This is a genomic window from Pseudomonas sp. FH1, from assembly GCF_000510895.2.
Lineage (GTDB): Bacteria > Pseudomonadota > Gammaproteobacteria > Pseudomonadales > Pseudomonadaceae > Aquipseudomonas > Aquipseudomonas azotoformans_A.
Map to the genome: position 1 here is coordinate 1 of NZ_AOHM01000088.1, position 55,305 is coordinate 55,305.

Annotated in this window: 63 protein-coding genes and 2 tRNA genes (1 of these 65 only partly in view); 20 read left to right on the forward strand and 45 right to left on the reverse strand. The window is 60.2% G+C overall.

Annotated features, from left to right (window positions below; all coding sequences use genetic code 11):
- Positions 1-79: 79 nt before the first annotated feature.
- The 8 genes from H096_RS23215 to H096_RS23250 all read right to left on the reverse strand — a co-directional run bounded on the left by H096_RS23215 (position 80) and on the right by H096_RS23250 (position 6,656).
- Positions 80-781, reverse strand: a complete 702-nt coding sequence (locus H096_RS23215) for a hypothetical protein (protein WP_033901696.1) — start codon at positions 779-781, stop codon at positions 80-82.
- Positions 778-1,347 (reverse strand): prepilin-type N-terminal cleavage/methylation domain-containing protein, encoded by a 570-nt coding sequence (locus H096_RS23220; RefSeq protein WP_033901697.1) that lies wholly within the window; start codon positions 1,345-1,347, stop codon positions 778-780. The genes H096_RS23215 and H096_RS23220 overlap by 4 nt, the downstream gene beginning before the upstream one ends.
- On the reverse strand, positions 1,344-1,676 hold the full coding sequence (locus H096_RS23225; protein WP_033901698.1) for a type II secretion system protein: 333 nt from the start codon (positions 1,674-1,676) through the stop codon (positions 1,344-1,346). The genes H096_RS23220 and H096_RS23225 overlap by 4 nt, the downstream gene beginning before the upstream one ends.
- Positions 1,673-2,098, reverse strand: coding sequence for a GspH/FimT family pseudopilin (locus H096_RS23230; protein WP_033901699.1), 426 nt, complete (start codon positions 2,096-2,098; stop codon positions 1,673-1,675). The genes H096_RS23225 and H096_RS23230 overlap by 4 nt, the downstream gene beginning before the upstream one ends.
- A gap of 7 nt (positions 2,099-2,105) precedes the next feature.
- On the reverse strand, positions 2,106-2,495 hold the full coding sequence (locus tag H096_RS23235; protein ID WP_033901700.1) for a type II secretion system protein GspG: 390 nt from the start codon (positions 2,493-2,495) through the stop codon (positions 2,106-2,108).
- 13 nt (positions 2,496-2,508) lie between these two features.
- The gene (gspF, locus tag H096_RS23240; protein WP_033901701.1) at positions 2,509-3,705 is read right to left on the reverse strand and encodes a type II secretion system inner membrane protein GspF; all 1,197 of its coding nucleotides are present in this window, start codon (positions 3,703-3,705) and stop codon (positions 2,509-2,511) included.
- Positions 3,702-5,393 (reverse strand): type II secretion system ATPase GspE, encoded by a 1,692-nt coding sequence (gspE, locus tag H096_RS23245; RefSeq protein WP_033901702.1) that lies wholly within the window; start codon positions 5,391-5,393, stop codon positions 3,702-3,704. Before gspE ends, gspF begins: the two co-directional genes overlap by 4 nt.
- A 222-nt stretch (positions 5,394-5,615) precedes the next feature.
- Entirely contained in the window at positions 5,616-6,656 is a 1,041-nt protein-coding gene (locus H096_RS23250) for a LacI family DNA-binding transcriptional regulator (RefSeq protein ID WP_033901703.1), read from the reverse strand.
- 208 nt (positions 6,657-6,864) lie between these two features.
- Here H096_RS23250 and H096_RS23255 point away from each other — a divergent pair, with 208 nt between their 5' ends.
- Genes H096_RS23255 through H096_RS23265 form a run of 3 tightly spaced genes read left to right on the forward strand, consistent with a single transcriptional unit; the run spans position 6,865 to position 11,308 of the window.
- On the forward strand, positions 6,865-9,054 hold the full coding sequence (locus H096_RS23255; RefSeq protein WP_033901704.1) for a TonB-dependent receptor: 2,190 nt from the start codon (positions 6,865-6,867) through the stop codon (positions 9,052-9,054).
- Between the two features lie 2 nt (positions 9,055-9,056).
- Positions 9,057-10,388, forward strand: a complete 1,332-nt coding sequence (locus H096_RS23260; protein WP_033901705.1) for an LLM class flavin-dependent oxidoreductase — start codon at positions 9,057-9,059, stop codon at positions 10,386-10,388.
- On the forward strand, positions 10,385-11,308 hold the full coding sequence (locus H096_RS23265) for a sulfonate ABC transporter substrate-binding protein (protein ID WP_033901706.1): 924 nt from the start codon (positions 10,385-10,387) through the stop codon (positions 11,306-11,308). Before H096_RS23260 ends, H096_RS23265 begins: the two co-directional genes overlap by 4 nt.
- Positions 11,309-11,328: 20 nt before the next feature.
- Here H096_RS23265 and fecE read toward each other — a convergent pair whose 3' ends face one another.
- The 11 genes from fecE to H096_RS23320 all read right to left on the reverse strand — a co-directional run bounded on the left by fecE (position 11,329) and on the right by H096_RS23320 (position 23,492).
- Entirely contained in the window at positions 11,329-12,120 is a 792-nt protein-coding gene (gene fecE / locus H096_RS23270) for a Fe(3+) dicitrate ABC transporter ATP-binding protein FecE (RefSeq protein WP_033901707.1), read from the reverse strand.
- A 4-nt stretch (positions 12,121-12,124) separates the two neighbouring features.
- Positions 12,125-13,093 carry an iron chelate uptake ABC transporter family permease subunit gene (locus H096_RS23275; RefSeq protein WP_033901708.1) on the reverse strand — a complete coding sequence of 323 codons (969 nt, stop codon included), beginning with the start codon at positions 13,091-13,093 and terminating at the stop codon, positions 12,125-12,127.
- Positions 13,090-14,079 (reverse strand): iron-dicitrate ABC transporter permease FecC, encoded by a 990-nt coding sequence (gene fecC / locus H096_RS23280; RefSeq protein ID WP_033901709.1) that lies wholly within the window; start codon positions 14,077-14,079, stop codon positions 13,090-13,092. The genes H096_RS23275 and fecC overlap by 4 nt, the downstream gene beginning before the upstream one ends.
- Before the next feature lie 2 nt (positions 14,080-14,081).
- Positions 14,082-15,002 (reverse strand): Fe(3+) dicitrate ABC transporter substrate-binding protein, encoded by a 921-nt coding sequence (locus H096_RS23285; protein WP_033901710.1) that lies wholly within the window; start codon positions 15,000-15,002, stop codon positions 14,082-14,084.
- 164 nt (positions 15,003-15,166) lie between these two features.
- Complete coding sequence (locus H096_RS23290) at positions 15,167-17,557, reverse strand: TonB-dependent receptor (RefSeq protein WP_033901711.1); 2,391 nt, start codon at positions 17,555-17,557, stop codon at positions 15,167-15,169.
- A gap of 84 nt (positions 17,558-17,641) precedes the next feature.
- On the reverse strand, positions 17,642-19,252 hold the full coding sequence (locus tag H096_RS23295; RefSeq protein ID WP_033901712.1) for a gamma-glutamyltransferase family protein: 1,611 nt from the start codon (positions 19,250-19,252) through the stop codon (positions 17,642-17,644).
- Between the two features lie 17 nt (positions 19,253-19,269).
- A complete protein-coding gene (locus H096_RS23300; protein ID WP_033901713.1) occupies positions 19,270-20,361 on the reverse strand; it encodes a polyamine ABC transporter substrate-binding protein in 1,092 nt (363 codons plus the stop codon).
- Between the two features lie 20 nt (positions 20,362-20,381).
- Complete coding sequence (locus tag H096_RS23305; RefSeq protein ID WP_033901714.1) at positions 20,382-21,161, reverse strand: amino acid ABC transporter ATP-binding protein; 780 nt, start codon at positions 21,159-21,161, stop codon at positions 20,382-20,384.
- 2 nt (positions 21,162-21,163) lie between these two features.
- Positions 21,164-21,940, reverse strand: coding sequence for an amino acid ABC transporter permease (locus tag H096_RS23310; RefSeq protein ID WP_010209179.1), 777 nt, complete (start codon positions 21,938-21,940; stop codon positions 21,164-21,166).
- 11 nt (positions 21,941-21,951) lie between these two features.
- The gene (locus H096_RS23315; RefSeq protein ID WP_033901715.1) at positions 21,952-22,758 is read right to left on the reverse strand and encodes an ABC transporter substrate-binding protein; all 807 of its coding nucleotides are present in this window, start codon (positions 22,756-22,758) and stop codon (positions 21,952-21,954) included.
- A 65-nt stretch (positions 22,759-22,823) separates the two neighbouring features.
- A complete protein-coding gene (locus H096_RS23320; protein ID WP_033901716.1) occupies positions 22,824-23,492 on the reverse strand; it encodes a GntR family transcriptional regulator in 669 nt (222 codons plus the stop codon).
- Between the two features lie 317 nt (positions 23,493-23,809).
- Here H096_RS23320 and H096_RS23325 point away from each other — a divergent pair, with 317 nt between their 5' ends.
- Positions 23,810-24,661, forward strand: coding sequence for an LPS biosynthesis protein (locus H096_RS23325; RefSeq protein WP_033901717.1), 852 nt, complete (start codon positions 23,810-23,812; stop codon positions 24,659-24,661).
- 143 nt (positions 24,662-24,804) lie between these two features.
- On the opposite strand, the gene H096_RS23330 is transcribed toward H096_RS23325, so the two are convergent.
- From H096_RS23330 to thrS, 10 genes are all read right to left on the reverse strand, one after another.
- Positions 24,805-25,236: a hypothetical protein gene (locus H096_RS23330; RefSeq protein ID WP_033901718.1), complete on the reverse strand. Its 432-nt coding sequence runs from the start codon at positions 25,234-25,236 to the stop codon at positions 24,805-24,807.
- Positions 25,237-25,469: 233 nt separating this feature from the next.
- Positions 25,470-25,546: transfer RNA gene (locus H096_RS23335), tRNA-Pro, on the reverse strand.
- 90 nt (positions 25,547-25,636) lie between these two features.
- On the reverse strand, positions 25,637-25,993 hold the full coding sequence (locus tag H096_RS23340) for a MerR family transcriptional regulator (RefSeq protein WP_010209127.1): 357 nt from the start codon (positions 25,991-25,993) through the stop codon (positions 25,637-25,639).
- On the reverse strand, positions 25,974-26,276 hold the full coding sequence (gene ihfA / locus H096_RS23345) for an integration host factor subunit alpha (protein WP_002553164.1): 303 nt from the start codon (positions 26,274-26,276) through the stop codon (positions 25,974-25,976). Before ihfA ends, H096_RS23340 begins: the two co-directional genes overlap by 20 nt.
- Positions 26,277-26,279: 3 nt before the next feature.
- Complete coding sequence (gene pheT, locus H096_RS23350) at positions 26,280-28,658, reverse strand: phenylalanine--tRNA ligase subunit beta (protein ID WP_033901720.1); 2,379 nt, start codon at positions 28,656-28,658, stop codon at positions 26,280-26,282.
- A gap of 26 nt (positions 28,659-28,684) precedes the next feature.
- Positions 28,685-29,701 (reverse strand): phenylalanine--tRNA ligase subunit alpha, encoded by a 1,017-nt coding sequence (gene pheS / locus H096_RS23355; RefSeq protein WP_010209123.1) that lies wholly within the window; start codon positions 29,699-29,701, stop codon positions 28,685-28,687.
- Between the two features lie 109 nt (positions 29,702-29,810).
- On the reverse strand, positions 29,811-30,167 hold the full coding sequence (rplT, locus tag H096_RS23360; RefSeq protein WP_003174975.1) for a 50S ribosomal protein L20: 357 nt from the start codon (positions 30,165-30,167) through the stop codon (positions 29,811-29,813).
- A 30-nt stretch (positions 30,168-30,197) separates the two neighbouring features.
- Positions 30,198-30,392, reverse strand: a complete 195-nt coding sequence (gene rpmI, locus H096_RS23365) for a 50S ribosomal protein L35 (RefSeq protein WP_002553160.1) — start codon at positions 30,390-30,392, stop codon at positions 30,198-30,200.
- A 60-nt stretch (positions 30,393-30,452) separates the two neighbouring features.
- A complete protein-coding gene (gene infC / locus H096_RS23370; RefSeq protein ID WP_169850653.1) occupies positions 30,453-31,004 on the reverse strand; it encodes a translation initiation factor IF-3 in 552 nt (183 codons plus the stop codon).
- On the reverse strand, positions 31,004-32,926 hold the full coding sequence (gene thrS / locus H096_RS23375; protein ID WP_033901721.1) for a threonine--tRNA ligase: 1,923 nt from the start codon (positions 32,924-32,926) through the stop codon (positions 31,004-31,006). Before thrS ends, infC begins: the two co-directional genes overlap by 1 nt.
- A gap of 367 nt (positions 32,927-33,293) precedes the next feature.
- Between thrS and H096_RS23380 the strand changes: the two genes are divergently transcribed.
- Positions 33,294-33,608, forward strand: coding sequence for a hypothetical protein (locus H096_RS23380; RefSeq protein ID WP_016978147.1), 315 nt, complete (start codon positions 33,294-33,296; stop codon positions 33,606-33,608).
- 289 nt (positions 33,609-33,897) lie between these two features.
- Entirely contained in the window at positions 33,898-34,110 is a 213-nt protein-coding gene (locus H096_RS23385; RefSeq protein ID WP_003234260.1) for a cold-shock protein, read from the forward strand.
- Positions 34,111-34,183: 73 nt separating this feature from the next.
- On the opposite strand, the gene H096_RS23390 is transcribed toward H096_RS23385, so the two are convergent.
- Both H096_RS23390 and H096_RS23395 read right to left on the reverse strand, forming a co-directional pair.
- Entirely contained in the window at positions 34,184-34,504 is a 321-nt protein-coding gene (locus H096_RS23390) for an I78 family peptidase inhibitor (RefSeq protein ID WP_025857833.1), read from the reverse strand.
- Positions 34,505-34,648: 144 nt separating this feature from the next.
- Entirely contained in the window at positions 34,649-34,957 is a 309-nt protein-coding gene (locus tag H096_RS23395; protein ID WP_033901826.1) for a hypothetical protein, read from the reverse strand.
- A gap of 170 nt (positions 34,958-35,127) precedes the next feature.
- Between H096_RS23395 and H096_RS23400 the strand changes: the two genes are divergently transcribed.
- Positions 35,128-35,340, forward strand: coding sequence for a hypothetical protein (locus H096_RS23400; protein ID WP_010209115.1), 213 nt, complete (start codon positions 35,128-35,130; stop codon positions 35,338-35,340).
- A 33-nt stretch (positions 35,341-35,373) separates the two neighbouring features.
- Here H096_RS23400 and H096_RS23405 read toward each other — a convergent pair whose 3' ends face one another.
- From H096_RS23405 to H096_RS23435, 7 genes are read right to left on the reverse strand one after another with little or no spacing between them, the layout of a single operon-like run.
- Positions 35,374-36,402 (reverse strand): nucleoside hydrolase, encoded by a 1,029-nt coding sequence (locus H096_RS23405; RefSeq protein WP_033901722.1) that lies wholly within the window; start codon positions 36,400-36,402, stop codon positions 35,374-35,376.
- Positions 36,403-36,435: 33 nt separating this feature from the next.
- Positions 36,436-36,840 (reverse strand): D-ribose pyranase, encoded by a 405-nt coding sequence (gene rbsD / locus H096_RS23410; RefSeq protein ID WP_016978152.1) that lies wholly within the window; start codon positions 36,838-36,840, stop codon positions 36,436-36,438.
- Positions 36,837-37,754 (reverse strand): ribokinase, encoded by a 918-nt coding sequence (gene rbsK / locus H096_RS23415; protein ID WP_033901723.1) that lies wholly within the window; start codon positions 37,752-37,754, stop codon positions 36,837-36,839. The genes rbsD and rbsK overlap by 4 nt, the downstream gene beginning before the upstream one ends.
- A 23-nt stretch (positions 37,755-37,777) precedes the next feature.
- Positions 37,778-38,800 carry a LacI family DNA-binding transcriptional regulator gene (locus H096_RS23420; RefSeq protein ID WP_016978154.1) on the reverse strand — a complete coding sequence of 341 codons (1,023 nt, stop codon included), beginning with the start codon at positions 38,798-38,800 and terminating at the stop codon, positions 37,778-37,780.
- Positions 38,801-38,803: 3 nt separating this feature from the next.
- Positions 38,804-39,781, reverse strand: a complete 978-nt coding sequence (locus H096_RS23425) for an ABC transporter permease (RefSeq protein ID WP_010209107.1) — start codon at positions 39,779-39,781, stop codon at positions 38,804-38,806.
- Complete coding sequence (locus H096_RS23430) at positions 39,778-41,331, reverse strand: sugar ABC transporter ATP-binding protein (RefSeq protein WP_033901724.1); 1,554 nt, start codon at positions 41,329-41,331, stop codon at positions 39,778-39,780. Before H096_RS23430 ends, H096_RS23425 begins: the two co-directional genes overlap by 4 nt.
- Positions 41,332-41,388: 57 nt before the next feature.
- Complete coding sequence (locus H096_RS23435; RefSeq protein WP_033901725.1) at positions 41,389-42,375, reverse strand: sugar ABC transporter substrate-binding protein; 987 nt, start codon at positions 42,373-42,375, stop codon at positions 41,389-41,391.
- Between the two features lie 554 nt (positions 42,376-42,929).
- On the opposite strand from H096_RS23435, the gene H096_RS23440 reads away from it, so the two are divergent.
- The 3 genes from H096_RS23440 to H096_RS23450 all read left to right on the forward strand — a co-directional run bounded on the left by H096_RS23440 (position 42,930) and on the right by H096_RS23450 (position 45,149).
- Positions 42,930-44,018: an asparaginase gene (locus H096_RS23440; protein WP_033901727.1), complete on the forward strand. Its 1,089-nt coding sequence runs from the start codon at positions 42,930-42,932 to the stop codon at positions 44,016-44,018.
- Between the two features lie 185 nt (positions 44,019-44,203).
- Positions 44,204-44,455 (forward strand): DUF1654 domain-containing protein, encoded by a 252-nt coding sequence (locus H096_RS23445; RefSeq protein WP_033901728.1) that lies wholly within the window; start codon positions 44,204-44,206, stop codon positions 44,453-44,455.
- Positions 44,456-44,459: 4 nt separating this feature from the next.
- Entirely contained in the window at positions 44,460-45,149 is a 690-nt protein-coding gene (locus H096_RS23450) for an endonuclease I family protein (RefSeq protein WP_033901729.1), read from the forward strand.
- A 30-nt stretch (positions 45,150-45,179) separates the two neighbouring features.
- On the opposite strand, the gene H096_RS23455 is transcribed toward H096_RS23450, so the two are convergent.
- Complete coding sequence (locus tag H096_RS23455) at positions 45,180-45,545, reverse strand: hypothetical protein (RefSeq protein WP_033901730.1); 366 nt, start codon at positions 45,543-45,545, stop codon at positions 45,180-45,182.
- 262 nt (positions 45,546-45,807) lie between these two features.
- Between H096_RS23455 and csrA the strand changes: the two genes are divergently transcribed.
- Positions 45,808-46,002, forward strand: coding sequence for a carbon storage regulator CsrA (gene csrA / locus H096_RS23460; RefSeq protein WP_003192511.1), 195 nt, complete (start codon positions 45,808-45,810; stop codon positions 46,000-46,002).
- Between the two features lie 211 nt (positions 46,003-46,213).
- Entirely contained in the window at positions 46,214-46,453 is a 240-nt protein-coding gene (locus H096_RS23465; RefSeq protein ID WP_033901731.1) for a hypothetical protein, read from the forward strand.
- Between the two features lie 87 nt (positions 46,454-46,540).
- Here H096_RS23465 and H096_RS23470 read toward each other — a convergent pair whose 3' ends face one another.
- Positions 46,541-47,218: an HAD family hydrolase gene (locus tag H096_RS23470; protein WP_033901732.1), complete on the reverse strand. Its 678-nt coding sequence runs from the start codon at positions 47,216-47,218 to the stop codon at positions 46,541-46,543.
- A gap of 207 nt (positions 47,219-47,425) precedes the next feature.
- Here H096_RS23470 and H096_RS23475 point away from each other — a divergent pair, with 207 nt between their 5' ends.
- The 5 genes from H096_RS23475 to H096_RS23495 all read left to right on the forward strand — a co-directional run bounded on the left by H096_RS23475 (position 47,426) and on the right by H096_RS23495 (position 51,014).
- Entirely contained in the window at positions 47,426-48,196 is a 771-nt protein-coding gene (locus tag H096_RS23475; protein ID WP_033901734.1) for an alpha/beta hydrolase, read from the forward strand.
- A 111-nt stretch (positions 48,197-48,307) separates the two neighbouring features.
- Positions 48,308-48,553, forward strand: coding sequence for a DUF2790 domain-containing protein (locus H096_RS23480; RefSeq protein ID WP_033901735.1), 246 nt, complete (start codon positions 48,308-48,310; stop codon positions 48,551-48,553).
- A 42-nt stretch (positions 48,554-48,595) separates the two neighbouring features.
- A complete protein-coding gene (locus H096_RS23485) occupies positions 48,596-49,267 on the forward strand; it encodes a heavy metal response regulator transcription factor (protein ID WP_033901736.1) in 672 nt (223 codons plus the stop codon).
- Complete coding sequence (locus H096_RS23490) at positions 49,264-50,664, forward strand: heavy metal sensor histidine kinase (protein ID WP_033901737.1); 1,401 nt, start codon at positions 49,264-49,266, stop codon at positions 50,662-50,664. The genes H096_RS23485 and H096_RS23490 overlap by 4 nt, the downstream gene beginning before the upstream one ends.
- Before the next feature lie 125 nt (positions 50,665-50,789).
- On the forward strand, positions 50,790-51,014 hold the full coding sequence (locus H096_RS23495; protein WP_033901738.1) for a hypothetical protein: 225 nt from the start codon (positions 50,790-50,792) through the stop codon (positions 51,012-51,014).
- A gap of 15 nt (positions 51,015-51,029) precedes the next feature.
- On the opposite strand, the gene pcp is transcribed toward H096_RS23495, so the two are convergent.
- From pcp to H096_RS23510, 3 genes are read right to left on the reverse strand one after another with little or no spacing between them, the layout of a single operon-like run.
- A complete protein-coding gene (gene pcp, locus H096_RS23500) occupies positions 51,030-51,671 on the reverse strand; it encodes a pyroglutamyl-peptidase I (protein WP_033901739.1) in 642 nt (213 codons plus the stop codon).
- A 7-nt stretch (positions 51,672-51,678) separates the two neighbouring features.
- A complete protein-coding gene (locus H096_RS23505) occupies positions 51,679-52,629 on the reverse strand; it encodes a DUF979 domain-containing protein (RefSeq protein WP_033901740.1) in 951 nt (316 codons plus the stop codon).
- Positions 52,626-53,342: a DUF969 domain-containing protein gene (locus H096_RS23510; protein WP_033901741.1), complete on the reverse strand. Its 717-nt coding sequence runs from the start codon at positions 53,340-53,342 to the stop codon at positions 52,626-52,628. The genes H096_RS23505 and H096_RS23510 overlap by 4 nt, the downstream gene beginning before the upstream one ends.
- A gap of 324 nt (positions 53,343-53,666) precedes the next feature.
- Here H096_RS23510 and H096_RS23515 point away from each other — a divergent pair, with 324 nt between their 5' ends.
- Positions 53,667-54,212, forward strand: coding sequence for a DUF4410 domain-containing protein (locus H096_RS23515; protein ID WP_033901742.1), 546 nt, complete (start codon positions 53,667-53,669; stop codon positions 54,210-54,212).
- 9 nt (positions 54,213-54,221) lie between these two features.
- Positions 54,222-54,407, forward strand: coding sequence for a hypothetical protein (locus tag H096_RS23520; RefSeq protein WP_033901743.1), 186 nt, complete (start codon positions 54,222-54,224; stop codon positions 54,405-54,407).
- Between the two features lie 86 nt (positions 54,408-54,493).
- Here H096_RS23520 and H096_RS23525 read toward each other — a convergent pair.
- Positions 54,494-54,588, reverse strand: a tRNA-OTHER gene (locus H096_RS23525).
- Positions 54,589-54,755: 167 nt separating this feature from the next.
- On the opposite strand from H096_RS23525, the gene H096_RS23530 reads away from it, so the two are divergent.
- Positions 54,756-55,139 (forward strand): hypothetical protein, encoded by a 384-nt coding sequence (locus H096_RS23530; RefSeq protein ID WP_033901744.1) that lies wholly within the window; start codon positions 54,756-54,758, stop codon positions 55,137-55,139.
- Here the strand turns inward: H096_RS23530 and H096_RS23535 are convergent.
- Positions 55,120-55,305, reverse strand: partial view of a hypothetical protein gene (locus tag H096_RS23535; protein ID WP_033901745.1) — the 3' portion only. The gene runs 42 nt beyond the window's last position; only the last 186 of its 228 coding nucleotides appear in the window; its start codon lies beyond the right edge, outside the window; its stop codon occupies positions 55,120-55,122. The two genes, H096_RS23530 and H096_RS23535, sit on opposite strands and share 20 nt — an antisense overlap.

A 55,305-nucleotide genomic window follows, 5' to 3' on the forward strand; every position in this document is an offset into this window, starting at 1 on the left:
CGCAGCTCCGCGAGCCACAAGCGCCAACCCTGTTGCAGCAGGCTGCCACGCCAGTGCCGGGCGATGGGTTCCAGTCGATTCATTCTTGCCAACGCAACACCCGATAGGGTTGTGCGCTGTCCTCCGTTGGGCTCAATAAAACGGTGACTTGCAGCCGCGCCTGATAACCGCCGGGGCGCTCGGCGCGGCTGTCGACGACGAGTACTTCGCCCGGATCGGCACCTTCGGCGTTCTGGTGCGCCAGGTTCAGTGCCTTGCGCATCAGCGGACTGGCGAAGGCGGGATCGGGGCGATCCAGGTCGCTCCACAAGGTGATCTCGGGCAGCAACTGGCTGTAGAGGGTTTGGGTCATGCCGGGCAGTTGGCGCACTTCTTCCAGCACCCGGAACGGCGCCAGGCCTTGTTGGCGGCGCGCGTCGAGGGCCTTGGACAGTTGCGTCGCCTGGGCCGGGGTGGCGCCGCAGGCCAGGGCCAGGCGGGTGAAATCCTGCGCCTGCGCGTTGATCAGGTAGAGTTTGCCGCGTTCGCTGCGCAGGCTGACGTGCAGCTGGGCATCATCAAACGTCAGGGGGATCTCGCGACCATCGGCCACCCAGCGCCGGTCGGCCATGACCAGGGCGATACCGGCTTCGGCGGCCAGCACGGTCTGTGTGTGCTGGCGCAGCCACAAGGCCTGGCGGCTTTCCAGCTGCACCCAGCCGGCCAGGCCGCCGAGCAACACGCTGAGCAACGCCAGCACCCACAGCACCAGCAGCAGGGCCGCACCGCGTTGGCGCCTCATTCTTCCACGCTCCCGCTGGACAGGTTCAAGCGCAGGGCAATCACCTGGGTCAACCAGGGCACCGGGCCATCGACGTTGGCGGCGATGCGCACGGCCACAGGCAGGCGCCTGGGCCATGGCCAGTCACTGACCCAACCGGTGGGCTGACCTAGCGCAGACACGCCGCGATAACTGAACTGCACGCCCCCGAGGTTGCTCAGCAATACCTGGGGTTCACGCTGAGAAAAACCGACCTGCAACGTCTGTTCGACCCGTTGCAGGCTGAACCGGTGGATCCCACCACCGAGCACACCGGGCAAGGTCGAGACGAATTCCAGCCGCTGCGCCGTGCCGACAAAAAACCCATCGCCCTCACCCACCGCCAGCGGCAACGCCTCGCTGATCGCCGTACGCAAAAACTGTTGGGCGGCGCGCACTTCATCCAGGCTCACGGTATACGCCTGGGCCTTGGACACGGCACGATTGGCACCCAGCAATGCGCCCCCAACCAGCACCAGCAAAACGCCCAACAAACTGAGCACCACGAGGATTTCCAGCAAGGTAAAGCCCTGCTCGCGGCGCTTCACAGGCGCGCCTTCAAGGTGCTGAAACGGACCTGGTGAGGGCCCTCACTGAGAACCAGGTCGAGGCGGAAAATATGGGTTTGTTGTCGGGTACTGGTCAGTTGCCAGCGGATGCCATCGAGTTCGCCCTGGCTGACGCCGTTGCTCAATCGCCCTGCTGCCTCTTGATCGAAAATCGTCAGCGCCGCATGGGTAAGCCGATCACTGTGGGCCACCTGGGACAACGAGCGCGCGCTTTGGCCGAAGGCAACCAGCAGCACCGTGCTGCACACCGCCATCAGCGTCAGCGCGGCAAGCATTTCCAGCAGCGTGAAACCGCCTTGCCGCTTCATGGCAGCGCCTTGGATTGCACGCTGCCGGTGAGCCAGCCGATATCGATGCGCCAACGCCGGATTCCATTGGCCACCAACAGATTGCCACCGGTGGAGCTGCCGTCGGGATAGAACTCGACGCCAGGGCCCACCTGTTCCGCAGTGTGCAGCGTCACTTGCAGCTCGGACGGCCAACGTTGCAACGCACGCCCCGGCGCCTGGAACGTGCGCTCCGCCAGATCAAACGACGTGCGCGCCGCCTGCCCGCTGACTATCGCCCCGGCCCGCGTGGTGCGCAGCGCCTCCACCATCTGCCCTACCGCACGGCGTTCTTTCGCCGCCTGCAGGCCCTGGCGCACGCCCAGCCCCAGCAAGCTGGCGGCGAGGCTGATCAACAGGATCACCACCAGCATCTCCAGCAGGGTAAAACCGCGCTGGAACATGGCGGCGTTACTCCCAATTGCCCAGGTCGGCGCTATAACCTTCGCCACCCGGTTGGCCATCCTGGCCGTAGAAGATCAGGTCGAAGGCGCCGTGCTCGCCGGGAAAACGATAGCCGAAGGCATGCCCGAACGGGTCCTTGAGGTCTGACGGCTTGGCATAGCCGCCAGGTCTTTCCACCAGCTGTTGCAGGCTGGTGGGTGGCGCGCCGACGTCAAGGGCGTAGCTGTCGATCTTCATGCTCAGGCTGGCCAGTTGCGCCTTGCCCGCGCCGTACTTGCCCTTGTCCACATTGCCGCCGACCTGGCGCACGACGATGGTGGCAACGATGCCCAGCAGCACGATTACCGCAAGCATTTCCAACAGGGTGAAACCGCTTTGGCGGCGGGGTTTTCTCATGGGTCAAGCTCCTTCATATATTGCTGGTCAGGCTCATCAGCGGCAGCATGATCGCCAACATGATCACCGCCACCAGCACCGCCATGACCACGGTCAAAGACGGCACCAGTGCGGCAAGCAGGCGGTCGATACCGCGCTTGGCTTCGACGTCGAAAATGTCGGCCACCTTGAGCAGCATGCGGTCGAGTTCGCCGGCCTGTTCGCCGACTTCAATCATTTGCAGGGCCAGTTCGGGCAACAACGGCTGGCTGCCAAACGCGCTGGCGAGGGTGCCGCCGCCTTTCACCGATTCCGCCGCATGCGCCACCTGAGCCTGCAACGCGCGGTTGGTGCAGACTTGCCGCGCGATCACCAAGGCGTGCAGCAACGCCACGCCGTTGCTGAGCAGCGTGCCGAGGGTACGCGTCAGGCGTGCCGCCTCGACCCGTTGCAACAACGGGCCGATCACACGGATGCCGAGCAGGCGTCGATCGTATTGTTCCCGAAATGCTGGATTGCGCAGGCGTACGGCCCAGCACCCACCGCCGACGATCAGCCCGGCCAACACCACCAAGCCATAGGCGCCGAGGAACTCACCCAAGGCCAGAATCACCTCGGTGATCAATGGAATCGGCACGCCCAGGTCCTGGAAGATCGGCACGAATTGCGGCACCACATACGCCAGCAACAACGCCAGGGAACCCAGCACGCCCACCACCAGAAAGGCCGGATAGATCAGCGCATTGATCACCTCGCCGCGCAGCCGCTCGCTGCGCTCCAGGTAGTCGCTGAGCTGACGCAGGGTACTTTCCAGCGCGCCACCGGCTTCACCGGCACGCACCATGCTCAGGTACAACGGTGAGAAGCTGCCGCCCTCTTGTTCCAATGCGGCGGACAGGGGTTTACCCGCCTTGACGTGATCGCGGATGCGCTCGATCAGTGCGCGCACCTGGGGTTGGCCGGGTTGCTTGAGCAGCAGCCCAAGGGAACGTTCAAGGGGCTGACCGGCGCCCAGCAACGTGGCCAGTTGCTGGGTAAAACTCACCAACGCCGCGCCCTTCAACTGCCCGCGTGGGTTGCGCAGCAAGGAAGTACCGGCCGCTTCAATCTGCAACAGCAACAGGCCGCGCTTGTGCAGGGCCGCGACGGCGGCGACTTGATCCTTGGCTTGCAGCGTACCGTTGTGCGGCACACCGTGGCTGTCCAGGGCGCGGAACTTGAACAGGCTCACGCGCCGTCCCCACGGGTAACGCGCAGCACTTCTTCCAACGAGGTAATACCCGCCAGCGCTTGGCGCAGTCCCTCTTCATACAGGGTGCGCAAACCGGCGCGGCGAGCAGCCTGTTCCAACGTGGCGGCATCGGCGTGACGCATCAACAGGCCGCGCAGTTCGTCGTTCATCACCAGCAGCTCGGTCAGGGCACTGCGGCCGTGATAGTCACCGCGATAGAGCAGGATCGGCCGTTGTTCGGTCAGACGATCCAGCCCATGTTCTGCGATCAGTTCCGGCGGCGCTTCAAAGGCCACGCGGCTGGCCGGGTCCAGGCGCCGCACCAGGCGCTGGGCGAGAATGCCGCTGACGGTCGAGGCGATCAGGTAACTTTCCACGCCCATATCCAGCAGCCGCGTGATACTCGCCGCGGCGCTGTTGGTGTGCAGGGTGGAAAGCACCAGGTGCCCGGTCAGCGACGATTGAATAGCGATGCGGCAGGTTTCCAGGTCGCGGATCTCGCCGATCATGATCACGTCCGGGTCCTGGCGCACGATGGAGCGCAGCGCCCCGGCGAAGTCCAGGCCGATGGCGGGCTTGACCTGGATCTGGTTGATGCCTTCGAGTTGGTATTCCACCGGGTCTTCCACGGTGATGATCTTGCGCTCGGCGGTGTTGAGCCGCGACAGCGCGGTGTAGAGCGTGGTGGTCTTGCCGGAACCGGTGGGCCCGGTGACCAGCAGAATGCCGTGGGGCCGTTCCAGCAGGTCGAGGAAAGTCGCCAGACGCTGGCCGTCAAAGCCCAGGCTCGCGAAGTCGAACTGCACGGTTTGCCGGTCCAGCAGGCGCAGCACCACCGACTCGCCGAAACTGGTGGGCACCGTGGACACGCGAAGGTCGAGTTCCTTGCCCTGGATGCGCAGCATGATGCGCCCGTCCTGGGGCAGCCGACGTTCGGCGATGTCCAGCCGCGCCATGATCTTCACCCGCGAAATCACCGCCGCCGACGAACTGGCCGGCGGCGCTTCAGCGTCGTGCAACACGCCGTCGATGCGGTAGCGCACCTTGAGCTGGTTTTCGAAGGGTTCGATATGGATATCCGAGGCGCGCTGTTCCACGGCGCGCTGCAGGATCAGGTTGACCAGGCGGATCACCGGCGCTTCGGAGGCCATGTCCTTGAGGTGTTCGATATCTTCCTGGGCGCCGCCCTGCTCATCAAGGTTCTCGATCAGCGTGCCCATCGCCGAGCGGCCCTGACCGTAGTAGCGCTCGATCAGGGTGTCGACTTCATTGCGCGGGCCGATCGCCAGCCACACCGGCACCTGGCACGCATAGGCCAGGGCCTCGAACGGATAATGTTGCGCAGGGTTGGCCGCCAGTACCCGCAGACCGTTGTGGTCCCAGCCTATGGGCGCCACTTGGTAGTGCCGCATGAAGCGTTCGGTCAGTGCAGGCAAAGGATCGAGCAGCGGCGGCGCGGCGTCGGCCAGCAACAACGGCGCGTCGAGCAACGCCGCCCAGGCACGCGCCAGTTCAACTTCGGAGACCAGGCCCAGGCGTGTCAGCAGACTCAACAGATCGTCCGTGGACAGGCGTCGGGCGCGCTCCAGGTCCACCGTTTTCAGCCCGGCATGCTGCATCAGCCACGCACACACCTGCTCGGTGTGCGGGATCTGCATCTGGCAGGCATCGATAGGCGCTGACGACATAATGTTCAGGTATCTAGTGTTGCGAGAAAGTATGGCTATTTGAAACTACGGAAACATGCCATTAGTTAGCCACAACCCCGTATAGAGTAAGCCGGGGTTATCGACTGAAAGTTATAGACCTAGTTCCTGAAGGAGGGGAATAAAATAAACATAATTGCCAAGACCCTTGCGCCAGAGCCTTAGCAGCTAATAGCCATCATCCCACTAGTTGCAATTAGCCACTTAGGCGCTTTCACGCGCAATCAAACGGCATTCCAATAAATTCAAACGCGTTACTTCATCTTCTACAGGCAGCACACCCAAACTTTCAAGGACGCGCGTAGCGGCCAACACACCTATTTCCAATGCGGGCGGTTTGATCGTACTCAGGCTCGGCAGCAGCATTTCGGCGAACGGGTAATCGCCGAAACCGAGCACTGCGCACTTCTCGGGGATCTTCAGTCCGGCCCGCTGCCCAGCCAGCAAACCACCGGCCGCCAGGTTATCATTGGCGAAGAAGATCGCATCCGGCGGCGTGGCATGGCTCATCAATACTTCCATGGCCTGTTTACCCGCTTCGAAGGGTGCGCGATCTGGGTCAGGAGAGAAGACCCAGGGCTGCACACCCAACGCGGTCAAGGTCGCGGCGAAACCCTCACCCCGCTCCATGGCGCTGAAGTCCCCGGCTGCACTGTTCTGCACGAAAGCAATCCGCCGATAACCCTGTCCATGCAGATAGCGCGCAGCGGTGACGCCCACTTCGAAGTGGGAAAACCCGATCTGCAGCGGTGCGCGTTCGGGCACGTAGTCCCAGGTTTCCACCACCGGAATATCCGCGTCGGCGATCATCTTTTCAGTCGCCGCGCTGTGGAAGCGGCTGGTCAGTACCAGCGCCGCCGGCGACCAGCCAAGGAACGCACGCACCGCGCTCTCTTCCTGCTCGGCGCTGAAGTAACTGGACGCCAGCAACAGTTGATAGCCATGCCGGCTGAGGGTGTCGCTGAAGCCCTGGATGGTATTGGCAAAGATCGGCCCCGAGATGTTCGGGATCACCATCGCCACAATGCGCCCACGTGCCGAGGCCAGCCCGCCGGCCACCAGGTTGGGCACATAGCCCAGCTCGGCCACCACCTCGGCGATGCGCTCGCGGCGCTCGGGCGACACCTGTTCCGGCTGGTTGAAGTAACGCGACACAGTAATCGCCGACACGCCTGCCTGACGGGCCACGGTATTCAAGGTGACACGCCCGGCGCCACGGCGTTTGCGCGGTTTGTCTTCGCTCACGGGATGATCCTGTTAAAAACCAAAAAGAATATAGGACTAATTTTTCAGTATTTGACGTTCTAAACCAGACCTACCAATAATGCCGATGTTAGCGCTAACAAGGCGCATTGTCTGCTACTCGCTCGAGCGAATGCCAAAGACATTTCACAGGCGCTGACGGTCGCAAGAACCGCAGCGGTTCAGGGCATTCTTTTCGAGCGGGCACAGCATGCACAACTTCCAACGCAGCACTTTCCTGATCCTGGCCGGGTTGACCGCCCATCCCGCCCCCGGTGCCTTTGCGGCCGATGCGCAGGAGCCGACACTCAAATCCGTGACCGTCACCGCCACCCGCCGCGAAGAATCGCTGCAAAAAGTCCCGGTGGCCGTCTCGGTCCTCGATGGCGAACAGCTGGAGCGCGACAACCGCAACAGCGTGGCGAGCATCGCGCAGCAGGTGCCGTCGCTGAACTTCCGCACCGGCGCTTCGAACAAGGACACCTCGTTGTTCGTGCGCGGTGTGGGCACCATTTCCACCTCCCCCGGCGTCGAGCCGACGGTGGCCACGGTGATCGACGGTGTGGTCTACGCCCGCCCCGGCCAGGCCACCCTCGACCTGCTCGACCTGGAACGCATCGAGGTTCTGCGCGGCCCCCAAGGCACGCTGTTCGGCAAGAACGCCTCAGCCGGCGTGCTGAACATCACCAGCAAGGCGCCCACTGCTGAAACCCACGGCTATATCGACCAATCCTTCTACAGCGGCAACGAAAGCCGCACCCGGTTCGGCATCGGCGGCAGCCTGGTGCCGGATGTGCTCAAAGGTTCGATCAGTACGCTGTTCGGCAGCTACGACGGTAATGTCGACAACCAGCACAATGGCCAGGAGGTCAACGGCTACAACCACAAGGGCATTCGCGGCAAGTTGGAATTCACCCCCAACGACGACTTGAAACGGACCCTGATCGCTGACTACATGCAGTCCCACGACGACGCGCCGAATGGCGTGGTCAGCAAGTCCCTGACCCCGGCGTTCGCCAACGCGCTGAGCCCGGTGCGGGCCTCCAGCGACAACCGCGACATCAACACCGACACACGCAGCCATGTGCAAGACATCAACAAAGGCTTGTCCGCCCAGCTGGACTGGAACCTCGGCGACTACACCCTGACGTCGATCACCGCCTGGCGTGGCTGGGACAACACCCAATACCAGGACGGCGACCGCCTTGGCACGGTGACCGCCGCATTCCCCGGTACCGCCGACAAAGGCCAGTTGGAGTTCAACCAGTACTCCCAGGAACTGCGCCTGGCCTCGCCCAAGGGTGAGTTCCTGGAATATGTCGGCGGCCTGTTCTACATGCACGGCAAGGACGAAGAAACCTACCAGCGCACCCTCACGACCACCACACGCACCGACCGTGGCATCGCCGACTACAGCACCACCAACGACAGCTACGCGGTGTTCGGCGAGACCACGCTGAACTTCACCTCGCGCTTTCGTGGCATCGCCGGTCTGCGCTACACCCACGATGACCTGAAATACGATCACCGCCGCGTCTCCACTTCGGCCACCACGGTCAGCGGGATTCAGCCGGCCACGTCCAGTTCCGGCTCGGTGGACGAAGACGGTTGGTCCGGGCGCCTGGGTGTGCAGTACGACATCAGCGACAGCGTCACCAGCTACCTGACCTATTCGCGCGGCTACAAAGGCCCGGCGTACAACGTGTTCTTCAATATGCAGCCGCGTGACACCGACGCGCTCAAGCCGGAAACCTCCAACACCTGGGAAGCCGGGATCAAGGCCACCGCCTGGAACAACCGCCTGACCACCAACCTGGCGGTGTTCCACAGCGATTACGACAACTACCAAGCCAACTTTTTCGACACGGTCGCCGGGCAAGTGGTGACGCGCCTGATCAACGCCGGCAGCGTCAGCACCGAAGGCGTCGAGCTGGATTACGCCTTGCAGGCCACCCAGCAACTCAAGCTGTCCGGTGCCCTGGCCTACACCCGCGCGCGCATCGATGAATTCGCCTGCCCGGCCGGTGCCGCCGCAACCTGCAACGTGAATGGCAAGCCGCTGCCTTTCAGCCCGGACTGGAAAAGCTACGTGCGCGCCGACTACACCATCCCTCTGGATAACGGCTTGGACATCGAGCTGGGCACCGACTACAGCTGGCAGAGCGAAGTGCAGTACGACATCAGCCAGAACCTTGACACCAAACAAGGTGCCTACGGCATCTGGAACGCCAGCGTGGCCCTGGCCGACTACAGCAATGGCTGGCGCGTCGCCTTCCTGGCGAAGAACCTCGCCGACAAATCCTACTCACCGCTGCTGGCCAGCGGCGGCAACTACATTTACCGCGCCGTGCCCCGTGACGATGAACGTTACTTCGGCGTGCAACTGCGCAAGGATTTCTAAGCATGAGCCGTCAACTCAAACTCGGCGCCTTCCTCATGGCCACCGGGCACCACGTCGCCGCCTGGCGCCACCCGGACGTGCCGGCCAATGCCGGGCTGGATGTTGCCCAGTACAAGCACCTGGCGCGGGTGGCTGAAGCGGCCAGGTTCGATGCGCTGTTCGTGGCCGATAGCATTGCGGCGGCCACAAGTGACATCGCCAGCCATATGGCGCGTTCGGATCACTTCGAACCGCTGACCTTGCTTTCGGCGTTGAGTGCGGTGACGGACCACATCGGCCTGATCGCCACTGCGACCACCACCTACAACGAGCCCTACCACGTGGCGCGCAAATTCGCCTCGCTGGATCATCTGTCTGGAGGCCGTGCCGGCTGGAACCTGGTCACCTCGGACGCCGCCGCTGAAGCACAGAATTTCGGCCGCGATGAACACCTCGGCCACGCCGCGCGCTACAGCCGCGCCAGGGAGTTTCATCACGTCGTGACCGGGTTGTGGGACAGCTGGGAAGACGATGCCTTCATGCGGGACAAGGCCAGCGGCAACTACTACGACCCCACGAAGCTGCATGTGCTGGATCACGTCGGTGAACATTTCCGCGTCAAGGGCCCGCTGAACGTGGCGCGCTCACCCCAGGGCCAACCGGTGATCGTGCAGGCGGGCTCGTCGGAAACCGGCCGCGAACTGGCCGCGCAAACCGCCGAGGTGGTGTTTACCGCGCAAACGTCGCTGGAGAACGCCCAGGCGTTTTATGCGGATCTCAAGGGGCGCCTTGAAAGATACGGGCGTGAGCCGGGTTCGCTGAAAATCATGCCGGGGGTGTTCGTAGTGGTCGGCCAGACCGAGGCCGAAGCCCAGGCGAAATTCGAGGCGTTCCAGGACCTGGTCGAGCCCGAAGTGGGGGTCGCCCTGTTGGGACGCATGCTGGGTAATTTCGACTTGTCCGGCTACCCGTTGGACGGGCCGTTGCCGGAGTTGCCGCTGACCGACAGCGGGCAACGCAGCCGTCAACAATTGCTCAGTGACCTGGCCCACCGCGAACAACTGACCCTCGCTCAGTTGGGCCGACGGATTGCCGGGGGGCGCGGGCATTACAGCCTGATCGGCACGCCCGCGCAGATCGCCGATGAGCTACAACGCTGGTTCGAAAACGGCGCTGCCGATGGTTTCAACATCCTGGTGCCGCACCTTCCGGGTGGGCTGGAGGATTTCGCCCAATGGGTCGTGCCGGAGCTGCAACGGCGCGGCCTGTTTCGCACCGAATACACCGGCTCCACCTTGCGTGAAAACCTCGGCTTGGCGCGCCCCGAAAACCGCTTCAAAAAGGACGATGCATGAAGATTCCGGCGCTGTTACTCGCCCTGCTGGCCGTCACTCAAACCGCACTGGCGGCCGACCCCACCACCCTGCGCATCGGTTACCAGAAAGGCTCCATCGCCCTGGTACTCGCCAAGGAGCATGGCCTGCTGGAAAAACGCTTCCCGCAGACCAAAGTGAAGTGGATCGAATTCCCCGCCGGCCCGCAGATGCTGGAAGCACTGAACGTGGGCGCACTGGACGTTGGCTCGACCGGCGACATCCCGCCACTGTTCGCCCAGGCGGCGGGTGCGGACCTGGTCTACATCGGCGCCGAACCGCCCAAGCCCAGCGCCGAAACCATCCTGGTGCGCAACGATAGCCCGTTGCATTCAGTCGCGGACCTGAAGGGCAAGAAAGTCGCCTTCCAGAAGGGTTCCAGTTCCCACAACCTGATCCTGCGCGCCCTGAACAAAGCCGGCCTGAGCTACAAGGATATCCAGCCGGTGTACCTGCCACCTGCCGATGCGCGCGCGGCGTTTGAGCGCGGCAGCGTGGATGCCTGGGCGATCTGGGAGCCCTATTCATCCTTGGCGTTGAGCCAGAGCCCCAGCCATGTGCTGGCCAATGGTGAAGGCCTGGGTTTATCCGGGCCGGTGTATACCGCGCGACGCGACTATGCGAAGACCAATGGCGTGTTTGTACATGACCTGCTAGATGAGCTCAGCGCTGCCGAAGCGCTCACCCGCAGCCAGCGTGAAGACAGTTTGAAGGTGCTGACCGGCTTTATGGGACTGCCTGCTGAGGTGATTGCGCGTTACATGGATAACCGCCCGCCTTCGCCGATCTTGCCGATTGACGACACGATCATCGCGGCGCAGCAGGCGACGGCGGATCTGTTTTATCAGAACCGCCTGTTGCCCAAGGCAATCGACGTGAAGAAAGCAGTGGAAATCAACTGAACTCCCACATTTGACCCGCGTCAGGCTTGAAAACGGGTGCTTTTTTCCACCACGCACATCGGTGTGCCGGACACCGGTTCATTGATGATCTGCACCTGCACATCAAACACCTGCCTCATCAACTCAGCAGTAATCACTGCCTGCGGCGCACCATCAGCCACCAACTTGCCGCCGTGCATCACCGCCAGGTGGTCGGCATACCGACAAGCCTGGTTGATGTCGTGCAGCACCGTGATCACGGTCTTGCCTTCAGCGGCCAGTTCGCCCATCAAGTCCATGAGTTCGACTTGATGGCTGATGTCGAGGTAGGTGGTGGGTTCATCCAGTAACACCACCGGCGCATTCTGCGCCAACACCATCGCCAGCCAGGCGCGTTGACGCTGGCCGCCGGACAGATCGGCCAATGCGCGATCAGCCAACACGTCCAGTTCCAGGCGCTGCATGGCTTGGGTCACGTGAGTTTGATCACTGCCGCTCAAACGCCCCCACAGCGAGTTATGCGGGCTGCGGCCATAGGCGACCAACTGGCGCACGCTGACGCCCTCGGGCACCGGCAGCACCTGCGGCAAGAACGCGATCTGCCGCGCCAACTCGCGGGCAGACAGGCTGGCGTAGGCCTGGCCATCCAGGATCAGTTCGCCCTGGGTCGGTTTGAGGATGCGCGCGAAGGCCTTGAGCAGGGTCGACTTACCGCAGCCATTGGGACCGATCAAGGCGGTGACCTTTCCGGTCGGCGGCGCAAAGGACAGGCCTTGCACGATGCGCGTGGTGCCGTAGCCAATGTCGAGCTGCCGTGCGTGAAGAATACTCATGTGATCAGCCCTTGAACCGTGCCAGCAACCAAAGAAAATACGGTGCGCCAATCACCGCCGTGAGCACCCCGGCGGGGATTTCGCTGGGCGCGATCAACGTGCGCCCCAACGTGTCGGCCAGCACCAGCAGCAACGCACCGATCAGCATCGCCGCAGGTAACAGGTGTTGGTGATGCCCACCCACCAACCGCCGCGCCATGTGCGGCGCGACCAGGCCGATAAAACCGATCGGCCCGATCACCCCCACGCCCAGGCTGGTCAGCAGCACCGCGCAGGCCATCGCCAGCCAGCGTGTGCGACTGAGTGGCGTGCCGAGGCTATGGGCGGCTTCATCGCCGAGGGCGATCAGGTTCAGCGGCTTGGCCAGGCACAGCCCCAACGGGATCAGCACCAGGAACGGCAACATCAGCGCCACATGGTGCCAGTTGCGGCTCCACAGGCTGCCGGTGAGAGCGAGCAACGCGGTGTTGATATCCAGCGGATGGGACAGGATCAGAAACTCGGTAACACTGGACAAAGTCACCGCAATCGCCACCCCGGACAGGGCAAACCGCACACCGGAAAAACTCACCCCGGTGTTGTACAGCGCCAGCAGCAACGCGCCGCCCGCCCCGCCCAGGCAAGCCACCAGCGGCAACCATACAATCGGCAGATGCGGCCAACTGATGATCGCCACGGTCAGCGCCAGCCCGGCGCCTTGGGTCACGCCGAGGATTTCCGGCGAGGCCAACGGGTTGCGGATCACACCCTGCACGATCGCCCCGGCCAGGCCGAAGGCTGCACCGGCAAGGATCGCGATCAGGCTGCGCGGCAGGCGGTGGTTCCAGACTTCGAAGTCGAGGGCGTCGTGGGCCAGCAAGCGGTCCAGCACGGTGTCTGGCGTGAGCCAAACAGTGCCGGCACTGAGGCTGATCAACGTCGCCAGCAGCAACAGGCCGAGCAGCAGCCACAAACGCAAGGGTGGCCGAGTCATAGGGCGCGCCTGGCAAGAAAGAGGAAGAACGGCGCGCCGATCAGCGCAGTGACCACACCCGCCGGGGTCTCCACCGGAAACGCCACGGCGCGGCTGAGCAGGTCGGCGCCCAGCACGATCACCGCCCCCAATGCCGCGCTCAGCGGGATCAGCCAGCGGTAGTCATTACCGAGAAACTGGCGAAGGATATTCGGCGCGATCAGCCCGACAAACCCGATCGGCCCCACCGCGCAGACGCTCGCGCCGACCAGCAACAGGCTGGCGATGAACACCTGCAAACGCAGGCTGGCAATGCCCACGCCCAGGGAGCGCGCGGCGTCTTCGCCAAGGTTGATCAGGTTCAGGCGCGGCGCGCACCACAGCGCCCACAGGCCGCCGATCAAGGTGCACGGCCACAGCAGTTGCACCTGCGCGGCGCCGACATTGGCCAGGGAACCGGCCAGCCAATTGAGCACGCTTTGCGCCTGGGCCTCGACCAGGATCACCGTGAGCCGGGTCAATGCCGCACACAACGCGGCCACGGCCACACCGGCCAGTACTAGGCGCCCTTGGGCGGTGGTCGGCGACCAGGCGCCGCCGAGGCTGAACACCGTGACCCAGGCCAACGCGCCGCCCAGGCACGTCATCAACAACGCACCACCGGCAAACGGCGGCGCGACCAACCCGGTGGAAAACAGCGCCAAACCCAACGCCGCCCCGGCCGTTACACCAAACAAGGATGGCGAGGCCAGGCGGTTGCGGGTAATGCCTTGCATCAACGCACCGGCCAAGCCCAGGCAGGCGCCGACCAACGCAGCACACAGCGCCCGTGGCACGCGCAATTGGGCGACGATGTAGGCCATATTGCCGCCCACGCTACCCTGGTGAACCAGGCCATTCCACGCATCCGTCGCCGTGATCGTGAACGGCGACCAGCTGTACAGCGACAGCCAAAACAACCCGGCACCCAGCAGCACAATGCCGGCCGCCGCGAGACTTCGCCCCATGCTTATTGGCTCAGTACGGCTTTACCGCCCTTGAGAATCGCCAGCGCGTCTTCGGCGATCTGCTCCGAAGCCAGCACACCGCGATTGCGCGCCCAGCTGTCGCCGTCCACTTCAGCGACCTGTTTATTACGCACCGCGCCCAGCACTTGCCACAGCGGCTGCTTGCTCCAGTTGTCGACGATGCTCGGGCGACGGTAATAACCGACCAGCAACCAACCGGGGTCGAGGGCGAGCAGTTGCTCCAGGCTGACAAACTCGGTGGGCGCGGCGTTGGCGCGCACCGAGGGGACTTTGAGGCCGATGGCTTCGAGCACGCTGCCGGCGTAGGAGTCCGGGCCGTGCACGGAGAAACTGTCTTCACGGGCGACACCAAACAACACGCTGGCGCCGGCCGGGATCTGCTGGGCAATGGCTTTGAGGTTTTCGCGGTTCTTCTGGATGCGCGCTTCCATCTGTTCGCTCTTGCCCAGCGCCTTGCCGATCAGTTCGGCGGATTTCAGGCTGCCCTGGTAATCCTCGCCACGTGACGGCAGCAACAGGGTCGGCGCGATGCTCGCCAGGTCGTTGTACAACGACTGGTGACGGTTGAGGTCAGCAACGATCAGGTCCGGCTTGAGTCGGGCGATTTCCTCGATGCTCGGCTGCGAACGCAGGCCCACGGACTTCCATTGGCCGATGGCCTGGCGCACACGGGGCAACACGCGGTTGGCATCGCCATCATCGGCAGCGCCGACGGGCGTTACCGCGACGGCGGCCAGGCTGTCGAGAAAAGAGAATTCCAGCACCACGACGCGCTTGGGTGCATCGGGCAGATGCACGGCGTGCTGGCCGTCGTTGAGGTCGATGGGCGCGGCGCTCAGCAGGCTTGAAGACAACGCCAACACACAGGCGGCAAGGGAGGGGATGGAGCGCAGCATTCGCATGACAAGGACCTCGGCGTTAAAACACCCCGGCTAGACAGGCTGGGGAAAACGGCGGGTACTATTCCATATCGGGGCGGCGTGATCAAAAAACATTCTCATTAACGCCGAAAATCCAGTGTGAGAGCTGGCTTGCCTGCTCCCACATTTTGATCGACGTACAGCCGTTAGAAGTCGACGGTGGCCGACAGCAGATAGGTGCGCGGCGTGGACAAGGTCAGCCCCGGCTCGCTGTCATCCGAAGCGCCGGCCGAGCTCCAGTAGCGCTTATCAGCGACGTTCTCCACATTCGCCCGCAAGGTGATGTGTTTGTCGTCCACCTTGAACGCGTAGCGCGCACCCAGGTCAACGCGGTTCCAGGCGTCGATTTCCTTGACGTTGGACTGGTCCAGGTACTGCGAGCTAGAGTAGATGCCACGGCTGGTCAGCGTCAGGCCTTCGAGACCCGGCACATCCCATTCGGCGCCAAGGTTAACGTTGTACTTGGGCGTGGCCGGGGCGCGGTTGCCGTCCCAGGTGCCGTTGGTGGTGTCTTTCAGTTCACTGTCGATGTACATCACCCCGCCGAGCAGGCGTAAGCCCTTGAGCGGTTCGCCGAACACACTCAGCTCTACGCCCGAGTTCTCACGTTTGCCATTGGGGCCGAAGAGCCGCGTAGTGGCATTGGTTTCATAGGCTGGCTGCTTGATGCGGAACACGGCGGCAGTCACCGCGAACGCGCCGGCGTCGTACTTGGCGCCCACTTCCACCTGGCGACTGATGAACGGCGGGAAGATCTCGTCTTCGTTTCGCGAGGTGGACGGCGCGATCTTGCCTTGGCTCAGGCCTTCCATGTAGTTGGCGTACAGCGACAATTTGTCGGTGGCCTTGAACAGCAGGCCGCCGGACGGCGAAACCTTTTCTTCGTCGTAGGCCGTGTCGCCTTTGACGCCGTTGCTCCAGTCATCCACCTTCACGCGCTGCCAGCGGGCACCGAGGGTGAGCAACAGGCGGTCGTCGAAGAAGCCCAGGGTGTCGGACAAGGCCACGCCGCTGAATTTGTTTTCGGTGTAGACCTTGGCGTCCTGGCGGGTAGCTGTGGACGGCGTCGGTGTTTGTACCGGGTTGTAGAGATTGCTCGGCGCCGCCCCATAGCGTGCGCCACCGTTGGTGAAGTCCATATCGAAGTAGCTGGCGGCGAGGTTGACCTCATGGGTGACTGGCCCGGTATGGAACCAGTTACGCACGCCAGCGGTGTAGGTGCGCACGTTTTCATCGCGGGTGAAATCCCGTGGCTGCACGCTGAAATCACCGGCCGCATTGGACACGGACACCGCGTGGCGCAGGAAGTCGTGGTTGCTTTTGCGCGCGCCCACGCCGCCGTAGAGCATCACGTTGTCGCTGAGGTCGTACTCGGCATTGACCGTGCCGAACGTGTCGTTGGTGCGGGCCTTGCTCCAGGATTGCGCATAATTGCGGCGCACGTCGTTAGCGCTGGGCACCGGCGCTGCGGCCGCCACCTGCACGCGCTCTTGCGGTGCATCGGTGTCGCGCTCGGTGTGGCCGATGTCGGTGGAAAGGCGCAGGCGTTCGCCACGGAAATCCAGGCCCAGCACGGCCATTTCGCGGTCGACGCTCTGGTGGTCCCAGGCGGTGTCGCCGGACTGCTTCACACCGTTGAAACGGATGCCGTACTGGTTGTCTTCGCCAAAGCGTCGACCAATGTCCACCGCACCGCCGGCCTGGCTGTCGGACGCCCAGTTGCCGGTGAACGAGTTGATGTCCTTGTCGGTGGCGCGCTTGGGCACCACGTTGATCCCGCCGCCCACGCTGCCACGCGGAGAGATGCCGTTGATCAACTGGCTCGGGCCTTTGAGGATGTCGACGCGGTCGGCCATTTCCATGTCGATGGTGTAGGTCGGCAGCACGCCATACAGGCCGTTGTAGGCTACGTCACTGTTGAACAGGCTGAAGCCACGGATGGTGAACTGCTCGTAACGCCCACCGGCGGGGTTGGTCGCGCGCACCGAGGGGTCGGCGGCGATCAGGTCGCCGAGGGTGCGGGCCTGTTGGTTCTTCACCGCATCCGCGGTGTAAGTGGTGATGCTGAACGGGGTTTCCATGAAGTCCCGCGTGCCGAGCATACCTTGGGCCGTGCGGCGCGCCACCTGGCCGCCGGCGTAGGTGTCGCCGTCATACAGGCCGGTGGTGCCGAGGATCGACGTCGGGGCCAACTCCAGCGTGCTGCCGTCCGGCGCCGGCACCAGCATGTAGCTCTGTGCGCCCATCGGTTGCAGTTGCAGGCCAGAGCCTTGCAGCAAGCGCGCAAAGCCCTCCTCCACTCCATATTCGCCGGACAAACCACTGCTGCTGCGCCCGCTGACCAACGCCGGGTCCACCGACAGGTTGACACCCGCCAACCCGGCGAAGCGGGTGAGCGCCGCACTCAGGCTGCCGGCGGGCACCTGATAACTACGGCGGGTGGCGGTGTCTTCGGCATAGCTGACGGCAGCGAAAAACGGGCTGGCGCTGAGACTCAGCAGCAGGCTCAGTTTGAGCAAGGGACGGACGACGGGCATTGGCGGAAACTCTCGATAGTGTTCACTTGCCTGGAATGACAGGCGAGATGAAAAAAAGGGACAGGCTCCGCCAATTTTTTTCGCTTACCACACGGCGATCGTTGAATCCGCCCTCGGCTCCGTTCCGCCGCACAATACACCACTGACCGGATCACGCAGAATGATCTGCCCACGTCCGTAGTCGGTGAGGTCGCTGGCGATCTGCACCTGATGCCCGCGCCGCGCCAAGGCGTTGGCCAAGTCGCGGGAGGCGCCCTGTTCGATGCCGACCTTCATGTCACCCAGCCATTGCCAGCGCGGCGCATCCAGCGCCGCTTGCGGGTTGAGGCCGAAATCCACCAGGTTCATCACCATCTGCAGGTGGCCCTGGGGCTGCATGTAGCCGCCCATCACGCCGAACGGGCCAAGGGCCTGGCCGTCCTTGGTGAGGAAACCGGGGATGATGGTGTGGAAGGTTTTCTTGCCCGGCGCCAGGCAGTTGGCGTGCGTCGGATCGAGGCTGAACTCCTGCCCACGGTTTTGCAGGGCGATGCCGCTGTCGGGCAGCACCACGCCGGAGCCGAAACCGTGGTAGTTGCTCTGGATGAACGAAACCATATTGCCTTCGGCGTCGGCCGTGGCCAGGTACACGGTGCCGCTGGCGTGAGGGTCGCCGGGTTTGGGCGGCTGGGCCTGTTCGCCGATCTGTTCACGGCGACGGCGGCTGTAGTCATCGCTGAGCAGGTCAGCAACAGCCATGCGCATATGCAGCGGGTCGGTGATGTAGTGCAGGCCATCGCTGTAGGCGAGTTTCATTGCCTCCAATTGGCGGTGCCAGGTCTGCTGGCTGTCGCGGTGATCGAAGCTGAAACCTTCGAGGATTTTCAGCGCCATCAACGCTACCAAACCCTGGCCGCTGGGTGGGATTTCCCACACGTCCACCCCCCGGTAATTGACGTGGATCGGCTCCACCCACTCGGCGCGGTAATCCTGGAGATCGCTGGCGCGCAGGTAGCCACCGCTGGCCTTGGAATGCGCGTCCAAGCGTTCGGCCAGCGCGCCGCGATACAGGCTTTCGCAGCGGGTGGCCGCCAGCTCTTCGAGGGTACGGGCCTGGGCCGGGTTGCGAAACATCTCCCCGGCCTGTGGCGCACGGCCGTCGATCAGGAAAGTGTCGAACCAGGCGTCCAGCGCCGCATTGCGATGAGGCGCGAATTCTTCCAGGGTGAGTTGCCATTGATAGGCAACCACCGGCGACAGCGGGAAACCGTCGCGCGCCAGGCGGATGGCCGGTTGCAGCAACTCGGCAAACGGCAACTTACCGAAACGCTGGGACAGCTCCGCCCAAGCCGACGGGCAACCGGGCACCGTGACCGGCGTCCAGCCATACAGCGGCATCTGGTCATGCCCGTCGGCCTTGACCGCCTCGATGCTCAAGGCCGCCGGCGCATGGCCGTTGCCATTCAAACCGTGCAACTGGCCCTTGCACCAGACCAGGGCAAACGCATCGCCGCCGAGGCCGCAGCCGGTGGGCTCCACCACCGTCAAAGCGGCCGCCGTGGCAATGGCGGCATCAATGGCATTGCCGCCCTTTTGCATGACCTCGATACCGGCCTGGGCGGCCAGGGGCTGGGACGCCGCGACCATGCCGCGCTGGGCAAACACACTCTGGCGCTGCGAGGGATAAGGGTACTCGTGAGCAGAAAATTTCAACATGGCAGAGGCTCTTCGATTCATTGGCCGGACTTGATGCGGTTCCATTCCCGGGTCATCAGACGCTGGATATTTTCCGGCAGGTCGGCGGAGACAAAGGTGTGGTTGATCACGTCATCGCCAGGATAAATACCGGGGTTGCCGCTGACTTTCGGGTCCATCAGTGGCGTGGCGTCTTTATTCGGGTTGGCGTAGCCGACGTAGTCGCTGATCGGCGCGATCACCTCGGGGCGCAACAGGTAGTTGATCAGGGTGTGGGCATTGGCCGTGTTGCCGGCGTCCTTGGGAATCGCCAGCATGTCGAACCACAGGTTCACGCCTTCCTTGGGGATCAGGTAGCGGATGTCGATGTTTTTGCCGGCTTCCTTGGCACGGCTCTGGGCCTGCATCACGTCGCCGGAATAACCGACCGCCACGCAGATATCGCCGTTGGCCAGGTCGGCGGTGTATTTCGAGGAGTTGAAGTAGGTCACCGAGGGCCGCAGCGCCATCAGCCGGGTCGAGGCCTGTTTGTAGTCGTCGGGCTGAGTGCTGTTGGGGTCCAGGCCGAGGTAGAGCATGACCTGCGGGATGATCTTCACCGGGGCATCAAGGAAGGCCACGCCGCAGCTTTTGAGCTTGGCCAGGTTGCCTGGCTCGAAGACCATCGACCAGGAATCCAGCACCGCGTCCTTGCCCAGCACGGCGCGCACTTTTTCTGCGTTGTAGCCGATGCCCACGGTGCCCCACATATAAGGCACGGCGTAGCGGTTGCCGGGGTCGGCGGCTTCCAGGCGCTGCATCAGGCGCGGGTCAAGGTGCTTCCAGTTATCCAGCAAATGTCGCTGCAACGGCTGGTAGGCACCGGCGCGGATCTGCTTGGACAGGAACTGGCTGGAGGGCACCACCACGTCATATCCCGAGTGCCCGGAAAGCAGCTTGGCTTCGAGCATTTCGTTGGTGTCGAAGATGTCGTATTGCACCTTGATGCCGCTGTCTTTCTCGAAGTTCTTCAAGGTGTCGGGGCCGATGTAATCGGACCAGTTGTAGACCTTGACCACAGGTGTGGCAGCCTGGCTCATGGGTACAACGGCGGCGCAGCACAGGGCTGCAAACAAGCTGGATAAACGCATGGCACATTTCCTTGGAAGGGTCATAACACGCGACTGAGAAAGGCTCGGGTACGGGGATGGCTGGGGTGGCTGAAAATCTGTTCCGGTGGCCCCTGTTCGATGAGTTCGCCTTGATCGAGCACCACCACGCGGTCCGCCACTTCACGGGCAAAGCCCATTTCGTGGGTGACCACCACCATGGTCATGCCCTCCTCGGCCAGTTCCTTCATCACCTGCAGCACTTCGCCGACGGTTTCCGGGTCGAGGGCGCTGGTGGGTTCGTCGAACAGCATGGCTTGGGGTTTCATCGCCAAGGCACGGGCGATGGCCACCCGTTGCTGCTGGCCACCGGAGAGCATCGACGGGTAATGGTTGGCCTTGTCCGCCAGGCCGACCCGAGCGAGTAATCCACGGGCCTGTTCCAAGGCTTCGGCGCGGGGTGTGCCGAGTACCTGGATCGGCGCTTCGATGATGTTTTCCAACGCGGTCATGTGGGGGAACAGGTTGAAGCGCTGGAACACCATGCCGATGTCGCGCCGCTGGCGGGCAATGTTGCGCTCCGAGTCGCGTACCAGGCTGCCGTCGCTGCGCTCGCGATAGCCCATGGCGCGGCCGTTGACGCGGATGCGTCCGCCCTGGATGTCTTCGAGCAGGTTGATACAGCGGATGAAGGTGGTCTTGCCCGAACCCGAGGCGCCGATCAGCACCACCACTTCTCCGCGCCGCACTTGCAGCGAAATACCCTTGAGGATCTGCAGCGTGCCAAACGACTTGTGGATATCCAGCGCTTCGATGATCAGTTCTTCACTGTGGTGCGCCATGGTTATCGTCCCCTCAGCAGTTTCAAAGTGCTGCGCCCGAACATGCGGCTGGACGCCGGTGGCGGCGCGGAAGGCCGGTCGGACTGGCCGAAGCGCGCCTCCAGCCAACGCTGGAAGAAGCCCCAGAGCGTGGTGAGCATCAGGAAATAGATCGCCACCACCAGGTACAGCTCAAACACGCGGAACGTCGCCGAGGTGACCATTTGCGTGCTGAGCAGCAATTCCTGCACGCCGATCACGCTGACCAGGGTGGTGTTCTTGAGCATCACGTTGAACTCGTTGCCCAGCGGCGGCACGATCACGCGAAACGCCTGGGGCAGTACGATGCGCCGCATCAGCTTGGCGAAGCCCATGCCCAGGGAGCGCCCGGCTTCGTATTGGCCCTTGTCGACGGCGCCAATGCCGGCGCGGATGATTTCGGCCATGTAGGCGCCTTCGTTGAGGCCCAGGGCGATGATCGCCGCCTGGATATTGCCGGGCACGACCAGGCCGAACAGATCGATGTCCTCAAAGCGGAAAATCCCCCCGGCCGCCAGCGCGGTGTAGAGAAACACGATCTGCACCAGCAGCGGCGTGCCGCGCATCAACCACACGTAAAACCGCACTGGCAGGTGCAGCAGCGGGTTCTTCGACAGGCGCAACAGCGCCGCCGCCAAGCCCAGTACGCAGCCCAGCAACATCGCCGACACCGCGATCAGACACGTCAGCCACAGCCCGGTGAGGTAGACCCCGCTGGGCTGCAACAGGTACTGCCAGAACACATCCCAATTGAAGTTCATCGCCGCAAACCTCAGTCGAGAGTGTCACTGCTGACATGCCATTTGTTCAGCAACGCCACATAGCTGCCATCGCTGCGCATGTCGCTGATCACTTGCTGCACGGCGGCGGTGAGTTGCGGGTCGTCCTTGCGCATGCCCAGGCCGGTGAGGATGCGGCTGAAGGCCGGTACACCTTCCTGGAACAGGTCCGGGGCCATCGCGGCGTAGTAGCCGGCGGTTTCCACCGTGGTGCCGTAGGCATCGACCTGGCTGATACGCAGGGCCTGGAAGGCGTCGGTGTCGGTGTTGTAGACCACCAGCTTCATCGGGGGCTTGCCGGCCTTGGTCAGGTTGTCGTTTTGCGCGTCCAGCAGGGTCTTGATGGTGGAGCCGTTGAGCACCGCCACCTTGTGCCCGGACAAGTCATCCAAGGCCTTGATGCCTTTGGGATTGCCTTTGGGCACCACCACCGACTGGCTGGAGTACATGTAGTTGACGATGTCGATCACCTGGCGCCGTTCGGGCTTGTCGAACAGCTGGTCGACGATCATGTCGCACTGCTGAGCAAGCAACGCCGGCACCAGACCGGAGAACGGAATCACCCGCCACTGCACGTGTTTGTCGCCCAGGCGCTTGGCGATCTCGAGCCCGAGGTCGACGGTGAGCCCGCGCGGCTTCTGCGCTTCATCGAAAGACACCAGGGGCGGCGAATCCATTCCCGAGCAATACACCAGTTTATCGACGCTCTTCAGGCGCTCCGGTACCTGGGGCGCGGCAATGGCCCATTGGGTACAGAGGCCGAGGGAGACAGCCACCAGCAAGGCGCGGCGTTTATGCATGACCAGACACTCCAGTTCGTTGGTTAACGGGGCAGGACTCAAAGTCAAAACACAGCAGGTCTTTCTTATTTTTCGGTTTGCAAGAATTGGATCAGCGCTGGCACGGTCCCCTCGATGTGCTCGCGCACCACTGCCTCGGCGCGGGCCGCGTCACCGGAACGGATGGCATCGAGGATCACCGCATGTTCCTGGCGGGCGCTGAGGGGTTTCTCGCCGTGCTGCAACCACAGGCGCATGGGCGCTTCCACCAGCGAGTACAGCGCCGAGATCTGCTTCATCAAGCGCGGACGGCCGCTGAGGCTGCACAGGTATTCGTGGAAAGCGCGGTGACGGCTGACCCAGGCGGCGCTTTCGTCGCGGTAATCGTCCATCTCGTCGAGCAGGCGCTCCAGTGCGGCCAATTGGCGTTCGCCGATGCGTGCGACCGCCACGCGCACCGCCAGGCCTTCGAGGGCACTGCGCATCTCGAACACTTCGTGTAACTCATCGATATCCAGGCCGCTCACGACGGCGCCACGGTTAGGCCTGAGGGTTACCAGACCTTGGGCATCCAAGCGGCGGAAGGCTTCGCGCACCGGCATGCGGCTCATGCCGATCTCGCTGGCGATGTCCTCGGCAATCAACCGGTCGCCCTTGCGGTAGCGGCCACCGCAAATAGCGTCGAGCAGGAAGTTGTAGGCCTCCTCCTCGGCGGTGAGGGGCTGGCGGTCAACGTAAGCGGGGGCAAATTGCATCGGCAGCACCTTTTGAATTTTTGTATCCAATTATCCACGAATGCAAAAAGCAGGATGTGTGCCAACTGATCGGGGGATATAGCAAGTGATTGATTTGGATGGGATAGCGATGAAATTGCGATAATCGCGTGGAGTGCGCGCGCAGGAAGTTGCTACCAAATAGCTCAGAAAACGCACTGTCTGTGGGCGGAAGTAACGGGAGGCGGGCATAAAACGCCGCAGACCGGACCATGAACTTTGCTTTAAGAAGGAACTCAGCCATCCGCCATAGGGTCGGGTGATGTACGAACTTTCTTCTCACTGCACGGTTGGGCCCGATGAAACAGACAGCCTTCGTCGCCATCGAGCATGCTGGTAACGCTCAGCGGGCTTTGTACGCCCCCTTCACAGCCCCTTGGCTTTCGAACAAATACCAACTGGACCTGAGCGATTTTAACGCCTGCCGGAACACCGAGTCGGGCGCGGTCTTCATCATTGCCTCCGGACCATCGGCTAAATCGTTTCCCATCGAGAAATTTGCGCATGTGCCGATGATCACGATGAATGGTGCCATTTCGATGTTTCTGGGCACTGGCGTTAAGCCGTACTTTTACGCCTGCACGGACAGAAGTTTCTCCGAACAGCAACCCGATTTATTCAAACACGCAATGGCCATCAGCCAGAGGGTTGCGCTGTGGGAAGACCACGCGCGATCTGCGCATGTTCGCCCCGTAGGACGCCTGTATCCGCTGTCCAAAGCCAAGCGACCTTCCTGGTTGAAATCTGTGCTGGGCAAACACAGCTCATTGGTGGTCAATCATCCCTTGGTGCCCAGTCGCGCAAGACCGCTAGGGTTCAGCAAAGACATGAGCGAAGGCTTTTTTGACGCACGAACCGTGGCCTATCTGGCCATACAGTTGGCATTCCATGTGGGGTTCACCCAGGTCTTTCTGGTGGGCGTTGATCTGGACGAGCGCTCAGGCAGGTTTTACGAAAGTGCTGATTCCACCCACTCACCCTGCGGGCTCGATCAGCACTACTTCACGCGCATACTGCCGTCGTTTGAATTGATGTCCGATAAGGTCATGGGGGATGACTTCAGGGTTTACAACCTGTCTGACATCTCACGAATTCCGGACAGTGTTGTTCCTCATGCCACCCTGGCGGATGTTGAAGGAATGCTCGTGTAAAACTGCGAAAGCTCGGAAAGACAAAGGAAGTCCACTACCGACTGAGTGGGCCCCCGTGTTGATGGTGCATCGATCAACCTCTACAAATGGCAGTTACAAGAAGCCCGGCGCTGGGCCGGGCTTCAATGTGACACCGTCAGAGCCTAACGATGCTTGTTCTTGTGTTTGTGCTTGTTGTTGCCTTTGTGCTTCTTGCCGTCTGATCGATGACCACTCTCATCATCTGCCAGGTTATTCCCCAGCGCGCCGCCTGCGGCACCACCTACACCGGCGCCAATAGTCGACCCCGTTGTGCCTCCGAGACGATTACCAATCAGCGAGCCGCCGGCTGAGCCGATACCACCACCTAGCGCGGCTTCCGCTCGGTTGCCCCTTTGAGCCCCGACAGCACTGCCGGCGGCACCACCCACGCCTGCGCCTACCGCTGCGCCCGTCGAGCCACCGAGCTGTTGACCTACGATATTACCAAGGGCACCACCAACGCCGCCTCCAAGGGCTGCTGTGCCATCTCCGGCTGCCATCGCTCCTTGCGAAATGAGGGCGCCCAAAATCAGGGCGGGTAGTGTCATTTTCATTCTGTGAACCTCTATGGGTTGTCAGCAGGCGCTCACGGTTTGAAACACGCCTGGAATTTGGATGAGAACAGATGACTGAAGTTCTATACCGACTGCACCCTGGGGCGAATCGTTGTAACAAGGTGTGCCGTGATGGTGCGAGGGGGGGGGGACGATCCTGAGGGGTGAATGTGGTTTTTTCCGGGCATGAAAAAGCCCAACCTGCAAAGATTGGGCTAAGTCATTGAAAAATATGGTCGGGACGGAGTGATTCGAACACTCGACCCCTAGCACCCCATGCTAGTGCGCTACCGGACTGCGCTACGCCCCGACTAGGCGTGTTACTGGGTTTGCTTCTTGACGAAGCGATCCGGAATATACCGCAAGCTTTTGAAATGTGGAAGTATTTTAAAAGCTTGAATCACTTCTTCAACACCACCAGCACATCTTCGAGTTCGGCGATCATCTGGCGGATCATTTGCTTGTATTGGGTAGTGTCGTCTTTGGCTTCATCACCGGACATACGCTGGCGCGCGCCGCTGATGGTGAATCCTTGGTCGTACAGCAACGCGCGGATCTGTCGGATCATCAGCACATCCTGGCGCTGATAATACCGACGGTTCCCGGTGCGTTTGACGGGGTTGAGTTGAGGAAACTCCTGCTCCCAATAGCGCAGCACGTGCGGTTTTACCGCACAGAGCTCGCTGACTTCACCAATGGTGAAGTAGCGTTTGCCTGGGATGACGGGTAGCTCGTCGTTATGACTTGGTTCCAGCATAAGCCTCAACTCGGGCCTTCAACTTCTGCCCTGGACGAAAGGTGACCACACGGCGAGCCGTGATCGGGATTTCTTCTCCCGTTTTTGGATTGCGGCCAGGCCGCTGGCGTTTGTCCCGCAGGTCAAAGTTGCCGAAACCGGACAATTTGACCTGTTCGTTGTCTTCCAGAGCGTGTCTGATCTCTTCAAAAAACAGCTCAACCAATTCCTTGGCCTCGCGCTTGTTCAGACCCAACTCTTCGTACAGACGTTCCGCCATCTCAGCTTTCGTCAAAGCCCCCATACGTCACTTCCTTAACGTGGCGTTCAACCTTTGTTCGAGCGAGGTGAGGATATTTTGTGTCGTGGTATTCACCTCATCGTCATTAAGAGTGCGCGATGGATGCTGCCAGGTCAAGCCAACTGCAAGGCTTTTTCTATGCGGATCAATACCTTTACCCTGATAGACGTCAAATAGCCTGAGGTCTGTCAGCCATTCCCCTGCATTTTCACGGATTACATCCAGAACAGCAGTGGCGGCCACTTCACGGTCGGCGATCAAGGCCAGGTCACGGCGCACTTCAGGGAAGCGCGACAACTCGCTGAATTTAGGCATTTTGCCAGAAGCCACTTCAGCCAGAACCAGCTCGAACACGAAGACCGGACGGTCGAGACCGAGGGTTTTCGACAATTCAGGGTGAATGGCGCCGACGAAACCGACCAGCCGACCTTCACGCTCAATGCGTGCCGTCTGGCCTGGGTGCAATGCAGGATGGCTGCCCGGCACGAAAGTGAAGGCGTCCAAAGCACCGGCAAAGCCCAGTACCGCTTCCACGTCAGCCTTGACGTCGAAGAAGTCCACAGCGTCGCGACCCTGTGCCCAGCCTTCCGGCAGACGGCTGCCGCAGACCACACCGGCCAGCATCGGCTCTTGCTTCAGGCCGTCCAACTGACCGACGAAACGCAGGCCGCTTTCAAACATGCGCACTCGGTCTTGCTGACGGTTCAGGTTATGGGAAAGGGCTTTCACCAGGCCTGGCCACAGCGAAGAACGCATGGCCGCCATGTCGTTGGAGATCGGATTGGCCAGTAACAGCGGTTCGACGCCTGGGTTGAACAGTTCGAACTGCTTCGGATCGATGAAGCTGTAGGTCACCGCTTCCTGATAACCACGGGCAACCAGCAGGCGACGCAGCTCAGGCAGGTGCGCACGCGCCTCGGCCTTTGGTTGTGGCGCCAGGCGCGCTTGCGGATAACGGACCGGCAGGCGGTTGTAGCCGTAGAGACGGGCCAGCTCTTCGATCAGGTCGACTTCCAGGCTGATATCGAAGCGATGGCTTGGTACTTCAACGTGCCACTGCCCTTCCCCACTCGAGGAAATAGCCAGGCCGAGAGCCGACAGCAGTTGCTCGATTTCAGCCGGCTCGATGACCAGGCCGAGCATTTGCTCGACGCTTTTGGCACGCAGGGTGATCGGTGCAACGGAGGGCAGGAACTGCGCGTTGACGGTTTCGGTGATCGGACCGGCTTCGCCACCGGTGATTTCCAGCAGCAGGCCAGTGGCGCGCTCCATGGCTTCACGGGCGAGGTTCCAGTCCACACCGCGCTCGTAGCGGTGAGAGGCATCGGTGTGCAGGCCGTAGGAACGGGCCTTACCGGCGATGGCGATCTGGTCGAAGAACGCGCTTTCAAGGAACACATCGCGAGTGGTCGCGGATACGCCGCTGTGCTCGCCACCCATCACGCCGGCAATCGCCAGGGCGCGGGAATGGTCGGCGATGACCAGGGTATCGGCACGCAGGCTGACTTCCTGACCGTCGAGCAGTACCAGCTTCTCGCCTTCTTCTGCCATGCGCACGCGGATGCCGCCGTTGATTTCGGCGAGGTCAAAAGCGTGCAGCGGTTGACCCAGCTCCAGCATCACGTAGTTGGTGATGTCGACGGCGGCGTCGATGCTGCGTACGTCGGCACGGCGTAAGCGCTCAACCATCCACAGCGGCGTTGGCTTGGACAGGTCGACGTTGCGAATCACACGACCCAGGTAACGCGGGCAGGCGTTTGGTGCCAGCACGTCGATCGGGCGTACTTCGTCGTGCACAGCAGGCACGGCGGCAACCACTGGACGGGTGACCGTGGCGTTGTACAACGCGCCGACTTCACGAGCCAAACCTGCCAACGACAGGCAGTCGCCACGGTTCGGGGTCAGGTCGACTTCGATGCTGGCGTCTTCCAACTCCAGGTAAACGCGGATGTCCTGGCCCACTGGCGCGTCGGCCGGCAGCTCCATCAAGCCATCGTTGCCCTCACCGACTTGCAGTTCTGCCTGGGAGCACAGCATGCCGTTGGACTCGACACCACGCAGCTTGGCCTTCTTGATCTTGAAGTCGCCTGGCAGCTCGGCACCGATCATGGCGAACGGGATCTTCAGGCCCGGACGCACGTTTGGCGCTCCGCACACGACCTGGAAGGTTTCCGCGCCATTGCTGACCTGGCATACACGCAACTTGTCGGCATCGGGGTGTTGTTCGGTGCTCAACACCTCACCCACGACCACGCCACTGAAAACACCGGCGGCCGGCGTAACGCTATCGACCTCAAGGCCGGCCATCGACAGACGGGCAACCAGCGCGTCGCGATCTACCTGCGGGCTTACCCAGCCACGCAGCCATTGTTCACTGAATTTCATCCTGCTCTCCTAAAGATTCGTTACGACTAGCGAAATTGCGCGAGGAACCGCAAGTCGTTGTCGAAGAACAGACGCAAGTCGTTCACGCCGTAACGCAGCATGGCCAGACGCTCAACGCCCATGCCGAAGGCAAAGCCCGAGAACTCTTCCGGATCGATGCCGGACATGCGCAGCACGTTAGGGTGAACCATGCCGCAGCCCATCACTTCCAGCCAGCCTGTCTGCTTGCACACGCGGCAGCCTTTGCCGCTGCACATCACGCATTCCATGTCGACTTCAGCGGACGGCTCGGTGAACGGGAAGAACGATGGACGGAACCGTACCGCCAGCTCCTTCTCGAAGAACACCCGCAGGAATTCTTCGATGGTGCCTTTGAGGTCGGCGAAGTTAATGTCGCGATCAACCAGCAGGCCTTCGACCTGGTGGAACATCGGCGAGTGGGTGATATCGGAGTCGCTGCGGTACACACGGCCTGGGCAGACAATGCGGATCGGCGGCTTGTTCGCTTCCATGGTGCGGACCTGTACCGGAGAGGTATGGGTGCGCAACAGCATGTTCGCGTTGAAATAGAAGGTGTCGTGCATCGACCGGGCCGGGTGGTGGCCTGGGATGTTGAGCGCCTCGAAATTGTGATAGTCGTCTTCGACCTCAGGGCCTTCGGCAATGCCGTAGCCGATGTGGGTGAAGAACTGCTCGATACGTTCCAGAGTCCGGGTGATCGGATGCAGGCCGCCCGAGGCCTGGCCGCGACCAGGCAAGGTGACGTCAATGGACTCGGCGGCGAGTTTGGCCGCGAGATCAGCCTCCTCCATGGTCGCCTTGCGCGCATTGAGCACCTCTGTGACACGCTCCTTGGCGACGTTGATCAGCGCACCGACTTGCGGGCGCTCTTCAGCCGGCAAATTCCCCAGGGTCTTCATCACCTGAGTCAATTCACCTTTCTTGCCAAGGTAGTGAACCCGGATTTGCTCCAGGGCATTTACATCTTCAGCGCTTTGCACAGCCTCAAGAGCTTGGGCAACGAGCGCGTCCAGGTTTTCCATGTACAGACTCCAGATACAAAATAGGGGAAGAGCTTGAAGGCTCTTCCCCTATTTAAGACGTTTACCACCTTGGGCTACAGACGTAACCCAGGGTGATTGTCGGGGGTACTTAAGCCAGAGTGGCTTTAGCTTTCTCGACAATCGCAGCAAACACCGCTTTTTCGTTCACTGCCAGTTCGGCCAGAACCTTACGGTCGATCTCGATGGAAGCTTTTTTCAGGCCAGCAATGAAACGGCTGTAGGACAGACCGTTAACACGTGCACCAGCGTTGATACGAGCGATCCACAGAGCGCGGAACTGACGTTTTTTCTGACGACGGTCGCGGTAGGCGTATTGGCCTGCCTTGATTACCGCTTGCTTGGCAACACGGAATACGCGTGAACGCGCGCCGTAGTAGCCTTTAGCAAGTTTCAGAATTTTTTTGTGACGTTTACGGGCAATGACGCCACGCTTTACACGAGCCATGAGTTACTTCCTCTATTCTTGATCCAAAAATTAACGAAGGCGCAGCATGCGCTCGACTTTTGCCACGTCAGACGGATGCAGCAAGCTGCTACCGCGCAGTTGACGTTTACGCTTGGTCGACATTTTGGTCAGGATGTGGCTCTTGAAAGCGTGCTTGTGCTTGATACCGTTAGCAGTTTTCAGAAACCGCTTAGCAGCACCACTTTTAGTCTTCATCTTTGGCATGTTCGGATACTCCGCATTCAGTTGATAAACATAATCAGAAGGCCTGCCGTGCCCTGTTGATTACTTCTTCTTTTTCGGGGCGATGACCATGATCAGCTGGCGTCCTTCCATCTTAGGATGCTGTTCAACGGAACCGTACTCCAGCAGGTCAGCTTCAACCCGCTTGAGGAGTTCCATGCCCAGCTCCTGGTGGGCCATCTCACGGCCGCGGAATCGCAAGGATACCTTGGCCCTGTCCCCATCACTCAGGAAACGTACCAGGTTGCGCAGTTTTACCTGGTAATCCCCTTCCTCCGTCCCTGGACGAAACTTGATTTCTTTTACTTGAATCTGCTTCTGGTTCTTCTTCGCCGCAGCAATCTGCTTCTTCTTTTCGAAGATCGACTTGCCGTAGTCCATCACCCGGCAAACAGGCGGGACTGCGTCGGCGGAGATTTCCACCAGGTCCAATTTGGACTCTTCAGCGATACGAAGCGCTTCATCAATCGAGACGATGCCAATCTGCTCGCCGTCAGCGCCAATTAACCGAACCTCGCGTGCCGAGATATTCTCGTTGATCGGGGCTTTCGGTGCAGCTCGTTTATCTTGTCTCATTTCACGCTTAATAATAATTACTCCGAATCTGGGCGACCACGCCGGGAAACCGCTTGAGCGAGGAACTCAGCGAACTGGGCGACGGGCATCGAGCCCAGGTCAGCACCTTCACGAGTACGCACAGCGACAGTCTGCATCTCGACTTCCCGATCTCCGATAACCAAAAGATAGGGAACCTTGAGCAAAGTATGCTCGCGGATTTTAAAGCCGATCTTTTCATTTCTCAAGTCGGACTTGGCACGAAACCCGCTTTCGTTGAGAGTTTTTTCAACTTCGGCGGCAAAATCTGCCTGTTTATCAGTGATATTCATGATCACTGCCTGGGTCGGAGCCAGCCACGCAGGGAATGCACCCTCGTAGTGCTCGATCAGGATCCCGACGAACCGTTCGAACGAGCCGAGGATCGCCCGGTGCAGCATAACCGGGTGTTTACGGCTGTTGTCTTCGGACACGTATTCGGCGCCCAGACGGATCGGCAGGTTAAAATCGAGCTGCAGGGTACCACACTGCCAGACGCGGCCAAGGCAATCTTTCAGCGAGAACTCGATCTTCGGACCGTAGAACGCGCCTTCACCCGGCTGCAGATCGTACGCAAGGCCCGCACTGTCGAGCGCAGCGGCCAGTGCAGCTTCGGCGCGATCCCACAGTTCGTCGGAGCCAACGCGTTTTTCCGGACGAGTGGACAGCTTCATCTCGACTTCGGTAAAGCCGAAATCGCGATAAACATCCATGGTCAGCTTGATGAACGCGGCGGATTCGGCCTGCATCTGCTCTTCGGTGCAGAAGATGTGGGCGTCGTCCTGGGTAAAACCACGCACACGCATGATGCCGTGCAGCGCACCCGATGGCTCGTTACGGTGGCAGGCACCGAACTCAGCCAGGCGCATCGGCAACTCGCGGTAGCTCTTCAGGCCTTGGTTGAACACCTGCACGTGGCACGGGCAGTTCATCGGCTTGATGGCGTAGTCGCGGTTTTCCGACTGGGTGGTGAACATGTTGTCGGCGTAGTTGGCCCAGTGCCCGGATTTCTCCCAGAGGCTACGATCAACAACCTGAGGCGTCTTGATTTCCAGGTAGCCGTTCTCACGCTGAACCTTGCGCATGTACTGCTCGAGCACCTGATACAGGGTCCAGCCGTTCGGGTGCCAGAACACCATGCCCGGCGCTTCTTCCTGGAGGTGGAACAGGTTCAGGCGCTTGCCGATCTTGCGGTGGTCGCGTTTTTCGGCTTCTTCGATGCGCTGGATGTAGGCCGCCAGCTGCTTCTTGTCAGCCCAGGCGGTGCCGTAGATCCGCTGCAGTTGCTCGTTCTTCGCGTCGCCACGCCAGTAGGCGCCGGACAGCTTGGTCAGCTTGAACGATTTGAGGAAGCGCGTATTCGGCACGTGCGGGCCACGGCACATGTCGACATATTCTTCGTGGTAGTACAGGCCCATGGCCTGTTCTTCCGGCATGTCTTCCACCAGGCGCAACTTGTAGTCTTCGCCACGGGCGGTGAACACGTCGATGACTTCGGCGCGCGGCGTGACTTTCTTGATCACGTCGTAGTCTTTTTCGATCAGCTGGTGCATGCGCTGTTCGATCGCAGCCAGGTCATCCGGAGTAAAAGGACGCTCATAGGCGATGTCGTAATAGAAGCCTTCTTCGATGACCGGGCCGATCACCATTTTCGCGGTTGGATACAGTTGCTTGACCGCGTGGCCAATCAAGTGTGCGCAAGAGTGGCGAATGATCTCCAGCCCCTCTTGATCCTTGGGCGTGATGATTTGCAGGCTGGCATCGCTGGTGATCAGATCGCTGGCGTCGACGAGCTTGCCGTCGACCTTGCCGGCCACGGTGGCCTTGGCCAGGCCTGCTCCAATGGATGCGGCGACCTCGGCTACGGAAACCGAATGATCGAATGAACGTTGACTGCCGTCGGGAAGAGTAATAGTTGGCATGGCGCCTCCTCTCCTAGTGGTGACCCCTACCAAAGGTCACGTGGGTTGGGATGAGCCAGTACAAGATCCAATACCAGGCCGTTCAGTGATGAACGCCTGCCTTACAGCGGCAGGAGCCTTTCGGCCAACCGATAATCGAACCAGAGTGACTGGAGTGAGCTAAAAAGAACATGGCAAGGCGGCAATGGGCGCGCCTGGAAATAGCCAGGCCGAAGATGCTAGCACAGATGAACGGTCATCGTGCCGCCGCTATCTTGCGTAAATACAAATTCCGCCCTTTATAGCTGCAAAAGTGAACTTGGGCTGTACGCCAGCCCTCAAACCCTCCGAGAATCGCCGTTCGTCCTCGACCCAAAGGAGCATCCTCATGATGCGTTTTACCTCTACCCTCGCTCTCGCCGCTTCCCTGACCCTCCTCTCCCTGGGTGCACAAGCTGCTGCCCCGTCGAACTGGCCAGCCGGTGCTCGCGACAGTTTTGTCAGCGACTGCAGCGCCGCCGCCAGCCAGAACGTAGACGTCAAAACTGCCAAAGCCCATTGCGAATGTGGCGCAGACAAGATCAACGCTGAACTGAGCACTGCCGAAATCAAAGAACTCATGACGAACCAGAACGCCAGCCCGGAGCTTAAAAACAAAGCAGTCGCGGCTATTTCGTCCTGCAAAGTCGTGAAGAAAAAGTAAGATTTGCGGCTGATCACACAGCTGTTTTGCCGGAAAAATGGCCCGAAAGCTGCCATTTCTCACAAATTACACAGGTTTTACGGCTTTTTTTACCAGCTGATATTTCGAGCTTAAGCCCCGTAAATCGGGGCTTTCAGCCGACCAAGGCACTAAACGCAACGCTATTGATTAGCAAACAATGCCTTGGGGGGGCTCCCAAGCCGAACATTTCGACTATGATAGCCCGGTGTGCCCAGTTGGCCTGAGCAGCACAGCACTACTGAAAATATATGTTTCTTGGAGATACACCATGTCTAATCGCCAAACCGGCACCGTTAAATGGTTCAACGATGAAAAAGGCTTCGGCTTCATCACTCCTCAAGGTGGCGGTGACGACCTGTTCGTACACTTCAAAGCTATCGAAAGCGACGGTTTCAAAAGCCTGAAAGAAGGCCAAACCGTTTCCTTCGTGGCTGAGAAAGGCCAAAAGGGTATGCAAGCTGCACAGGTTCGCGGCGAGTAATTCTCCGCTGAGCTAAAAAAACCCCGTCCATGTGGCGGGGTTTTTTATGGGCGCTGCAAAAGCCTGGAGCGACTTAGCCGCAATTGACTCGCGTGATCACCAGGTTATCGTCAGTGTTCAGGTTCAAGCGGTCGGAGCGATATTCCAGGGTGATCATGTCGTTAGGCTTGAGGATGCGTGCGTTCTGCGCACCGGCACGGGTACGCGCCTGCTCCAGCAATTGGGGCGAAGCTTTCTGGCCGATCGTGAACTCGGCGGCCTTCGACTCACAGCGGCTATGACCGGCATCGGCCACGGCGGCGTCTTTGGCTGGCTCAGAGGCACCCGGGGTGCTGCAACCCGCCAACGCGAGTGCTGCCAACAAAGTACCGAATGATGCGAGCTTCCAAGGCATGAAGCCTCCTATGATAAAAAATGGACAGAGATCGTGCGACAGCGATTGGGCGGATTGGTTTCAAGACGTAAACCGCCGCAGGGCAAGTCTGCCTGACTCTCGACAGGCATTCGCCCGGTCAATCGTGACCAGATATGAACGAAATCAGTAGATATCGATGTAGTCAAATTCCGGCGTCGGCCAGTTCTGTTTCAGCGCATTGAAAATCTGGGTCACCCAGACTTCGTCACTGGCAGCCACATTTCCCACATACCCTGAGCCTTTTGCCCAAGTCTCCAGGCGAAACAGCAGCCCGTCGATGTCCACACCGCCTACAAGCTTCCCCGAGGAGATATAGGCGATTCCAGCCTTGGTCACCCGCAACTGGGTATGTTCGTCGTCGCTGGCACTGGCGAGCAATTGGCGCACATTGGCCAATGTCAGGTTCTCGGGGTTGTTCAAATCGATCTGCACGTGGTGTCCCCGGCAATTAAACAGGCCGACAGTGTCGCACAGCGCTGCCGTCATTCCGAATCGCCTCATGCCTAAGTATCAGTGCCAAACGCGATACAAAATGGTTAACTGCCCCGGTAAGAACCGCGTTCCAGCGCACTGCCCAGTACTTTTAGCCTCGCGAGACTGTCATGACCACCGTAACGCTCCAAGCCGACATCAAAGCCAAGTGGCCCCAAGGGCAAAGCTCCTACAGCCCCGGTAGCCCCGAGGAATTGGCAATCATTGGTATCGACCTGCTGGTCAAGGAACTGGGCACGCAGGCGGCGCAAGCGTTCATCGGCCAGATATTCGAGAAATACCCGGCCGATCACATGGGGGCACACGACCCCGAGCGGGAATAGGAACCGGCCGGCGAGCGCCGACCGGTAAAGCCATTACTTCAGACGTGCCAGGCGCTCGGTCAACAGATCGAAGAAGCCCTGGGCGTCGCCATTCTCAACCCAAAAGACATTCTTTTGCTGCTTCAGGCCGTCGTACCAATCGACGATGGTCTGGCCGAAGGTCGGGCCCTCACGGCTATCCACTACCATATTGGCCTGACGACCACTGAACAGCGACGGTTTGAGCAGGTAGGCGATAACGGTTGCGTCATGCACCGGGCCGCCAGGAATACCATAGTGTTCCATGTCGCCCTTGACGTATTCGTTAAGAATATCGCCCACCACCTTGCTCGCGTTGTTCTTGATGTCAGCGATCTTTTTCAGGCGTGCTTCGCTGGTCAACACCTTGTGGGTGACGTCCAGCGGCAGGTAGGTCAGCTTGACGCCGCTCTTGAGCACAATCTCGGCGGCCACCGGGTCGGCGAACAGGTTGAATTCCGCCACCGGGGTGATATTGCCGCCATTGAAGTGCGCGCCGCCCATCACCACGACCTCCTTGATGCCTTGGGTGATTTCCGGCGCCTGGGTCAGTGCCAGCGCCAGGTTGGTCTGCGGGCCGAGCATGGCAATAGTGATACTGTGCGGCTTGGCGGTGCTCAGGGTCTTGATCAGGTAGTCAACGGCATTGCCGTCCGCCAGGCCCTTCTTGGGCTCATGTACGGTGACACCGGAAATACCTTCCTTGCCATGGATGTTCTCGGCGTAGATCGGCGTGCGCAGCAGCGGGGCTGGCGCACCGGCATACACTGGGATTTCCTCGCGCCCTGCCCACTCGCGGGCCAGGCGTGCGTTGCGAGAGGTCTTGTCCAGGCGCACGTTACCGGCGACGGTAGTCAGCGCACGGATGTTCAGCTCATCCGGGGAAGCCATGGCGAACAGCAAGGCCACCACATCATCAGCGCCTGGGTCAGTGTCGATGATCAGATCGATCTTTTCCGCCGCCTGGGCGCTTGCAGCAGTGAGTGCGGACAAAAGCAGAACACTCCGGAACAGGTTTTTCAGGGTTGGGAGACCACGTTGCATAAAACACTCCTTGTCGTTGAGAACGCTAGAACGCTAGAACGTTACGCCGGACACCAGCGCGATATTGCAGTAAGGCTGGCATTCGCCGGTGCGCACCACGGCGCGCGCCTTGCGGCTGAGTTGCTTGAATTCTTCATGGCTGACCAGGCGCCGCTCACCGAGGGCGGCCTGCTCTGTGAGCGTGTTGAGTTCGGCCAGCGCCGGCGGTTGCTTGAGCAGGATTTCTTCGGCCAGCACATGACTCTCCACCTGCATTTCACTGAGCACGATACGCAAGGTGCTGATGAAATCCGGGATGCCCTGGGTCAACGCCAGGTCAATCAGCTCGACGCCCGGCGGCACCGGCAGGCCGGCATCGCCAATCACCAGAATGTCGCCATGCCCCAGCGAAGCGATGACACGCGACAGGGCAATATTAAGCAGAGGTGTCTTTTTCATGAGGGCACAAAACCTTGTACGTCGTGCAGCGTTGGAATAGAGGGTTGCGCGCCGGCACGGGTGACCGACAGTGCCGCCGCGACCTGGCCAAAGCGGATGGCCTCAGCCTCGCTTTTGCCGTTGGCCAGTGCCGCGGCGAAACCGCCGACGAAGGTGTCGCCCGCAGCCGTGGTGTCGACCGCCTTGACCTTCGGCGCCTGCAAGTGCTCGAAGCGCTGGCCGTCGGTAAACAGCGCGCCCTGGGATCCCAGGGTGATGATCACTTTACCGGCTCCGGCCTGGATCAGTTGGGTCGCCGCCACCTTGGCGCTTTCAATTGAGTCGACTGTCACGCCGCTCAGTGCCGTGGCTTCGCTTTCATTGGGAATGAGGTAGTCGATCGACGCGTACCACTCAGCCGGCAATGGACCGCTGGCCGGAGCTGGATTGAGGATCACCGTCTTGCCCAGCTCACGGCCGCGCTTGAGGGTGTAGCCCACCGTATTCATCGGCACTTCCAGTTGGCAGACGATCACGTCGGCCGCTTGCAGCACCGCGTCAAACGCCTGCAACGAGGCAGGTGTCAGTTCGCCGTTACTGCCGGCTACGATCACAATCGCGTTCTGGCTGCTGTCATCCACCACGATCAAGGCCACGCCACTGGAGCCCTCCACCGTGCTGACAGCCTGGCAATCAATGCCCTCCACCAGCAATGCGTCACGCAATTGGGTGCCATAGGCGTCGGTGCCCACACAGCCGATCATCGAAACATCAGCGCCCAGCCGCGCCGAAGCGACCGCCTGGTTCGCGCCCTTCCCGCCAGGCACGGTGGAAAACGTCTGCCCGATGAGCGTTTCACCGGCACGCGGCAGCCGGCTGGCGCGGGTCACCAGGTCCATGTTCAAGCTGCCTACTACCACTACTTTTGCTGGCATACATCAGTACTCATCAATTCGGTTCAGCGGTATTGGGCGAATGTACCGGCGACGGGCGCCGTCGACTCACGCAATACAATGCTCGGCGTCACGATGCGTTGATCGATCGGCATGTGGGGTGTCGCAATTCTTCGCAGTAACAGCTCGGCCGCCGTCTCGCCCAGTTGCACGATCGACTGCCCGACCGTTGTCAACGCCGGGTAGACGTAACGGCCCATTTGAATGTCATCAAAACCGATCACTGACAGCTCGCCCGGCACGCGGATATTGCGCTCGGCTGCTGCGCGCAACACGCCGAAACCGATCATGTCGTTGCTGGCAAAAATTGCGCTGGGCGGATTGTGCGCCAACAACTGCACGGCGGCGGCATAACCGCCGGTGCTGGTGAAGTCGCTCTCCTGGGTGCGATTGGCCGCTACGTCAACACCCGCCTCTCGCAGCGCGCGGTGATACCCCGCCAGACGCATCTGCGCGACACGGGTATGGGCCGGACCGCCGATGCAGGCGATGTCTCGGTGGCCCAGTTCGAGCAAGTGTCGGGTCGCCAGGTAGGCGCCCTCCTCGTGGTCGATACGTACCAAGTCCACATCAATGCCATCCAACGCCCGGTCGACGATCACCATGGGCGTACGCACCGCGCTCAAGCCGGCGGCAAGACCGCTGTCGTCGCCGCCCACCGAGGTCACGATCAAGCCGTCGATGCGCTTTTCCAACAACACGCGCAAATAGTTACGCTGCTTTTCGGCGTTGTCGTCGGAGTTGCAAAGAATCACGCAGTAGCCATTACGCTCACAGTAATCCTCGATACCCCGGGCCAATTCCGCGAAATACGGGTTGAGGCTGTTGGGCACCAGCAAACCGATAGTGGCTGTGGTCTTGGCCTTGAGCGAACGCGCGACGGCGCTGGGCACGTAGTCGAGCTGCTTGATGGCTGCCTCGACCTTGATGCGTACCGGCTCGCTGACCGGGCGCGTCTTGTTCACCACATGGGACACCGTGGTGTAGGAAATACCCGCGAGCGCTGCCACATCCTTGATCGTTGCCATGGTTCAGCCTCGCCGACTGGCGCGCTGGCTGCGGTAGGTATCGAGGACCACGGCAATCACGATCACGGCACCGGTAATGATGCGCTTCGTGGGCTCCGTGGCACCGATCTGCGCCAGGCCGGCGGCCAATACCGAAATAATCAACACACCAAAAAAGGTACTGATCACTGAGCCGCGCCCGCCCATCAGGCTGGTGCCGCCGATCACCACCGCGGCGATCACTTGCAGCTCCAGGCCGGAGCCCGCATTCGGGTCCGCAGCTTCCAGGCGCGAAATCTGGAACAGTGCGGCCACACCAGCCAGCAGGCCCATGAGGCTGAACACCAGAATCTTGTAGGGCTTGGGATTGATCCCCGCCAGGCGTACGGCCTCTTCGTTGGTGCCGATACCGATTAGGTAACGACCAAACACGGTACGCGTCAATACAAGCTGCGCGGCGATAATCACCAGCAAGGCAATGATGAACGAGGGCGAGATGCCAAAGGCAATCGGGTTGGACAGCCAGGCAAATGAATCACCGATGTAGGCAGTGCGCGAACCGGTCATCTGGTACGCCACGCCACGGGCCATTTCCAGCACGCCAAGGGACACGATGAATGACGGAATGCGCCAGGCCACGGTGATCGAACCGGTGATGGTGCCCGCCAACGCCGCGCAACCCATGCCCAGCACGGCAGCCGGCAACACGCTCCAGCCCCAGCCGAGAATCGCCACGCTGACGGCCGACGCCGCCAGGGCCAGCACCGAGCCCACCGACAGGTCGATGCCGCCGATGATGAGGATGAAGGTCATGCCCACCGCCAGCACCATCAAGTCTGGAATCTGGTTGGCCAACGTGCTGAAGGTGTCGTAGGACAGGAAGTGGTCGCTGAGCACCGAGAACAGCGCGATCATCGCCAGTAAGGCGCCCGCCAGGCCCAGGTAAGTACCCAGGCCGTAGAAGTTGCCGCCAGTCTTGCCGGGGGAAGTTGTGGTTTTCATGGGGTATCCCTAAGCACTGCGTCGTTGAGCAGCGCATCACGTTTCTGATAGCCGGCAAAGGCGGCGGCGAGCAATTCGTCCTGGGTCCAGTTGTCGCGCTCGAAAGTCTCGATCAAGCGCCCGGCGGACAACACGCCGATGCGGTCGCAGATCAGCATGAGTTCGCGCAGGTCGCTGGACACCACCACCAACGCTTTGCCCTGACGGGTCAATTCGCCCAGCAAGGCATAAATATCGAATTTGGCACCGACGTCGATGCCACGGGTCGGCTCATCGAACAGCATCACCGAGCAATCGCGCTCCAGCCAGCGGCCAATCACCACCTTCTGCTGGTTACCACCGGACAGCTCGGACACCAACTGCGCCGGGCTGGAACTGCGGATGCGCATGGCATCGATCTGGCGCTTGGCCAGCGCAGTTTCATTGCGGCTGTTGACCACGCCACCGCCGGAAATTTCCGGCATGTTACCCAGCGCGATATTGGCGCTGATGGACTGAGTCAGCAGCAAGCCTTCGCCCTTGCGGTCCTCGGTGATCAGGGCAATGCCGTGGCCTACCGCATCGACCGGCGAGCGAATGCTCACCACCTGGGCCGGCGAGCCAAGCGCCACGGTGCCGCTGTCGGCCAGGTCGGCGCCGAAGATCAGACGCAACAGTTCAGTACGACCGGCACCGATCAGGCCGGAAATGCCGTAGATTTCCCCCGCACGCACTTCGAAGGACACATCGCGGACTTTGTCCGAGCGGGTCAGGCCTTTCACCGTCAAGGCCGGACCACCAATGGTGCGCGGGCCCAGGTCGATGTGTTCGCCAAGCTCGCGACCGACCATCAAGGTGACCAATTGCTCGCTGTTGTAGTTGGCCATGGGCTCGACACAGACCAGCTTGCCGTCGCGCAATACCGCAATGCGTTGGGCCACACGGGCCAGCTCTTCCAGCCGGTGTGAAATGTAGATGATCGCCACGCCCCGGGCCTGCAGGCGGGTGATTTGTTCAAACAGCATCTCGACTTCACGGGCGGTGAGCATGGCCGTGGGCTCGTCGAGGATCAATACATGGCAGTCGCCGATCAGGTTACGGGCGATCTCGACCATTTGCTGATGGCCAATGCCCAGGCTGCCGACCAGTGTATCCGGGTCGATGGCATCCAGGCCGACCTGGGCCATGGCCTCGATCGCAGCCTTGCGCAGTTGCTTGCGGCTGATCCAGCCACAATGGCTGGGCAGGTTATCCAGGAACAGGTTTTCGGCGACGGTCAGCGTCGGCAGCAGGTTGAGTTCCTGCATGACCATGCGCACGCCCAGCTCTTCGGCCTGGGTGCGGCTGCCGGGGCGGTAGTCCTGTCCATTGAACTGCATATGCCCGGTGGTCGGCGTGACCAGCCCGCCGATGATTTTCGACAAGGTGCTTTTGCCGGCACCGTTCTCACCGGTCAGCGCCAGCACTTCCCCGCGATTGAGCGTCAGGGTGATGTCGGACAGAACCGGCTGGGCATAGGTCTTGCCGATACCGCTGACCGAGAGGACAGCGTTCGGGGCGGAAGATGACATAGGAAAATCTCCAGGCGCCCGCTCAGGACGAGCGAGCGCTGTTGGGTACTGCCAGGATTACTTCTTGAGGACGAGTTCGACCGGGGTTTCGATCACGCCGTCCTTGGAGTCGACTTTCTCACCCTTGACCAGCTTGAGCGCGTTCTGGATACCGAACACGGCTTGCTGGGCAGCGGCCTGGTCAGCGGTCGCGAGTACGCGGCCGTCTTGCAGCATCGGCTTGATGGCTTCGATGTTGTCGTAGCCTACGACCAGCACTTTGCCAGCCTTGCCTGCCGCACGTACGGCGGAAACAGCACCCAGGGCCATGTTGTCGTTACCGGCCAGCAGGGCCTTGAGGTCAGGGTATTCACTCAACATGGCGGAAGCGACTTTCTGGCCCTGGTCGATTTCCCAGTTGCCGGATTGGGTGGAGACGATCTTCATGCCGGCAGCGTCCATCGCATCCTTGTAGCCTGCGGTACGTTGCTGGGCGTTGGTGGTCGTCGGCACGCCTTCAATGATGCCGACCTTGTCACCCGAGGCCAGTTGCTTGGCCAGGTAGTCGCCCACCAGCTTCGAGCCTTTGCGGTTGTCCGGGCCTACGAATGGAATATCGAGGTTTTTGCTTTTGAGCACGTCCGGGTCCAGGCGGTTGTCGATGTTGACGACCTTGATACCTGCATCCGAAGCCTTCTTCAGCACGGTGACCAGCGCCTTGGAATCGGCGGGTGCGATGACGATGGCATTGACCTTGGCGAGGATCATCTGGTTGACGATATCGATCTGCGCGCTGGTATCGGTTTCGTTCTTGATCCCGTTGGTGATCATGTCGAAATCGGCGGAGTGTTCTTTCTGGTACGTCTTGGCACCGTCTTGCATGGTGACGAAGAATTCATTGGCGAGGGATTTCATGACCAGGCCGACCTTGGGTTTGGCGGCGTCATCGGCAAATGCAGAGGAGAGAGGCAGGGCAGCGGATGCGGCAGCAAGCACAGCGACAGCAAGCACAGCGACAGCAAGCACAGCGACAGCAAGAAGACGTCCGGCAAATGGCAGCTTCATGGGTTCACTCCGATCTTATGATTATTGTGAGCAACGCTTGCACCGAAGATCGCTTCGGCAGCCCTCCCACCCGGGTGGCTGATACGAGCTGTCACGACACTCAGGGAGCACGCCGTGAAACATCTCGCAAACGTTTGCGTTATTCAAACTATGAGAACCTTGTCGAGATTTGTCAACGGTTGAAAACAGCCTTTCATCCACGCCCTCCCTCGCACCTGACGATAAGGCGCCGTTAAACATCGCACGCTCCCAGTCGTTCTCTAAAACGACAGGCTATGGCGCATTATTCATGCAAAACCCAAGGGCCGGCGTTCAACTTTTTCGGACAACCGAACGCAATAAGGTCCGATGTTCGGAAAGCCGGACGCCCACCTACCCACGCCCCATCAAAATTCAAATTAAATTGTTATAAATCAATAAGTTATTTTATAGCATCGAACACAATCAGCCTGGTACAGATCCTGCTCTACCCCATCACCTCGTGGCATTCAGAACCGCCCGGGTGTTCTAGATGAACCTGCTACAGCACTCATCAAAAACCAGAGAGAAAAATAATGAAATCTGCACTGAAAAACTTTGTTCCGGGCGCGTTAGCCCTTCTGCTGCTGTTCCCCGCTGCCGCCCAGGCAAAGGAAGTTGAATCCAAGACCAAACTGTCCAACGTGGTGATCCTCGCCACCGGCGGCACCATTGCCGGCGCTGGCGCCAGTGCGGCCAACAGTGCCACCTACCAAGCGGCCAAAGTCGGTATCGAGCAATTGATTGCCGGTGTTCCTGAGCTTAGCCAGATCGCCAATGTGCGCGGCGAGCAAGTGATGCAAATTGCGTCCGAAAGCATCAACAATGAAAACCTGCTGCAACTGGGTCGCCGCGTCGCCGAACTGGCCGACAGCAAGGACGTGGACGGCATCGTGATCACCCACGGTACTGACACCCTGGAAGAAACCGCCTACTTCCTGAACCTGGTGGAAAAAACCGACAAGCCCATCGTGGTGGTCGGTTCCATGCGCCCAGGCACCGCCATGTCGGCAGACGGCATGCTTAACCTGTACAACGCCGTGGCCGTGGCAGGCAGCAAAGACGCGCGCGGCAAAGGCGTGCTGGTCACCATGAACGACGAGATCCAGTCGGGTCGCGACGTCAGCAAGATGATCAATATCAAGACCGAAGCATTCAAGAGCCCATGGGGCCCGCTGGGCATGGTGGTTGAAGGCAAATCCTACTGGTTCCGCTTGCCAGCCAAGCGCCACACCATGGATTCCGAATTCGACATCAAAAACATCAAGAGCCTGCCTGACGTTGAAATCGCCTATGGCTATGGCAACGTGAGCGACACTGCGGCCAAAGCCCTGGCCCAAGCTGGCGCGAAAGCCATCATCCATGCCGGCACCGGTAATGGCTCGGTGTCTTCCAAGGTGGTCCCTGCCCTGCAGGAACTGCGCAAGCAAGGCGTTCAGATCATCCGTTCTTCCCACGTGAATGCCGGTGGTTTCGTTCTGCGTAACGCCGAACAACCAGACGACAAGTACGACTGGGTGGCTGCACACGACCTGAACCCACAGAAAGCCCGCATCCTGGCGATGGTTGCCCTGACCAAGACCCAGGACAGCAAAGAGCTGCAACGGATGTTCTGGGAATATTGATTCCCGGTAACACCTCGGCAGGGGCGGTTCTATCCGCTCCTGCCTCTCCCCCCTCGATTAAAACTCCTTCGCCCTACACCAAATTACTCAATTTGCTGTCAGACGGACTTCTTGAAATTTAAGCAGTTGCGAAATTGCCTACAGTTAAATACTGTATGTGCGTACAGCTTATTAAGGAATACTCCGTGGCAAAGTCCTCTTCCGTAGCGCCAACCCCGCCCGATGCCTACGCACGCCTCGCCGTTCGCGTGCAAAAGATCATCAATTCGACCAATGCCCAGAAAGCCAAGGCGGCTTTGATCTTCCGTTTGCCGGACGAACCTGAAGATGAATGGGCGCGTTTGCTGGAAGAAATCGCGGAAAATGACAACGTCACCCTCGCTTATCGCGACGACGGCGGTGTGCAGATTTTCTGGGTTGTGCCGAAGGAAGATTGATTCAATGAGTGTCCGTTTTATCGCGGTGTGTTGCCTGTTTTTTGCCGTCACCGCTCACGCCCAGGCGCCCCGAACTTTCAGCGAAGCCAAGAAAGTCGCCTGGAAGCTCTACGCCCCACAATCCACCGAGTTCTATTGCGGCTGCAAGTACACCGGCAACCGGGTGGATTTGAAAGCTTGCGGCTATATTCCACGCAAAAATGCCAACCGCGCCGCACGCATTGAATGGGAACACATCGTTCCAGCGTGGCAGATCGGCCATCAACGCCAGTGCTGGCAAGAGGGAGGGCGTAAGAACTGCACACGCCATGACGACGTGTTCAAGCGCGCCGAAGCCGACTTGCACAACCTGGTGCCAAGCATTGGCGAGGTCAATGGCGACCGCAATAACTTCAGTTTTGGTTGGTTGCCGGTGCAAAGCGGGCAGTACGGCTCTTGCCTGACCCAGGTGGACTTCAAGGCCAAGAAGGTCATGCCGCGTCCGTCCATCCGGGGCATGATCGCACGCACGTATTTCTACATGAGCAAGCAGTACGGCTTGCGCCTGTCAAAACAGGACCGCCAACTGTACGAAGCCTGGAACAAGACCTACCCGGTGCAAACCTGGGAGCGTCAACGCAACCAGACCGTGGCGTGTGTGATGGGGCGCGGCAATGAGTTTGTCGGCCCGGTGAACCTGAAAGCCTGCGGTTGAATGTGGGCGGGGCGCCCGCCCACTCTGCCTTTACTGGGCGGCGTTGTGCTCAATGATTTCTGACACAGTGTCGGTTTTCTTGGCGCGAGCCATTTTCTCGTTAAGCAGGGTCTGCTTGGCCTCGGCTTCCGCCTTGGTTGCGAACGGCCCCAGCAGGACTTCGTCCTTGCCATCCACTTTCACGATATAAAAATTGAAACCATGCTCCAGCAGCCAGGCTGTGAGGTCGGTGATTGCCTGCAACTTGTGGTCCGGCGGGCCGACCCACACGTCCCATTCCTGGGCAGCAATTGCTCCGGTCTGGGGTTGGCTCTCGGTCACGGCAGGCTTGGGCTTGGGCGCCTCGACGCTTTTGCCTTCACCACAACCGGCCAATGCCAACACCGCAATTGCCATCGCTACTTTACGCACTGCCCTGCTCCTTTGAAGAGAAAGAGGCGACTTTATCATTCACTGTCTATTCTGGCCGTCATAAACGTTGGCTTAAACAATGCGAATCATGTATCGCAGACCTGTATGATGCCGCCATGGGAATTAATGTCGCCTCTATGCGTCCTAAAAGAGGCAGTCACAGGGAAGCGCTTAGCAGTAAGCTACACACATCCGACACCTGCCCTGTCTGAAACATGTGTCCTTAAAAGTAATCAAGGAGAAGTCCATGCTTATACTCACCCGCAAAGTTGGTGAAAGCATAAACATCGGTGATGACATCACGATCACCATCCTGGGCGTAAGCGGCCAGCAAGTACGAATCGGCATCAACGCACCTAAGGATGTTGCCGTGCATCGCGAGGAGATCTACCAGCGCATCCAGGCCGGCCTGACTGCTCCGGACAAAAACCAGACACCTTGAAGCGCCCTCAGTAGCCAGCCTTTTCGTTCACTGTAACGGCTGGCGAAAACTCTTTCGGACTGCTCTGATCGTTGTTGCGTGACTGACGCCGCCCATGCGTTCATCTTCATGGAAAGATGAAACTGTCATCACGCCTGGAACTTGTTGTTTCATTCACGGCCGAATCTCCTGACTGACACTCAGCCATCCGTGTGCATTCAGGAGCACGTCGATGAGGCCTACAACCGCACCACCTTTTGCCTACAAGGCCTGGGTGATCGCCCTATTGATAGGGTTGATCTTCGTGGGGCTGGCCTATGGCTTGAGATACGTAATCGAAGGTGCCAATTCCGCCGATGACCACTCCTGGCTGGACCTGGCGCTGTTGCTCAGTGGCTACCTGTTCCTGTTCTGCCTCAAACCCATCCAGAAAGCCGTGCAGCGTAGGCTGTGCCGGCAAGCCACACGCTGATGTCGCGCTGTTCGTTATCTGATCGCCGGCATTGGAAGCACCACAATACAACCGATGTGTAGGGGCCATGATCGCAGTGCATCAGCATCACACTGTCGCACGCTGTACGTGCAACAAACCGTCCGTGTCACGCCGTGCCTTTAGCTGTTCATACCCATCAATCGAAGGATGCTCGGTAAGCATGACCGTGTGATGCGTTGACGTCACGACCATCACATCCATCCCTGCCGCCTCTCCTGCGCGAATGCCGACCGTCGCATCTTCAAACACCAGGCAATCCTCTACCGGTACGCCCAGGCGTTGCGCCCCCAGCACGTAGCAGGCGGGGTTTGGCTTGCCGACGGCAACATCTTCGGCCGTGACCATCACCGCTGGCGGTGCGATGCCCGCCGCTTGCAGGCGACGCAACGCAAGCTCCCTGGGTGCCGAGGTGACCAGCGCCCATTGATCGCCCGGCAGGCTACTCAGGAACGTGACGGCCCCGGGGATCGCGACAACGCCCTCTACATCATTGATTTCTGCCTCGGTGATCCACTGCGCTTCGGCCTCAGGATCGATGCCAGGCAGTGCCTGGCGCGTGATGGTGTCGATTGCACGGGCACCGTGGATGGTCTTCAAGAACGCTGGCACATCCAAACCATGGCGCTGCGCCCAGATGCTCCACACGCGCTCCGCGGCAGCAATGGAGTTGAGCAACGTCCCATCCATATCAAACAGAAAGGCACGGTAACGGCGGTTGAACACGGCTGAACCTCGGTTGGACACTGCGTGGCTTCCTCTTGGGTGGTAACAAATGACAGGCCCGATGCAATCTACGGATCACCTCGCTGCTTGTAAACGCTAGGAGCCTGGATTGCATTACAGGTTTGTAATCAAGCTGTAAGTCTTGCCAGCACCCTCACTTCATACAGTGGAGTCGTCAGTCACCCACATCGGATGACGCCACTTCCTACTGATGAAAAGGGTCCACCCATGAAACCTGCAAGCAAACTCTGCCTGGTCGCCGCCAGCCTGCTGATGCTGGGCACCGGCACTGCCATGGCCGGCACCGTCGCGCCGGTCAAAGCCAATAACGTGGTGCTGGTACATGGCTCCTGGGCTGACGGGTCGAGCTGGTCCGAGGTGATTACCCGCCTCCAGGCCGCCGGGCTGCACGTCACTGCCGTGCAGAACCCGCTGACCTCGGTGGCCGACGATGTCGCCGCCACCAACCGTGTACTGGATCAACAAGACGGCCCTACCGTGTTGGTCGGCCATTCCTACGCCGGCACCGTGGTCAGCGACGCCGGAGCCAACCCGAAAGTCAGTTCACTGGTCTACGTGGCCGCCCGGGCTCCAGATGCCAACGAAGACTTCGTCGCGCTCTCAGCCAAGTATCCGACCATGCCGGTGCGCGCCGGTGTCGAAGATCACGACGGCTACCTCACCCTGAGCCAGGACGCCTTCCTCAAGTATTTCGCCACCGATGTGCCGCACGCGAAGGCCATGGAGCTGTACGCCGTGCAGCAACCCATCACAAAGGCCCTGTTCAGCGGCCGCACTGTCAATGCGGCCTGGCATACCAAGCCGTCTTGGTACGCGGTGTCCGCAAATGACCAGACCATCAACCCAGACCTTGAGCGCTTTCTCGCCAAGCGCATGAATGCCACCACTGTCGAGCTGCCATCGAGCCACTTGTCACTGGTGTCCCACGCCAAGGAAATCACCGACCTGATCCTCGAAGCCTCGGGCCGCCAGCCCTAAGCCTTGCATTACAAACTTGTCATCATCCTGTTGGTTGGCTGTTCGGGGCCCCTGGTTACTGTGAAGTCACTGCCATGACCTGGCCGCCAACCCTTTAAGAGAGATACCGCCATGAAACTGTTTATCCTCGGCTTTGCCGCTTTGCTCGCTACCGGTTCCGTGCTTGCAGCCGAACCCGTCATCCACGACAAAACCGGCTTTTTCGTCCATCTGGACGTCGCCAAAGTATTGTCGAGCACTGACACCTATGGCCAATGCGGCATCGTCCCCGCACGCCTCAACTACCTCGACAGCCAAGGCCGCGAACACGTGTTGGACTATCAGGTGCAGGGCATCGGTTGCGCCAGTGACAATTGATCGGGCTACACTTGCGCCACGCATTGAGACAGGGCATTTCCCATGAACATCCTCGTAGTCGAAGACGAACCCAAGGCCGGCAATTACCTGCTCAATGGCCTGCAGGAACTGGGCTATTCCGTCAGCCTCGCCCGCGACGGCGTGGACGGTTTGCATCAGGCCCTGGAAACGCCGTTCGACGTGATCGTGCTGGATGTGATGATGCCAAAAATGGACGGCTGGGAAGTGCTACGCCGCCTGCGCAAGGAAGCCGACACACCGGTACTTTTTCTGACGGCCCGCGATGACATTGCTGACCGCATCAAGGGCCTGGAACTGGGCGCCGACGATTACCTGATCAAGCCGTTTTCCTTCGCCGAACTGGTAGCACGCTTGCGCACCCTGACCCGCCGTGGCCCGAGCCGGGACGAGGAACAACTACAAATCGCCGACCTGCAGATCGACGTGCTGAAGCGTCGCGTTACCCGCGCCGGCACGCGCATTACCCTGACCAATAAAGAGTTCGCCCTGCTGCACCTGTTCGCAACACACCAGGACCAGGTGCTGTCCCGTTCGATGATCGCATCGCGGGTGTGGGACATGAATTTTGACAGCGACACCAATGTGGTAGACGTCGCCGTGCGGCGCCTGCGCTTGAAAATCGACGATCCGTTCCAGCTCAAGCTGATCCACAGCGTGCGCGGCATCGGCTACCGCTTCGATACCCAGCCATGAACAAACATCGTCATTATTCCCTGACGCTGCGTCTGGCGCTGATCTTCGCCCTGCTTGCCTTCGCCTTGCTGGCTACCCTGGGTGTGGCGCTGTACCGCGAACTAGAGCGCGAGCTGATCATGCGCGACGACGCGGCCTTGATCTACCGCATCGACCAATTGCGCAACCTGCTCAATGACAGCAATACCCTGGACCTGATCAAGACCAAGCCGGAACTGTTCCAGAACATGCTGGGCAACCGCGAATCGGTACTGAGCATCGCCGCGCCTGGGCAACAACCCTTGTTGACGGTCAATCCCGGCAATATCGATCTGCCTGCCATCCCCCCAGTGCCCAAAAATCACGAGTTGACGTTTGCTGACGTGCACCATTTCCCTAGCATTAACGGCGCACCCTTCGCGACCGTGGCCGCGTCCATCGACTCCGGCGATCTGGGCAGCCTGCAAGTCACCACCGGACGCCTGATGACCGAGCGCACCGCAGTGCTGGCCAGCTATCGTTTGAGCGTCTATGTCCTGGCGAGCATCGCTGCAATCATTCTGGCGGTGGTCGGTTATCTGCTGGTGCATCGTGGACTTGTACCGTTACGTCGCCTGGCCCGACACGCCCAAGGCATAGGCGTCGGCAATCTCGCCGAACGCCTCGACAGCCACGGCGCACCAAAAGAACTGCTACCGATGATTGATTCGTTCAACACCATGCTGGAGCGGCTGGCCAAAGGCTTTGTCCAACTGGGCCAAGTGTCTACCGACATGGCCCACGAACTGCGCACGCCCATCAACAACCTGCTGGGAGAAACCCAGGTCGCCCTGCAACAACACCGCAGCATCGAGAGCTACCAGCAGTTGCTGGCCTCCAATGTCGAAGAGCTTGAAAGACTGGCACGCATGCTCGACAACATGCTGTTCCTGGCCCGCACCGATCCGGCCAGCGCCCTGCGCCAGCGCCAGGAACTCAATGCTGCAGATGAAGTGGAGCGCATCGCCGAGTACTTCGAAGGCTTGGCGGCGGATAGGGATATCAGCATTCGCGCTGAAGGTGACGGGGTGATCTGGGCGGAGCCGATGTTATTGCGCAGGGCCCTGGCGAACCTGTGTGCCAACGCCATCAAATATGGGGCGCCGAGCACTGAGCTGGTGATACAGGCGACTCCCAATAACGACGGCATTCATCTGAGCGTCAGCAACCACGGCGAGACCATCGCTGCCGAGCATCTGCCGCGACTGTTCGAACGTTTTTACCGGGTGGATGAATCACGAGAACGGTCAGCGCAATCCAACGGGCTGGGCTTGTCGATTGTGGCGACCATCATGCAGTTGCATAACGGGCAATACAGCGTGAGCAGTGAGGCAGGGGTGACGTGTTTTGATTTGTTCTTTCCGAAACGGGAAGACTGAACAGCCGCCCCCCGGTGTTATTTTGCAAAGATTTGTCCCTTAACGCTGGACGAAAGCCACACTACTCTTGCTCCCAACGGGCTCAAGGTAGAGCCGGCAACGGTAAAAACAAGGGAGATTCGGGAATGGAACTACGATTAGGTTTACTGGAAAAGGGGCTGGCTGAAATGAACGAGAAGCTGATCACCGTTTCGAGCAAGGCAGACGCCATGGATAAGCACTTCGCTTCCAAGGCAGACCTGGCAACCACTGAACTCAATCTTATCAAGTGGTATGTGGCGACCGCATTTGCAATGACAGGCCTGGCCTGCGCCATTACCTTCGGGCTCACCCGATTGTTTGCAATGTGAGGCTCGTGGGGCAGGTCAGCTGACCTGCCCACCCACTTCCGCTACATCCACAGGTGTTTGCCACGCCGTCAGTAAAGCTGCCTGCAATCCCGTGACCATTTTACCCAGCTCCATTGAAGGCCGCTGCGATCCCGTCACCTGCTCCGGCAGAAAAGGTACATGAATGAAACCACTGCGCACTTGCGACCCGGCGAGAGCATGCTGCAATAGATAAAACACCTGGTTACACACAAAGGTCCCCGCCGTCTGCGAAACGGAGGCCGCGACTCCCGCTTCACGCACGGCCTTGACCATTGCCTTGATCGGCAGCGTCGTGAAGTAGGCAGCTGGGCCATCAACGATGACCGCCGTATCGACAGGCTGCTCGCCCAGGTTATCGGGGATACGCGCATCGTTGACATTGATCGCCACCCGCTCGATGGAGATATCGCTACGACCCGGCCCCAGCCCTGTAGCGATCACCATCGCCGGGTGCAATTCGTCGACAAGCCGGGTCAGGCACTCACCCGCAGTGGCAAATGCGCAAGGCAATTGACGGGCAACAATCTGCACACCGGCCTCCAGTTGCACGCCGTCCAATAGGCGCACGGCCTCCCAGGACGGATTAACCAAGTCTTTATCAAAGGGCTCAAAGCCCGTCAGCAATACGGTTTGCATCCTGGCCTCACATCAACAGGTAGAGCAGCACAATATTGACCACCAACATCATCAACGCCGTGGGCAGTTGCGCCTTGATCACCGCGTTCTTGTCCGGCAGCTCCAGCAACGCAGCAGGCACAATATTGAAGTTGGCGGCCATCGGCGTCATCAATGTGCCGCAGTAGCCGGAGAACATGCCAATCGCCGCCATCACCGCTGGATTCCCGCCGTAGATACCCACAAGCACCGGCACGCCGACACCGCCCGTCATCACTGGGAATGCCGCAAAACCATTACCCATGATCACCGTAAACAAAGCCATGCCCAATACATAGACCATCACTGCCACCAACTTGAAATCGAGGTTGATGTAGGTGGTGGTGACATGCGCAACAGCCGTACCGACCCCGGCCTCATTAAACAGCAAGCCGAGCATCGCCAGCATTTGCGGAAGAACCATCGCCCAGCCAAGGGCTTCAGTGAGACGGCGGGATTCGCGCAAGGCTTGCACCGGCGTATCACGGGTGAGCCAGCAGGCCAGGCCAAGTGCGATCAAGCAGCCGATACCGAGGGAAACGAAGGTGGTGTTTTTCGGATCCAGCAGTGGCACGCCGCCAATCTCGGTGTGCTTGAGCAGCACCGAGCCAATGACCGTGGTCAGTGGGATGGCGAGCGCAGGAATGAACAGCTTGTGGCCCAGGCGACCGGCACTGGCGCGAGAGGCCTTGTCATGCAACTCGACATGCTTGCCACGGCCGACTCCGCCCATGCCGGCAATCAATGCCATCACCACGACGCCAGCGCCGATGGCCACCGACGGCAGGCGTTCGCCGATCAGGAACGGAATAGCGAACAACAGCCAGAACAACGCACTGGACCAACGCTTGGGATGGCTCCGGTCCATCAGAATCATGCCCGCAGTGATCAGCAGCAGAACCCCCGCGAGCCAGTACAGGTATTGAATGGAAATGATCATTGCGCGGCCTCCACTGGCGTAGCGGCAGGCGTCATCTCACGGGTAAGCCTTCGATCAAACCGGTGCAGACGGATCGCATGAATAATAAAAGCACAGATCGCCGTAGGAATGCCCCACACCGCAATATGCAGCGGCTCCACATCAATTCCCGAGCCGAGCAGGAAAGTGTGCATCAATGCGATTGCGCCAAAAGCGACGAAAATGTCTTCACCAAAAAACAGGCCGACGTTGTCTGTCGCGGCGCACATGGCCAACACCTTGTGACGTAATTTGTCCGGCAGCTTGCCGTAGCGTTTTTCCGCCGCGCCTTCGGCCATCGGTGCGAGCAGCGGACGCACCATCTGTGGGTGCCCACCCAGGCTGGTCAACCCCATGGCGGCGGTGGATTCGCGTACAAACAGATAGATGATCAACAACCGCCCGACCGTGGCGCGCTCGAACCGTGCAATCCAGTTTTGTGCATGCAGGCGCAGCCCATGACGCTCCAGCAGGCCAATGACCGCCAGGGGTAACAACAGAATTAATTGCAAGGCACGGGTTTGAAGGAAGCCATCGCCCATGGTCGCTAGGATTTTCTCCAGCGGAAAGTGGGCAGCAAGCCCGGTGGCGATAGCGGCGGCGGTGACCACCAACAGCGGGTTGAAGCGCAAGACAAAGCCAACCACGATCACAAGTACGCCGATCAACGGCCATAAGTTCACAACAGTTTGCATGGCGTGAGGTCCTTAAGTGCGCGCTGCGGCGCCATTACAGCAGGATGTGAACAAAGGGTTCACAGCAAGAAGTGGCGTGCAGTCAGCTCGGTTTTTTATTGTTGACCCGAAAGGTCGAGCGTCAGTGGCGGCAACTTTGCTGCCTGGGGGCGGGAGGTGTCCAACAAGAAAAATTGTTGCTGCGAACCAATAAATTTTGTGGGTGATTAGGCGCGGTACACGTAACAAGATGTGGACAGACCCGAAGGGATTCGCGCATCTTAGCGCCGCCCGTTTCTCAGGGCTTTGCAGCCCTCCCGTTAACGTTGTGGATATGGAAATTCAATGAAAACCCAAAAAATCCTGATCGCTATCTCCTGCGCCGTTGCGCTGTCCATGCTGGGTGGTTGCGCCGCCAAGGTGAAAAGTAATGGCAGCGCCACCCTGGCGATCCCGGACGCCGCCAAACACAACTTGGTGGTGAGCATCAAAGGCGAAGGCCAGGTCGAGCAAAACCCGGACTGGAACCTGCTCAAGCGCGACTGGAATAACGCGCTCCAGGTAGAAGCCCGCCAGGCCGGCTTCAATGTCACCGAAAGCTCCGCAGTGGCTCCAAGCGGCAAAGACGGTGTCGGCATCAACATCAAGGTGAGCAAGTTCCGTTACATTGAGCCGGGCTCGCGCTACGTCGCGGGTGCGCTGGTAGGGAACGCCTGGGTATTTTCCCGTGCCGACTACTGTGATCTGAAATCCGGCACGCCAATTGGCTCTCGTACCTATGACACCTCGTCGTCCGCCTGGGAAGGCATTGCCTCGGCCATGACACAGAAGCAGGTGCAGGCGATTGCCAAGCAGATGATCAGCGATATCAAGAACGCCAAGGCCAAGTAAATCGCTACCGTGAGTGAATTTCTGGAATTTATCTGGAGGCTCATCAGCGCGCTGTTCAACCTGCTTGAGCTCGCGAGCGATTACACACCGCCACGGCGAAAACGCGTGTTCTCATTCGGGTTCGTGATGTTTTTGCTGTTGGTGGCGCTGGTTGAACTGGTGTTGTTGCAGATGTTTCTTGGCGAGACCGGCTGAGGCGGGGCTTCACAAATCGCAGACAACAAAAAAGGGCCCACCTTTCGGTGAGCCCTTCTAGACCGCCCAGCAGAGCGGATTTTGTTTGGTAGGCGCGATTGGACTCGAACCAACGACCCCCACCATGTCAAGGTGACCACGGAATCTATGTAAGCTACTGATATAAAAGGAATACACACCCCTTTCAGCACCTACCAAAACCAGAGTTACACCTTATAAGAATCAACAACTTAGCGTTGGATATTCCTACAGTAGTAGCCCTCTCCGGCGTCCTGCCGACGAACACCACTCCCAAAACGGATACGCCTCGACTACTGTATGCGCATACAGCATTTGAGTTGCCCCACCATGAACATCGACGAAGACACAGCGGAGTGGCTTGGCTGCCCTACGCCTCTCGAAATGTACAAGCACCAATGCGCCCTGCTGGAAGATGAGCTGACCCAGACGCAGGCCCAACTGCGCAAGGCCCGGGCAAATATTGCGGGATTGGTTCGGCTAAGCGACGACCTGACCACAGGCAAAACAGCCGCAGAGGCAGCGCTCAAGAAAGCGTTGGCCGAAGTCGGCGCGCTGAACCGGCAAAACTCCGAAATGGACAGACGCATAAATGGCCTGCTGAGTGTGGCCGAACAACGCGACCACCTGTTCAGGGAGAATCAACGCCTGCTGATGGAGGGTCGAGCCCTAGGCGGCAACGCGGCGTCCGCCCCTACGTCGCCAGCTCCTTGAGGCGATCCTCTGTCGCCTTATCGAAGATCAGGTACATCTGATCTATGGTCGCTTCGTTCAAGGCCCGCGCTGACTCAAGCCCCAGCACAAACCCTTCCGCCCTGGCGCCCGCCTTCGCCGCTACGATCATCGAGTCGGCCCGGGCGATCTGCGCCAGCAGCTTGTC

Bases quoted from the DNA above. Each gene is read 5' to 3' on its own strand.
- H096_RS23215 (WP_033901696.1), bottom strand. From the start codon at position 781: ATGAGGCGCCAACGCGGTGCGGCCCTGCTGCTGGTGCTGTGGGTGCTG.
- H096_RS23225 (WP_033901698.1), bottom strand. From the start codon at position 1,676: ATGAAGCGGCAAGGCGGTTTCACGCTGCTGGAAATGCTTGCCGCGCTG.
- H096_RS23230 (WP_033901699.1), bottom strand. From the start codon at position 2,098: ATGTTCCAGCGCGGTTTTACCCTGCTGGAGATGCTGGTGGTGATCCTG.
- H096_RS23235 (WP_033901700.1), bottom strand. From the start codon at position 2,495: ATGAGAAAACCCCGCCGCCAAAGCGGTTTCACCCTGTTGGAAATGCTT.
- gspE (WP_033901702.1), bottom strand. From the start codon at position 5,393: ATGTCGTCAGCGCCTATCGATGCCTGCCAGATGCAGATCCCGCACACC.
- H096_RS23255 (WP_033901704.1), top strand. From the start codon at position 6,865: ATGCACAACTTCCAACGCAGCACTTTCCTGATCCTGGCCGGGTTGACC.
- H096_RS23260 (WP_033901705.1), top strand. From the start codon at position 9,057: ATGAGCCGTCAACTCAAACTCGGCGCCTTCCTCATGGCCACCGGGCAC.
- H096_RS23265 (WP_033901706.1), top strand. From the start codon at position 10,385: ATGAAGATTCCGGCGCTGTTACTCGCCCTGCTGGCCGTCACTCAAACC.
- fecE (WP_033901707.1), bottom strand. From the start codon at position 12,120: ATGAGTATTCTTCACGCACGGCAGCTCGACATTGGCTACGGCACCACG.
- H096_RS23275 (WP_033901708.1), bottom strand. From the start codon at position 13,093: ATGACTCGGCCACCCTTGCGTTTGTGGCTGCTGCTCGGCCTGTTGCTG.
- fecC (WP_033901709.1), bottom strand. From the start codon at position 14,079: ATGGGGCGAAGTCTCGCGGCGGCCGGCATTGTGCTGCTGGGTGCCGGG.
- H096_RS23285 (WP_033901710.1), bottom strand. From the start codon at position 15,002: ATGCGAATGCTGCGCTCCATCCCCTCCCTTGCCGCCTGTGTGTTGGCG.
- H096_RS23290 (WP_033901711.1), bottom strand. From the start codon at position 17,557: ATGCCCGTCGTCCGTCCCTTGCTCAAACTGAGCCTGCTGCTGAGTCTC.
- H096_RS23295 (WP_033901712.1), bottom strand. From the start codon at position 19,252: ATGTTGAAATTTTCTGCTCACGAGTACCCTTATCCCTCGCAGCGCCAG.
- H096_RS23300 (WP_033901713.1), bottom strand. From the start codon at position 20,361: ATGCGTTTATCCAGCTTGTTTGCAGCCCTGTGCTGCGCCGCCGTTGTA.
- H096_RS23305 (WP_033901714.1), bottom strand. From the start codon at position 21,161: ATGGCGCACCACAGTGAAGAACTGATCATCGAAGCGCTGGATATCCAC.
- H096_RS23310 (WP_010209179.1), bottom strand. From the start codon at position 21,940: ATGAACTTCAATTGGGATGTGTTCTGGCAGTACCTGTTGCAGCCCAGC.
- H096_RS23315 (WP_033901715.1), bottom strand. From the start codon at position 22,758: ATGCATAAACGCCGCGCCTTGCTGGTGGCTGTCTCCCTCGGCCTCTGT.
- H096_RS23320 (WP_033901716.1), bottom strand. From the start codon at position 23,492: ATGCAATTTGCCCCCGCTTACGTTGACCGCCAGCCCCTCACCGCCGAG.
- H096_RS23325 (WP_033901717.1), top strand. From the start codon at position 23,810: ATGAAACAGACAGCCTTCGTCGCCATCGAGCATGCTGGTAACGCTCAG.
- H096_RS23330 (WP_033901718.1), bottom strand. From the start codon at position 25,236: ATGAAAATGACACTACCCGCCCTGATTTTGGGCGCCCTCATTTCGCAA.
- H096_RS23340 (WP_010209127.1), bottom strand. From the start codon at position 25,993: ATGCTGGAACCAAGTCATAACGACGAGCTACCCGTCATCCCAGGCAAA.
- ihfA (WP_002553164.1), bottom strand. From the start codon at position 26,276: ATGGGGGCTTTGACGAAAGCTGAGATGGCGGAACGTCTGTACGAAGAG.
- pheT (WP_033901720.1), bottom strand. From the start codon at position 28,658: ATGAAATTCAGTGAACAATGGCTGCGTGGCTGGGTAAGCCCGCAGGTA.
- pheS (WP_010209123.1), bottom strand. From the start codon at position 29,701: ATGGAAAACCTGGACGCGCTCGTTGCCCAAGCTCTTGAGGCTGTGCAA.
- rplT (WP_003174975.1), bottom strand. From the start codon at position 30,167: ATGGCTCGTGTAAAGCGTGGCGTCATTGCCCGTAAACGTCACAAAAAA.
- rpmI (WP_002553160.1), bottom strand. From the start codon at position 30,392: ATGCCAAAGATGAAGACTAAAAGTGGTGCTGCTAAGCGGTTTCTGAAA.
- thrS (WP_033901721.1), bottom strand. From the start codon at position 32,926: ATGCCAACTATTACTCTTCCCGACGGCAGTCAACGTTCATTCGATCAT.
- H096_RS23380 (WP_016978147.1), top strand. From the start codon at position 33,294: ATGATGCGTTTTACCTCTACCCTCGCTCTCGCCGCTTCCCTGACCCTC.
- H096_RS23385 (WP_003234260.1), top strand. From the start codon at position 33,898: ATGTCTAATCGCCAAACCGGCACCGTTAAATGGTTCAACGATGAAAAA.
- H096_RS23390 (WP_025857833.1), bottom strand. From the start codon at position 34,504: ATGCCTTGGAAGCTCGCATCATTCGGTACTTTGTTGGCAGCACTCGCG.
- H096_RS23400 (WP_010209115.1), top strand. From the start codon at position 35,128: ATGACCACCGTAACGCTCCAAGCCGACATCAAAGCCAAGTGGCCCCAA.
- H096_RS23405 (WP_033901722.1), bottom strand. From the start codon at position 36,402: ATGCAACGTGGTCTCCCAACCCTGAAAAACCTGTTCCGGAGTGTTCTG.
- rbsD (WP_016978152.1), bottom strand. From the start codon at position 36,840: ATGAAAAAGACACCTCTGCTTAATATTGCCCTGTCGCGTGTCATCGCT.
- rbsK (WP_033901723.1), bottom strand. From the start codon at position 37,754: ATGCCAGCAAAAGTAGTGGTAGTAGGCAGCTTGAACATGGACCTGGTG.
- H096_RS23420 (WP_016978154.1), bottom strand. From the start codon at position 38,800: ATGGCAACGATCAAGGATGTGGCAGCGCTCGCGGGTATTTCCTACACC.
- H096_RS23425 (WP_010209107.1), bottom strand. From the start codon at position 39,781: ATGAAAACCACAACTTCCCCCGGCAAGACTGGCGGCAACTTCTACGGC.
- H096_RS23430 (WP_033901724.1), bottom strand. From the start codon at position 41,331: ATGTCATCTTCCGCCCCGAACGCTGTCCTCTCGGTCAGCGGTATCGGC.
- H096_RS23435 (WP_033901725.1), bottom strand. From the start codon at position 42,375: ATGAAGCTGCCATTTGCCGGACGTCTTCTTGCTGTCGCTGTGCTTGCT.
- H096_RS23440 (WP_033901727.1), top strand. From the start codon at position 42,930: ATGAAATCTGCACTGAAAAACTTTGTTCCGGGCGCGTTAGCCCTTCTG.
- H096_RS23450 (WP_033901729.1), top strand. From the start codon at position 44,460: ATGAGTGTCCGTTTTATCGCGGTGTGTTGCCTGTTTTTTGCCGTCACC.
- H096_RS23455 (WP_033901730.1), bottom strand. From the start codon at position 45,545: ATGGCAATTGCGGTGTTGGCATTGGCCGGTTGTGGTGAAGGCAAAAGC.
- csrA (WP_003192511.1), top strand. From the start codon at position 45,808: ATGCTTATACTCACCCGCAAAGTTGGTGAAAGCATAAACATCGGTGAT.
- H096_RS23465 (WP_033901731.1), top strand. From the start codon at position 46,214: ATGAGGCCTACAACCGCACCACCTTTTGCCTACAAGGCCTGGGTGATC.
- H096_RS23475 (WP_033901734.1), top strand. From the start codon at position 47,426: ATGAAACCTGCAAGCAAACTCTGCCTGGTCGCCGCCAGCCTGCTGATG.
- H096_RS23480 (WP_033901735.1), top strand. From the start codon at position 48,308: ATGAAACTGTTTATCCTCGGCTTTGCCGCTTTGCTCGCTACCGGTTCC.
- H096_RS23485 (WP_033901736.1), top strand. From the start codon at position 48,596: ATGAACATCCTCGTAGTCGAAGACGAACCCAAGGCCGGCAATTACCTG.
- H096_RS23490 (WP_033901737.1), top strand. From the start codon at position 49,264: ATGAACAAACATCGTCATTATTCCCTGACGCTGCGTCTGGCGCTGATC.
- H096_RS23495 (WP_033901738.1), top strand. From the start codon at position 50,790: ATGGAACTACGATTAGGTTTACTGGAAAAGGGGCTGGCTGAAATGAAC.
- pcp (WP_033901739.1), bottom strand. From the start codon at position 51,671: ATGCAAACCGTATTGCTGACGGGCTTTGAGCCCTTTGATAAAGACTTG.
- H096_RS23505 (WP_033901740.1), bottom strand. From the start codon at position 52,629: ATGATCATTTCCATTCAATACCTGTACTGGCTCGCGGGGGTTCTGCTG.
- H096_RS23510 (WP_033901741.1), bottom strand. From the start codon at position 53,342: ATGCAAACTGTTGTGAACTTATGGCCGTTGATCGGCGTACTTGTGATC.
- H096_RS23515 (WP_033901742.1), top strand. From the start codon at position 53,667: ATGAAAACCCAAAAAATCCTGATCGCTATCTCCTGCGCCGTTGCGCTG.
- H096_RS23530 (WP_033901744.1), top strand. From the start codon at position 54,756: ATGAACATCGACGAAGACACAGCGGAGTGGCTTGGCTGCCCTACGCCT.